At 69.1% G+C, this 56,256-nt stretch carries 47 protein-coding genes (2 of these 47 cut by a window edge); 29 read left to right on the top strand and 18 right to left on the bottom strand.

Translation table 11 applies throughout. The features are described 5' to 3' along the window. A protein-coding gene (locus F0U60_RS42015; protein WP_395808488.1) for a serine/threonine-protein kinase crosses the window boundary here: on the top strand, positions 1-894 show its 3' portion. 39 nt of this gene lie to the left of the window's left edge; the window shows 894 of its 933 coding nt (coding positions 40-933); the start codon falls outside the window, past its left edge; it ends in the stop codon at positions 892-894. A 20-nt stretch (positions 895-914) separates the two neighbouring features. On the opposite strand, the gene F0U60_RS42010 is transcribed toward F0U60_RS42015, so the two are convergent. The 3 genes from F0U60_RS42010 to F0U60_RS42000 form a co-directional block, all read right to left on the bottom strand. Next, entirely contained in the window at positions 915-2,798 is a 1,884-nt protein-coding gene (locus F0U60_RS42010) for an ATP-binding protein (protein ID WP_395808486.1), read from the bottom strand. Between the two features lie 96 nt (positions 2,799-2,894). Then, positions 2,895-5,195 carry a PAS domain-containing protein gene (locus F0U60_RS42005; protein WP_395808484.1) on the bottom strand — a complete coding sequence of 767 codons (2,301 nt, stop codon included), beginning with the start codon at positions 5,193-5,195 and terminating at the stop codon, positions 2,895-2,897. Between the two features lie 113 nt (positions 5,196-5,308). Beyond that, on the bottom strand, positions 5,309-6,070 hold the full coding sequence (locus F0U60_RS42000) for an SDR family NAD(P)-dependent oxidoreductase (protein WP_395808482.1): 762 nt from the start codon (positions 6,068-6,070) through the stop codon (positions 5,309-5,311). Between the two features lie 81 nt (positions 6,071-6,151). Here F0U60_RS42000 and F0U60_RS41995 point away from each other — a divergent pair, with 81 nt between their 5' ends. Together F0U60_RS41995 and F0U60_RS41990 are read left to right on the top strand one after the other, a co-directional pair. Next, a complete protein-coding gene (locus F0U60_RS41995; protein WP_395808480.1) occupies positions 6,152-7,330 on the top strand; it encodes an acyl-CoA dehydrogenase family protein in 1,179 nt (392 codons plus the stop codon). 104 nt (positions 7,331-7,434) lie between these two features. Next, complete coding sequence (locus tag F0U60_RS41990; protein WP_395808478.1) at positions 7,435-7,710, top strand: DUF2188 domain-containing protein; 276 nt, start codon at positions 7,435-7,437, stop codon at positions 7,708-7,710. Between the two features lie 81 nt (positions 7,711-7,791). Here F0U60_RS41990 and F0U60_RS41985 read toward each other — a convergent pair whose 3' ends face one another. Continuing rightward, complete coding sequence (locus F0U60_RS41985; protein WP_395808476.1) at positions 7,792-8,652, bottom strand: hypothetical protein; 861 nt, start codon at positions 8,650-8,652, stop codon at positions 7,792-7,794. A 162-nt stretch (positions 8,653-8,814) separates the two neighbouring features. Next, complete coding sequence (locus F0U60_RS41980; protein WP_395808474.1) at positions 8,815-9,567, bottom strand: endonuclease/exonuclease/phosphatase family protein; 753 nt, start codon at positions 9,565-9,567, stop codon at positions 8,815-8,817. A 488-nt stretch (positions 9,568-10,055) separates the two neighbouring features. Here F0U60_RS41980 and F0U60_RS41975 point away from each other — a divergent pair, with 488 nt between their 5' ends. Beyond that, complete coding sequence (locus F0U60_RS41975; protein WP_395808472.1) at positions 10,056-11,501, top strand: M20 family metallopeptidase; 1,446 nt, start codon at positions 10,056-10,058, stop codon at positions 11,499-11,501. Between the two features lie 83 nt (positions 11,502-11,584). On the opposite strand, the gene F0U60_RS41970 is transcribed toward F0U60_RS41975, so the two are convergent. Next, positions 11,585-12,448: a DUF2058 family protein gene (locus tag F0U60_RS41970; RefSeq protein WP_395808470.1), complete on the bottom strand. Its 864-nt coding sequence runs from the start codon at positions 12,446-12,448 to the stop codon at positions 11,585-11,587. 103 nt (positions 12,449-12,551) lie between these two features. On the opposite strand from F0U60_RS41970, the gene F0U60_RS41965 reads away from it, so the two are divergent. Next, on the top strand, positions 12,552-13,595 hold the full coding sequence (locus F0U60_RS41965) for a hypothetical protein (protein WP_395808468.1): 1,044 nt from the start codon (positions 12,552-12,554) through the stop codon (positions 13,593-13,595). A 161-nt stretch (positions 13,596-13,756) separates the two neighbouring features. Continuing rightward, on the top strand, positions 13,757-14,083 hold the full coding sequence (locus tag F0U60_RS41960) for a hypothetical protein (RefSeq protein WP_203411833.1): 327 nt from the start codon (positions 13,757-13,759) through the stop codon (positions 14,081-14,083). A 29-nt stretch (positions 14,084-14,112) separates the two neighbouring features. On the opposite strand, the gene F0U60_RS41955 is transcribed toward F0U60_RS41960, so the two are convergent. Further along, the gene (locus F0U60_RS41955) at positions 14,113-15,633 is read right to left on the bottom strand and encodes a peptidase M3 (protein WP_395808466.1); all 1,521 of its coding nucleotides are present in this window, start codon (positions 15,631-15,633) and stop codon (positions 14,113-14,115) included. Between the two features lie 165 nt (positions 15,634-15,798). Between F0U60_RS41955 and F0U60_RS41950 the strand changes: the two genes are divergently transcribed. Next, on the top strand, positions 15,799-17,106 hold the full coding sequence (locus F0U60_RS41950) for a choice-of-anchor D domain-containing protein (protein WP_395808464.1): 1,308 nt from the start codon (positions 15,799-15,801) through the stop codon (positions 17,104-17,106). A gap of 32 nt (positions 17,107-17,138) precedes the next feature. On the opposite strand, the gene F0U60_RS41945 is transcribed toward F0U60_RS41950, so the two are convergent. Continuing rightward, on the bottom strand, positions 17,139-18,503 hold the full coding sequence (locus F0U60_RS41945; RefSeq protein WP_395808462.1) for an MFS transporter: 1,365 nt from the start codon (positions 18,501-18,503) through the stop codon (positions 17,139-17,141). Between the two features lie 110 nt (positions 18,504-18,613). On the opposite strand from F0U60_RS41945, the gene F0U60_RS41940 reads away from it, so the two are divergent. From F0U60_RS41940 to F0U60_RS41915, 6 genes are all read left to right on the top strand, one after another. Continuing rightward, positions 18,614-19,543, top strand: a complete 930-nt coding sequence (locus F0U60_RS41940; RefSeq protein WP_395808460.1) for an RluA family pseudouridine synthase — start codon at positions 18,614-18,616, stop codon at positions 19,541-19,543. A 58-nt stretch (positions 19,544-19,601) separates the two neighbouring features. After that, on the top strand, positions 19,602-20,057 hold the full coding sequence (locus F0U60_RS41935; RefSeq protein ID WP_395808458.1) for a MarR family winged helix-turn-helix transcriptional regulator: 456 nt from the start codon (positions 19,602-19,604) through the stop codon (positions 20,055-20,057). A 170-nt stretch (positions 20,058-20,227) separates the two neighbouring features. Further along, entirely contained in the window at positions 20,228-21,301 is a 1,074-nt protein-coding gene (hppD, locus tag F0U60_RS41930) for a 4-hydroxyphenylpyruvate dioxygenase (protein WP_395808456.1), read from the top strand. A 32-nt stretch (positions 21,302-21,333) separates the two neighbouring features. Further along, entirely contained in the window at positions 21,334-22,650 is a 1,317-nt protein-coding gene (gene hmgA / locus F0U60_RS41925) for a homogentisate 1,2-dioxygenase (RefSeq protein ID WP_395808454.1), read from the top strand. Beyond that, positions 22,647-23,660, top strand: a complete 1,014-nt coding sequence (locus F0U60_RS41920; protein ID WP_395808451.1) for a fumarylacetoacetate hydrolase family protein — start codon at positions 22,647-22,649, stop codon at positions 23,658-23,660. Before hmgA ends, F0U60_RS41920 begins: the two co-directional genes overlap by 4 nt. Next, entirely contained in the window at positions 23,657-24,025 is a 369-nt protein-coding gene (locus F0U60_RS41915) for a Rieske (2Fe-2S) protein (protein ID WP_395808449.1), read from the top strand. Before F0U60_RS41920 ends, F0U60_RS41915 begins: the two co-directional genes overlap by 4 nt. Before the next feature lie 67 nt (positions 24,026-24,092). Here F0U60_RS41915 and F0U60_RS41910 read toward each other — a convergent pair whose 3' ends face one another. After that, entirely contained in the window at positions 24,093-25,109 is a 1,017-nt protein-coding gene (locus F0U60_RS41910) for a glycosyltransferase (protein ID WP_395808447.1), read from the bottom strand. 21 nt (positions 25,110-25,130) lie between these two features. Between F0U60_RS41910 and F0U60_RS41905 the strand changes: the two genes are divergently transcribed. Beyond that, a complete protein-coding gene (locus F0U60_RS41905; RefSeq protein ID WP_395808445.1) occupies positions 25,131-28,445 on the top strand; it encodes a hypothetical protein in 3,315 nt (1,104 codons plus the stop codon). Positions 28,446-28,451: 6 nt separating this feature from the next. Here F0U60_RS41905 and F0U60_RS41900 read toward each other — a convergent pair whose 3' ends face one another. Next, a complete protein-coding gene (locus F0U60_RS41900; RefSeq protein ID WP_395808443.1) occupies positions 28,452-29,327 on the bottom strand; it encodes a hypothetical protein in 876 nt (291 codons plus the stop codon). Between the two features lie 205 nt (positions 29,328-29,532). On the opposite strand from F0U60_RS41900, the gene F0U60_RS41895 reads away from it, so the two are divergent. Next, positions 29,533-30,279, top strand: a complete 747-nt coding sequence (locus F0U60_RS41895) for a hypothetical protein (RefSeq protein ID WP_395808441.1) — start codon at positions 29,533-29,535, stop codon at positions 30,277-30,279. Between the two features lie 77 nt (positions 30,280-30,356). On the opposite strand, the gene F0U60_RS41890 is transcribed toward F0U60_RS41895, so the two are convergent. Next, positions 30,357-31,613, bottom strand: a complete 1,257-nt coding sequence (locus tag F0U60_RS41890) for a hypothetical protein (protein WP_395808439.1) — start codon at positions 31,611-31,613, stop codon at positions 30,357-30,359. A gap of 62 nt (positions 31,614-31,675) precedes the next feature. Here F0U60_RS41890 and F0U60_RS41885 point away from each other — a divergent pair, with 62 nt between their 5' ends. The 3 genes from F0U60_RS41885 to F0U60_RS41875 all read left to right on the top strand — a co-directional run bounded on the left by F0U60_RS41885 (position 31,676) and on the right by F0U60_RS41875 (position 34,234). After that, a complete protein-coding gene (locus tag F0U60_RS41885; RefSeq protein WP_395808437.1) occupies positions 31,676-32,233 on the top strand; it encodes a class I SAM-dependent methyltransferase in 558 nt (185 codons plus the stop codon). A gap of 166 nt (positions 32,234-32,399) precedes the next feature. After that, entirely contained in the window at positions 32,400-33,236 is an 837-nt protein-coding gene (locus tag F0U60_RS41880) for a Uma2 family endonuclease (RefSeq protein ID WP_395808435.1), read from the top strand. A 77-nt stretch (positions 33,237-33,313) separates the two neighbouring features. After that, positions 33,314-34,234 carry an RluA family pseudouridine synthase gene (locus F0U60_RS41875; protein ID WP_395808433.1) on the top strand — a complete coding sequence of 307 codons (921 nt, stop codon included), beginning with the start codon at positions 33,314-33,316 and terminating at the stop codon, positions 34,232-34,234. Here the strand turns inward: F0U60_RS41875 and F0U60_RS41870 are convergent, their stop codons facing one another. Next, positions 34,235-34,831 (bottom strand): head protein, encoded by a 597-nt coding sequence (locus F0U60_RS41870; RefSeq protein WP_395808431.1) that lies wholly within the window; start codon positions 34,829-34,831, stop codon positions 34,235-34,237. 411 nt (positions 34,832-35,242) lie between these two features. Between F0U60_RS41870 and F0U60_RS41865 the strand changes: the two genes are divergently transcribed. The 3 genes from F0U60_RS41865 (at position 35,243) to F0U60_RS41855 (ending at position 42,386) form a co-directional block, all read left to right on the top strand. Continuing rightward, positions 35,243-35,569, top strand: a complete 327-nt coding sequence (locus F0U60_RS41865) for a hypothetical protein (protein ID WP_395808429.1) — start codon at positions 35,243-35,245, stop codon at positions 35,567-35,569. Between the two features lie 214 nt (positions 35,570-35,783). Next, positions 35,784-38,027: a primosomal protein N' gene (gene priA, locus F0U60_RS41860; RefSeq protein ID WP_395808427.1), complete on the top strand. Its 2,244-nt coding sequence runs from the start codon at positions 35,784-35,786 to the stop codon at positions 38,025-38,027. 18 nt (positions 38,028-38,045) lie between these two features. After that, positions 38,046-42,386 carry a hypothetical protein gene (locus F0U60_RS41855; RefSeq protein WP_395808425.1) on the top strand — a complete coding sequence of 1,447 codons (4,341 nt, stop codon included), beginning with the start codon at positions 38,046-38,048 and terminating at the stop codon, positions 42,384-42,386. A gap of 27 nt (positions 42,387-42,413) precedes the next feature. Here F0U60_RS41855 and F0U60_RS41850 read toward each other — a convergent pair whose 3' ends face one another. Further along, positions 42,414-43,127, bottom strand: coding sequence for a hypothetical protein (locus tag F0U60_RS41850; RefSeq protein ID WP_395808423.1), 714 nt, complete (start codon positions 43,125-43,127; stop codon positions 42,414-42,416). 259 nt (positions 43,128-43,386) lie between these two features. On the opposite strand from F0U60_RS41850, the gene def reads away from it, so the two are divergent. Further along, positions 43,387-43,908 carry a peptide deformylase gene (gene def, locus F0U60_RS41845; RefSeq protein ID WP_395808421.1) on the top strand — a complete coding sequence of 174 codons (522 nt, stop codon included), beginning with the start codon at positions 43,387-43,389 and terminating at the stop codon, positions 43,906-43,908. Here def and nth read toward each other — a convergent pair. After that, positions 43,874-44,557: an endonuclease III gene (nth, locus tag F0U60_RS41840; protein ID WP_395808419.1), complete on the bottom strand. Its 684-nt coding sequence runs from the start codon at positions 44,555-44,557 to the stop codon at positions 43,874-43,876. The genes def and nth overlap by 35 nt on opposite strands. Positions 44,558-44,763: 206 nt before the next feature. Here nth and F0U60_RS41835 point away from each other — a divergent pair, with 206 nt between their 5' ends. Then, positions 44,764-45,795: a M23 family metallopeptidase gene (locus F0U60_RS41835; RefSeq protein ID WP_395808417.1), complete on the top strand. Its 1,032-nt coding sequence runs from the start codon at positions 44,764-44,766 to the stop codon at positions 45,793-45,795. Between the two features lie 30 nt (positions 45,796-45,825). On the opposite strand, the gene F0U60_RS41830 is transcribed toward F0U60_RS41835, so the two are convergent. Next, a complete protein-coding gene (locus F0U60_RS41830; protein WP_108073827.1) occupies positions 45,826-46,095 on the bottom strand; it encodes an HU family DNA-binding protein in 270 nt (89 codons plus the stop codon). A gap of 319 nt (positions 46,096-46,414) precedes the next feature. Here F0U60_RS41830 and F0U60_RS41825 point away from each other — a divergent pair, with 319 nt between their 5' ends. Next, positions 46,415-47,869, top strand: coding sequence for a hypothetical protein (locus F0U60_RS41825; RefSeq protein ID WP_395808414.1), 1,455 nt, complete (start codon positions 46,415-46,417; stop codon positions 47,867-47,869). Here the strand turns inward: F0U60_RS41825 and F0U60_RS41820 are convergent. Beyond that, positions 47,815-48,981 (bottom strand): alpha/beta fold hydrolase, encoded by a 1,167-nt coding sequence (locus tag F0U60_RS41820; protein ID WP_395808412.1) that lies wholly within the window; start codon positions 48,979-48,981, stop codon positions 47,815-47,817. The genes F0U60_RS41825 and F0U60_RS41820 overlap by 55 nt on opposite strands. A 104-nt stretch (positions 48,982-49,085) precedes the next feature. Here F0U60_RS41820 and pssA point away from each other — a divergent pair, with 104 nt between their 5' ends. Genes pssA through F0U60_RS41800 form a run of 4 tightly spaced genes read left to right on the top strand, consistent with a single transcriptional unit; the run spans position 49,086 to position 53,294 of the window. After that, positions 49,086-49,916, top strand: a complete 831-nt coding sequence (gene pssA / locus F0U60_RS41815; protein WP_395808410.1) for a CDP-diacylglycerol--serine O-phosphatidyltransferase — start codon at positions 49,086-49,088, stop codon at positions 49,914-49,916. 54 nt (positions 49,917-49,970) lie between these two features. Next, positions 49,971-51,233, top strand: coding sequence for a CinA family nicotinamide mononucleotide deamidase-related protein (locus tag F0U60_RS41810; protein ID WP_395808408.1), 1,263 nt, complete (start codon positions 49,971-49,973; stop codon positions 51,231-51,233). Continuing rightward, positions 51,230-52,723 carry a hypothetical protein gene (locus tag F0U60_RS41805; RefSeq protein WP_395808406.1) on the top strand — a complete coding sequence of 498 codons (1,494 nt, stop codon included), beginning with the start codon at positions 51,230-51,232 and terminating at the stop codon, positions 52,721-52,723. Before F0U60_RS41810 ends, F0U60_RS41805 begins: the two co-directional genes overlap by 4 nt. 52 nt (positions 52,724-52,775) lie before the next feature. Next, positions 52,776-53,294 (top strand): DUF1285 domain-containing protein, encoded by a 519-nt coding sequence (locus tag F0U60_RS41800; RefSeq protein ID WP_395808404.1) that lies wholly within the window; start codon positions 52,776-52,778, stop codon positions 53,292-53,294. Here F0U60_RS41800 and recA read toward each other — a convergent pair. Beyond that, positions 53,291-54,337, bottom strand: coding sequence for a recombinase RecA (gene recA, locus F0U60_RS41795; protein ID WP_395808402.1), 1,047 nt, complete (start codon positions 54,335-54,337; stop codon positions 53,291-53,293). The genes F0U60_RS41800 and recA overlap by 4 nt on opposite strands. A gap of 277 nt (positions 54,338-54,614) precedes the next feature. Further along, positions 54,615-55,385, bottom strand: a complete 771-nt coding sequence (locus F0U60_RS41790; protein ID WP_395808400.1) for a lysophospholipid acyltransferase family protein — start codon at positions 55,383-55,385, stop codon at positions 54,615-54,617. 100 nt (positions 55,386-55,485) lie between these two features. On the opposite strand from F0U60_RS41790, the gene F0U60_RS41785 reads away from it, so the two are divergent. Continuing rightward, positions 55,486-56,256 carry the 5' portion of an NAD(P)/FAD-dependent oxidoreductase gene (locus tag F0U60_RS41785; protein ID WP_395808398.1) on the top strand. Its footprint extends 573 nt past the window's final position, so 771 of the gene's 1,344 nt are visible here — the first part of the coding sequence; its start codon is at positions 55,486-55,488; its stop codon lies beyond the right edge, outside the window.

Raw genomic sequence — 56,256 nt, 5'->3', positions numbered from 1 at the left:
CTTGGCGCGGGGGGGATGGCCGAGGTGTTCCTCGCGTTGGCCTTCGGCGCCAGCGGCTTCGAGAAGCGCGTGGTGCTCAAGGTGCTCCGCCCCGAGCACCAGGGCAATCCCACCTACGAGCGCATGTTCCTCGAGGAGGGCCGGCTGGGGGCTCGGCTGAGCCACCGCAACCTCGTGGGTGTGCACGACCTGGGCTTCGCGGACGGCGCCTATTACGTGCGGTTGGACTACGTGGAGGGCGCGGACCTGGCCACCCTCCTGGCGCGAGGCCTGCCTGGCTCACCGCTGGCGCTCTTTGTAGCGGAGGAGCTCGCGTTGGCGCTCGCCGCGGTGCACGGGCTGGAGGACGAGTCGGGACGGCCGCTCGGGCTGGTGCACCGGGACGTCACGCCGTCCAACGTGCTGGTGTCCCGGCTGGGCGAGGTGAAGCTGGCGGACTTCGGCATCGCCAAGGCCACGCTGCTGCGAGACCAGACTCGCTCCGGAGTGCGCAAGGGAACGTACGCGTACATGTCCCCCGAGCAGGTGCGCGGCGGCGTGCTGGGACCCGCGAGTGATCTCTTCTCCCTAGGCACCACGCTCCATGAGCTGCTCACCGGACGCCGGCCCTTCGATGGGGAGACGCCCTTCGAGACGATGGAGCGCATCCGCGAGGCGGACGTGGGGCCACTCCCGGACGTGGACGAAGACCTCCGGCCCCTGCTCCGGGCCTGTCTGGCGCGGCGGCCGGAAGACAGGCCCGGCTCGGCCGAGGCGCTGTGCCGGATGCTCTCGCCCTTGCGGCGCGCGCGTCCCGACGCCGGTCCGGCGGAGCTCGCCCGGTGGGCTCGTGACGCCCTGGGGGCCACGCGCGAGGGAGCGCGCGCCGAGGCGACGGTCCTGGAGGACACGTAGGGGAGGGCGGGGAGCCACCCTCACCCCGCGAGGGTCTCGTCCTGCTTGCGCGGCTGGCGCGGCAGCTCCACGGTGAAGGTGGCTCCCTGGCCCGGAGTGCTCTCCGCCCTCACCGTCCCGCTCAGCGCGTCGATGATCTGCCGCGTCACGTACAGGCCCAGACCGAGCCCGCCGTAGTGCCGCTCGGATACGGCGCGCTCGAAGCGATTGAAGATGCGCCCCATCGCCTCGGGCTTGATGCCAATCCCTTCGTCCCGGACCTCGAGCCGCGCCTGGTTGCCGTCATCCTCGACGCGGATGTGGATGGGTTTACCGGCCCCATATTTGATGGCGTTGGACAGCAGGTTCGTCAGGACCTGCTCCAGCCGGAGCCGATCCCACAGCCCAATGACCGGCTCTTGCGTGTGGAGGTAGAGCGTGCACCCGGCGCGCGTCGCCTCGGGATGGAACCGGGCGGCGATGTCGTGCGTCACCTTTGAGAGGTCCACTTCCTCGAGCCGCAGCTTCATGCGACCGGTGCGGATCCGCGACACGTCCAGGAGATCGCTCACCAGGTCCGCCAGGCGCTTCACCTGCTGGCGCATCAGCTCCACCTCCTGGGTGATGCGCGTGGTCAGGGGTGTGCTCGGCTCGGTCGCGAGGAGCCTTGCGAGCGACTGGAGCCTGAGCTTCAGCGGGGTGAGCGGCGTGTTCAGCTCGTGGCTGGCGACGGAGAGGAACTCGTCCCGGAGGCGCACCGCCTCTTGAAGCTTCGCCAGGAGTTGCTCGCGCTCGGCCTGCTGGTGCTTGTCCCAGGTGGTGTCCCGCAGCTCGATGACAGTGCCCGTCGCCTTTCCGTCCTCGACGATGGGGCTCGCGGTGAAGGCAACCGGGTAGAAGCTGCCGTCCTTGCGGATGAACACGTCTTCCCCTTGCTCTTGGGCGCGTGTCGGCAGCGCCCGATCAATGGGGCACTCCGACATGGGGTAGTGCGTTCCATCGGGCCGGGTGTGGTGGATGAAGTCATGGAGGGGCTTGCCCTGCATCTCGTCCAGGGTGAAGCCGGTGATCTTCTCGGCCGCGGGGTTCATGAAGACGCAGTGCTGGCGCGCGTCCATCATGACGAGTCCCAGCGTGGCGTTGTGCGTGATGGCGGTGAGGCGCCGCTCGGCGTTCTCGAGGTTCCGCCGCGCCAGCACCTGCTCGGTTACCTCGAAGCCGAAGAGCATCACCCCGTCTGGCTTTCCGTTCGGCCCGAGCTGGGGCTGGAAGACGAAATCGAAGTAGCCCGTGCGTGGGTTCGCCGGGTCCCCCACCTGGGCGGGAACTTCCTTGCCGATGTAGGGCTCACCCGTCTGGTACACCCGATCCAGCAGCTCGTAGATACCTTGTCCCCCCAGCTCGGGCTGCGCCTGCCTGACGCTCCTGCCCAACAACTCCCGATGGCCGAGGAGCCGAGCATGGAAGAGGTTGCTGAACTCGATGACGTGCTCGGGCCCCCGGTGGATGGCGATGATGGCCGGGGCGTTCATGAAGAGTGCGAGAACCCGTTCGCGTTGTGCCTCGGCCTCGGCCCGAGCGGCCCGCTCGCGCACGTTCAGCCGGGTGATAAGGGTAGAGATGCCAACGAAGAGGGCGACCGCCAGGATGTCCGGGGGACTCACGGACAGCGAGTTCCTCGGGGGGAGGAAGACGTAGTCGGCGATCAAGGCGGAGAGGCCGGTGCTCAAGAGGCCAGGCCCCCATCCCCCCATCCACCCGGAGAGCATCACCGCGCCGAAGAAGAGGATGAACGGTGTGGCCCTGACGTAGGGATAGATGAGGAGTTGCACCAGCAGGGCCGCAATCGTGACGAGGACGGCGAAGCCATATGCCGTGAGGGGGGATTCGCCCCACTTCCCGTTCCTTCGATACTTCAGTGACAAGGGCCCTCCGTACGACGTCCACGCTTCGTAGCAGGGCGGGCAGGCCAACCAGCACCACAGCCCTGGACGCATAACGGATTGTGAACAACCGGGTGCTCAGGTTCTCGTGCGAGGAATACGGACGGTGAAGGTCGTTCCACGCTCATCAGTGGACTGCACGTCGATGCTTCCCCCGTGCGCCCTGACCACCAGGTTCACAATGTGAAGGCCGAGCCCCACGCTCCGGCTCGACTTCCCGGCCCCGGTGGTTCCGCGCTGCATCGGCTCGAACAACCGGGGAAGGACCTTCGTCGGAATGGGCACGCCGGTGTTGTGGACTTCCAGCACCATCTCGGCCGCCTCTCCCCGCGTGCTCACCCGCACGGGCGTTCCCGGGGAACTGTATTGAAGCGCGTTGCTCAGCAGGTTTCCGACCACCTGGGCCATCCGGTCCGCGTCCCAACGCACCTGTCCCTCACCGGTCTGCTCGACTTGGATTTCACGATCCGGATTCGCGACGCGGATCTCGTCTATCACCTGCATGGCGAGGATGTGGAAGTCGAAGGGCTCCGGATGGATGGGCAGGCTGCCTCCGAACCGGGCCTGGGTGAAGTCGAGCAGGTCTCGAATCATCCGATTCGCGCGCTCGGCGGAGTTGAGGGTGCGACTGAGGAACCTGCGCTGTCGCTCCTCCAAATCCTGTCGCCGCAGCAGCGTCTTGGTGGACATGAGGATGGCGTTGAGAGGGTTGCGCAGATCATGGGAGACGATGCCGATGAGATGCTGCTCGAACTCGGCGCGCTTGCGCGCTTCCTGCTCGAGGACGCGTCGCTGTCGGATGTCTCGGGCAATGCAGGCGACGGCGATCGCCTGACCCGCCTCGGCATCCAGGATGCCAATGGTGTTGATGTCCATGTCGATGAGCTCGCCCGTCTTGAAGTGCACGAGCTGCCCCTCGAACCGGACTGTCTCGCCCTTCATCAGGTGCGGGATGGATTGGCGCGCGGCCTGATAGGTCTCGGGTATCCAGTAGTCCGCGATGACGGTACGAGGCACATCCTCCTCGCTCAGGCCCGCGAGGGCGCGCCCAGCGGGATTGAGATAGATGAGCCGCTGGTCGAGTGAGGCGATGGCGATGAAGTCGCCGCTGCTCTCCACGAGCGCGAAGAACTTCTGCCGCTCCTGTTCAATCCGCTTCCTCCGGGTGATGTCCCGGAAGAGGACGACGGAGGCGATGATGCGCCCCTCCGAGTCACGCGCCGGTCCATAGTCCATTTCCACGATTCCCCGGGTGCCGTCGCCGAAGATGTAGCCCACCTCCTCGCCATGGCCCTCCAGACCCCGCAGGCCGCGCAGGAGCGGGTAGTCCTCGGTGGCGAGGGGCGTGCCGTCGGGCCGCACGGCCGACCATTGTTGATAGTCCTCGGGACGGTTCGTAGCGGGGGCGGGATGCTGGAGCTCGGACTCGGTGCGCTTGTTGGCCAGCACGATGCGGCCGGTGGTGTCCGCGATGGCCACCGCCACGGGCGCATTCTCGAGCACCGCGTGAAGTAGGGCCTGTTCCTCTTCAATCTTGCGCCGCGCTCGCACCTGGGCCGTCACATCCACCGCGTGGACGAAGATGCCGTCCACCGCTCCGTCTGGAGCGCGCGTGGGTTGGTAGACGAAGTTGAAGAAGCAGTCTTCCAGGTGCCCGGTGCCTTCGCGGTCCAGGCGAACATTCAGCTCGTTGGCGATGAAGGGCTCTCCCGTGGCATAGGCGCTGTCCAGCAGCGCGAGGAAGCCTTGCTGCACGAGCTCGGGCAGCGTCTGGCGCACGGTCTTGCCCACCACGTCACGGCCGACGACCTGGAGATAGATGGGGTTGGCGTAGTCGAAGACGTGCTCAGGGCCCCGCAACACGGCGATGGCGGCGGGGGCGTGTTGCAAGAGTTCGTGCAGGTCGGCGCGGGCGCGCGCGGCCCGTTTGAGTGCTTTCAGCTCGTCACGCTCCAGCTCGCCGCGTTGGGTGAGGTGCACCACCTCCGTCACATCCTCCACCTGGTGCAGGATGTAGAGGAGCGCTCCCTCCTCGGAGAGGATGGGGAGGTTGATGGGGCTCCAGTAGCGCTCCTCGAATCCACCCCCGGCGCTCGCGGGCCGGCGCACGTCGTACTTCTGCACGGACATCATGTCCGGGGCTCTGGTGGCCAACACCCGGGCCAGTGAGGCACGCAGGTTCATGGTACCCGTGGCCTGCGGGTTCCCCGGGTTGTCCGGAAACGCCTTGAAGAGGCCACGGCCGACAAGGTCCTCCCGCCGCGTCATCGTCGCGCGGAGGTAGGCATCCGTGACGGCGACGATGGTGAAGGCCGGGTCCGGGGTGAGGACGAGGTAGAGGCCCGGGCTCTTTTCGAAGAGTCGTTGGAAGTCGGGCACCTCATGGCCGTACCAGAGGTCACTTCTCCCTGGAACGGGGAGGGTGCACCAGGGGGCGCCTGGTGAACACCCTCCTCCGCCACGCGCCCGGATTGTGACGTTGACCCCGTCCTCTAGCCCGCCTCGCCGCCGTCGATGTTGTACGCCGCTCCCGTGATGCTGGCCGCCGCGTCTGTGGTCAGGAAGACGCACAGCGCTGCCACTTCCTCCGGCTGGATGACCCGGCCCAGCGCGTTCATGTTCGCCAGCGCCGCGTGCGCCTCCTGCTCCGAGCGCCCCGTGGTCTTCGAGATCGCCGCCTTGGCGTTCGTGAGCATGTCCGTCTCCACCCAGCCCGGGTTCACGATGTTCACCGTCACGTTCTTGCGCGCCCACTCCACTGCCAGCGAGCGCGTCAGCCCCAGCAGCGCGTGCTTCGAGGCGCAGTAGGCCGACGTGTACTTCACGCCTCGCGTCGCCGCGATGCTCCCGATGTTGATGATCCGGCCCCCTCCCGCCGCCGCCATCGCCGGAATCAGCTCGCGGCAGAAGAGGAACGGCGCCGTCACGTTCACCGCCATGACCTTCTGGAAGTCCTGCGTGGACGTCTTGTTCAGCGGCGCCGACACGGTGATGCCCGCGTTGTTCACCAGCACCCGCGGCGTCCCCGCCTCCAGAATGCGCTTGCTCGCCGCCACCACCGCGGCCTCGTCCGCTACGTCGATCGCCAGCGGGCGCACCGCGCCTCCCGACTCGCGCGCCAGGGACTCCAGCGCGTCCGCCGCCCGCGCCAGCGCCCACACCTCGTAGCCCTCCTTCACGAAGGCCTGAACCAGAGCGCGCCCGATACCGCGGCTCGCCCCCGTCACCACCGCTGTCTTCTTGGTCGTCGTCATGGCCTCGGAGAATACCCGGCCCTCGTTCGGCTGGCCTGCCCGGTGATACAAGCCCCCCGCCCACCCCTGGAGGACTCCCCCATGCCTCGCGCGGACATCACCGACCTCTTCCGCATCGACGACCTGCTCTCCGACGAGGAGAAGGCCGCCCGTGACACCGTCGCCCGCTTCGTCGACACCGAGGTGCTCCCCATCATTGGCAAGCACTTCCGCGAGGGCACCTTCCCCGCGCACCTCGTGCCCCGGCTGGGCGAGATGGGTGTGCTCGGCGCCAACCTCCAGGGCTATGGCTGTGCGGGAATGAACACTGTCAGCTACGGCCTCATCCTCCAGGAGCTGGAGCGCGGGGACTCGGGGCTGCGCTCTTTCTCGTCCGTGCAGGGCTCGCTCTGCATGTTCCCCATCCACGCCTACGGCAGCGAGGAGCAGAAGCAGCGCTTCCTGCCCGGCATGGCTCGAGGCGAGCTCATCGGCTGCTTCGGTCTCACCGAGGCGGACTTTGGCTCCAACCCTGGCGGCATGCGAACCCGGGCTCGCCGCGATGGCGACACGTGGGTGCTCAACGGCTCGAAGACGTGGATTACCAATGGCACCCTGGCCAACGTGGCCGTGGTGTGGGCCAAGACGGACGAGGGCGGCCCCGAGTCCATCCGCGGCTTCCTCGTGGAGAAGGGCATGCTTGGCTTCACCACCCGCGAGATTCCGGGGAAGTTCTCCTTGCGCGCCTCCACCACGAGCGAGCTGTTCTTCGAGGACGTGCGTGTGCCGGACGCCAACGTGCTGCCCGGGGTGAAGGGGCTGCGCGGGCCCCTGTCCTGCCTCAACAACGCGCGGATGACGATTGCCTTTGCCGTCACCGGCGCCGCCATCGCGTGCTTCGAGGGTGCTCGCGAGTACTCGCTCTCCCGGGGCCAGTTTGACAAGCCCATCGCCGCCTACCAGCTCACGCAAGAGAAGCTGGCGGATATGCTGCAAGAGATTGTGAAGGCGCAACTGCTCTCATTGCGGCTGGCGCGCCTCAAGGACGAGGGCAAGGTGACGCCCGTCATGGTGAGCCTGGCCAAGCGCAACAACGTGAAGGCCGCGCTGGAGATCGCCCGTGTGGCCCGGAGCATCTACGGCGCCAACGGCGTTACCGACGCCTACCCGCCCATCCGCCACATGCTCAACCTGGAGAGCGTCTTCACCTACGAGGGCACCCACGAGGTGCACACGCTGGTGCTCGGCAAGGCCATCACCGGCTATGACGCCTTCAGTTGACGATCGGACAGACGACGCTTCTTGTTCTGCGGATCAGGTGTGTTCTCGGTCCTCGCCCACCAGCTTGCAGGGAGCTGGTTCACCTATCGCGAGGAGCACCGCACATGGATGCAGCCCCGGATCTCCGCGTTCCCACCGAGTCGAGGAGTGAGGGCAAGCCGAGGGAAGTGAACCCGAATTCCGAGCGGTGGAGGGTGACCGTGGCGGAAGACGCGTTGGGCTGGTGGGTCCGGCTCGAGGGGAGCGGTCAGATAGACCGTTACCCCAATGTGACCCAAGCCATCCACCGCGGGCGCAAGCTGGCGCATCAGAACAAACCTTCGTGCCTCGTCGTCCATCACGCGAGCGGGGTGGAGGAGCTGGCCTGGTTCGAGGAGTGACCCAAGGCTCGGGCCTCGGATTCGCCATGAACCCGAGGCCCTCTTTTGACTCAACGGCGAGGTGATGCCGGCATTCTGGGCTCAACGGCCCGTGCTGCCGCCGCCCGTGCCGCCCGTACCAGTGCCGCCGGTGCCAGTGCCGGTTCCAGTCCCAGTCCCGGTCCCTGGACTCGTGGCCCCGCCCGTCGTGCCGCCGGTGCCGGTGCCCATGTCGCCGCCGATGCCGGTACCCGTACCGGTGCCAGTGCCGGTGCCACCCAGGTCGCTCCCGGTGCCCGTGCCGCCGGTGCCAGTGCCGGTGCCACCGAGGTCGGTGCCAGTGCCCGAGCCGCCAGTGCCGCCCAGGTCGGTGCCAGTGCCGGTGCCGGTGCCGCCTACGTCACCACCCGTTCCAGTGCCGGTGCCGGTGCCACCGAGGTCGGTGCCGGTGCCCGAGCCGCCAGTGCCGCCCAGGTCGGTGCCGGTGCCGGTGCCGCCTACGTCACCACCCGTTCCAGTGCCGGTGCCACCGAGATCGGTGCCAGTGCCGGTGCCGCTGCCGCCTACGTCGCTGCCAGTGCCAGTGCCACCCAGGTCGCCGCCGGTGCCGGTGCCGCTACCGCCCAGATCGCCGCCCGTGCCAGTGCCGCCGGTGCCGCCTACGTCGCTGCCAGTACCGGTGCCGCCCAGATCACCTGCGCCTCCCGAGCCGGTACCTCCCGTGCCGCCCGTTCCTCCCGTATCGGTGCTCCCGGCTCCTCCGGAACCTCCGCTTGTCCCCGAGGTCCCTACGTCACCGCCGGTACCGCCCGTCGTGGCTCCCGTGTCCGTGCCTGTGCCGGTGCCCGTAGTTCCCGCGCCCTGCTGATCCGTGGGAGTGGTCTGCGGTGAAGACTTGCAAGCCGGTGCCCAGAGCAACGCCGACGCCAATGCCCCAACAACTGCGACCCTGAAGTGTTTCATCACGCGTTCTCCATGTGACGTTCACCACACGGTAGGTATCGGACACGCGATGACACACCGGTCTGCGGGACTCGTACTGCGGGTCGGGGGCTGTCGAGTCGCTCGTTCCCCTGCATGCCGTCCAATAGGCCAGCCATCCACAGCCAGGGCCCTGCTTCTTGGCTACCCTCCGACGGACCACTCCAGCTCTGCCTTCAGCGCGAGGTGATCAGAGACGCGCTCGGCGAGGGGGCGGTAGTGCGTGAAGCGCAGCTCGGGGGACGCCAGGATCCAGTCCAGGCGCATCGTCGGCGCGTGGGCCTCGTAGGTGGGCTCGCCGCCACCCGGCTCGGGGGTGTGCAGCGCCAATTGCTTCATCATCTGCTCGATGCCCACTCCCGGGTTGCCCTGGCGCGAGTTCATATCCCCCATCACCAGGCGTGGGCGGGGCGGACGGCGTTGGAGTGCCTCGATGATGTGGAGCGCCTGCTGTTGCCGTCGACGTTCGGAGGCGAAGTCCAGGTGCGTCGACACCACGTCCAACAGGCGGCCTTCGTCCTCCACCGCGGCCACCACATAGCCCTTGTCGACGGGGGCGATTCCCTTGAAGCGCTCCGAGTGGGTTTCCCGCAGCGGCCGATGGGAGAGCAGGGCGGTGCCGCGGGTACAGAGCCCTCGCAGGTGGAGGTGGGCTCCGTGAAACACGTGCGCGTAGCCGGCGCGAGTCGCCAGGCGCTCCAGCGGGTCCACGGTTCCGCTGAAGAGTCCCGCTCGGTCCACCTCCTGGAGCGCCACCACGTCCGCGTTCTCCCGCGCGAGCAGCCCGGCCATCTGGTCCAGGTGGTCCAGCAGCTTGGCGCGCGGGAGCAGGAAGGGCAGGGGGACGGGAATCGACGGCACGCCGTGCGCGATGTTCAGCGTGAGCACCTTGAGCATGCGATCCCGTCCTCTCCGCCCAAGCGCGGGCCTACGGCTTCAGCTGGAAGTAGAGCAGATCGCTGGAGCCTCGCGACGTATAGGTGCGCCCATCCAGCTCGAGCAGAAGGGCTCCGACTCCAAATCCTCTGTTCTGCTTCATGCTTCCTCCCGGGGCTGCCTAGGTGTTGCGCGGAGGCTGTTTGCACCCGGTGTGCCCGGAAGGATTCCGTCAGGAGGCATCGTTGGAGGTCCGGTTGTCCACCCGCCCGTGACACATGGGGCAGGGGGCGGCCCCTCGGTGTGGAAAGGCTTCTTAGGGTTGGGAAAGGGGTGGCCTACCTGGCAGGAGGGAAAGTGTTGCGCTTCGCGTCATGCCTCGCGCGTCCTCCACCCCGAGTGTGGGCTTGGCTAAGGAGCGGCCCTGCGCTCGTGCGTGGGTCGCCCATTGTGCCCCAGGGTGGTGTAGAGGAGGAGTCGCCTTCCGTTCCGAACCGGAGCCATTTCCCATGAGCACCAGCCCCCGGCTGAACAATGCCACCGCCTCTGTCTCGTCCGAGCGCATCTGGGAGGAGGAGATCCTTCCCAAGCTCCACGAGTACATCCGCATCCCCAACAAGTCGCCCGCCTTCGAGCCAGACTGGAAGAAGAAGGGCGACATGGACAAGGCGGTGAGGCTCATCGCCGGCTGGTGCGAGTCCCAGTCGAAGCACATCCCCGGGCTCAAGGTGGAGGTGGTCACCCTCAAGAACGAGAAGGGCGAGGAGCGCACCCCCGTCATCTACATGGAGATTCCGGGCACCGGTGACGACACCGTGGTGCTCTACGGCCACCTCGACAAGCAGCCCGAGATGACGGGCTGGCGCGCGGGTCTCTCTCCCTGGGAGCCCGTGCGCGAGGGCGACAAGCTCTTCGGCCGCGGTGGCGCCGATGACGGCTACTCGGCCTTCGCGTCACTCGCCGCCATCCGCCTGCTCAAGGAGCAGGGCGTGCCCCACGCGCGCTGCGTGGTGCTGATTGAGGCCTGCGAGGAGAGCGGCAGCTATGATCTCCCCGCCTATATCGAGCACCTCGCCCCGCGCATCGGCAAGGCGTCCCTCGTGGTGTGCCTCGACTCCGGCTGCGCCAACTACGAGCAGTTGTGGATGACCACCTCGCTGCGCGGGCTCGTCTCCGGCAACCTGCGCGTGGACATCCTCAACGAGGGCGTGCACTCGGGTGATGCCAGCGGCATCGTGCCCTCGTCCTTCCGCATCCTCCGGCAGGTTCTCTCTCGCGTGGAGGACGAGCAGACCGGCCGCATCCGCATCGACGGCCTTCAGGTCCACATCCCCCAGGCCCGCCGCGAGCAGGCCGCCGCCGTAGCCGAGGTGCTCGGCGAAGAGGTGTACTCGAAGTTCCCCTGGGTCTCCGGCTCCCGTCCCGTGACGGTCGACCGCGCCGAGCAGATCCTCAACCGCACCTGGCGCCCGGCGCTCTCCGTCACCGGCGTGGAGGGCATGCCGGCCCTGGGCAGCGCGGGCAACGTGCTGCGCCCCTACACCGCGGTGAAGCTGTCCATGCGGATTCCTCCTCGCGTGGACCCGAAGGCCGCCATCCAGGCCCTCAAGCAGACCCTCGAGGCGGATCCTCCTTACGGAGCGAAGGTGACCTTCGAGGGTGAGAAGGCCAGCGCAGGCTGGGATGCGCCTCCGCTCGAGACGTGGCTCGAGAAGGCCACCCACGAGGCCTCGAACGCCTTCTTCGGCAAGCCCTTCATGGCCATGGGCGAGGGCGGCACCATCCCCTTCATGGAGATGCTCGGCCGCCGCTTCCCCAGTGCGCAGTTCCTCATCACCGGCGTGCTCGGGCCTAACAGCAATGCCCACGGGCCCAACGAGTTCCTGCACATCCCCACCGGCAAGAAGCTCACCTGCTGCGTGGCCAGCGTCCTTTCCGCGCACTTCTCGCGGTAGGACGCTCGGGGACTCGGGGGTTCTTCGACGACCCTCACCCCGTCCCTCTCCCAGAGGGAGAGGGGTGGGGGCTCGGTGACAACTCAGGACGGCGTGGGCTCTGTTCCGCCCTCGGGGCTTCCCTCGGGGGTCGCCGTGCCTTCGGCCTGCGCGGACTCCTCGCCAGCCTCGGTGGACTCGTCGTCCTCCTCCGCCTGCGGCTCCTCGCCTCGCGCCTCCGCCGCCTGCTTCTCCTTCACCTCGTCGTCACTCATGAAGCCGATGGGCTGCTCCTTCCGGTTCAGGAAGCGCACCGACTTCTTCGAGATGGCGTACATCTGCTCGGCCACCGCCGCCGGCACCAGCGAGTGCTCGATCTGCGCCGGCTCCGGCCGCTCCACCACCGCCAGCGTGCCGTCCTCGAGCTGCTTCGCCTGCGTCTCCGTCAGCTCCAGCCGCCGCAGCTTCCCCTTGCGCGTCATGAAGTAGAAGACGGTGGCGCCCACGTCCACCGGCACCTGCCCGCCGTGCACCAGCTCGCGCAGCTTCCGGTCCTGCTCCACCTGCTTCTTGGACTCCATCCGCTGGGCCGCCTTCGAGCCCGGCAGCGGCGGCAGCTTGGGGACGATGCCGCCCGTCGGCTCTCCGCCTGGACGCCCACCCTGCGGACGTCCTCCCTGGGGCCGACCGCCTCCCTGGGGACGGCCACCCCCACCGCCCATGGGACGACCGCCTCCCTGGGGCCGTCCGCCCTGCGGACGTCCTCCCTGGCCCTCGCGGCGCGGCGGCCGCTCCTCGCGTCCCTGCGAGTCACGCTCGTCGTACTCACGACGGGGCGGGCCCTCGCGTCGGGGCGCCTGGGTGGGAGCGGGGCGGGCAGCCTTTTGAGCTGTGGTCGTTTCCGCCTTCTTCGCCTGGTCCTCGGAGACCAGGCCGGCCTTCAAGAGCTTGTCACGCAGGTTCTGCATAGGTGGCGTTCTATCCCGTACATTGGCGCGCGCAAGCCGTCCCTTGCCGCTCCATCACCCACCCCGTAATTTGGGCAACCCCCCGCTTGGAGCCGGAGGAACCGTGACCCGTTTCCCGAAGTCCGCCATCGCCGCCGCCCTGGCGCTCGCCGCCGTGGCCTGCCAGGACCCTGTCGACCAGGCGGCCAAGGCTCGCATCTTCTCCCCCGAGGACCCTCCCAAGGTGGTGGCCTCGGCTGCTGAGAAGCTTCCACCGGAGGACGTCGCTGACAACCCCCGGGTGGCCCGCCGCATCCTCTCCATGGATGCCGCCGAGGTCACCGAGCGCCTGGGACCCCACGCCTACAAGGCCACCGTCAGCTACGAGTGGGCCGGCGCCCCTGGCACCACCCCCGTCAAGCTCACCGAGACGCGCACCTTCCGTGCGGGTCCGGGCGGCGTCAGCGGCGACTTCCATGGTGTGCTGGAGAACAGTCGCGACCAGGGCCTCGAGGTGATGCGCGTGGGGGGAAAGGTGTACGCCCGCAACCGCTACGGCACCTTCCGCCAGCGTCTGCGTGACCGCGGCATGGCCGAGCGCACCCGCGCCGAGCTCACCGGCGCCATCCGTGATGTGGACTCGCTCTTCCGCGGCCGCATCCTCCTGTCGCCTCAGGGCACCGTCACCTACGAGGGCCGCACCGCCTGGCGCTACTCCGTGGACCTGGGTCCGGAAGGCAACACGGGCACCACGCCGGTGGTACTGCCCGCCCTCCTGGAGCCCAAGGGCGGCCGGGACGAGACCACCAAGCGCCGCCTGGCCTTCTTCGAGAATCGCACTCCCAAGTCGCTGAGCGGTGAGGTGCTGGTGGACGCCTCCACGTCCGTCGTCCTCAAGGTCCGCCTGGACGGGCGCATCGCTGTCCCCGCCAACGACGCCGGGGGCGCCGCCGAGCTGCGCATGGTGTTGGAGTCCGCCCTGAGTGAGATTGGTCAGGACCCCAAGTTGCAGCCGCCGGAGAATTTTCTTCCGGACGCGGACAAGCCGCAGGGTATCGCGGATGCGTTGGATCGCTTCGGCATCCCTCGCAACAAGCCCGAGGGCGCCAACGCGCCCGGTGCCGCCGGCGGTCCCGCGGACGAGCCCGGGGACGAAGAGGGGAACTGACGCGTCAGGTGCTCTGTGCGGAGCAGGCCGCTACAGGGAGGGAGCGGCCTGTTGGAAGAAAATTTGACCCAACTCTTGCGTTCTCTACAATCCTCTCCGGTTGGGGCCCGGACGCGTCCGACATGAGCGGATGTTCAGGTGCCCACTGCAAGGGAGCGGAGATGGAGCGCAAGGTCGGTAGCAGCACGACGGTGACGGCCAAGGAGGTCGAGGTAGCGCTGGAGAAGGCGCGGACCCTGACGTCCGAAGAGGAGAAGGTGCTGCGCATGCGGCACGGTGCCGGGGCCGCCAAGAAGAGCGCGCCGCTCCCTCGTGCCGCGGGCAACAACGAGGAGCTGGGTGACGAGCTGCTCCTCATCGAGATGCAGCTCATGAAGGCCATGCGCGAGCGCACGGGCCAGACGAAGTCGGCCAGCAAGCCGAAGGCGACGACTGGCGCCAACGCGACGAAGGACAAGATCGTCCGCGCGCTGCGCAAGAAGAAGTAGTCCCCGGCGTCTCTCTCCCGGGCTGACGCTCAGCGATTGAGCAGAGCCACGAGGCGGTCACCCGCCTCGGGGAGCGTCAGTCCTTTTCCCGAAATCTCGCTGGCGAGCGCCTCGGCGTCGTCGGTGCCGCCCCGTGCGAAGAGGCCCTGAAGCCAGCGGCCCGCGGTGGGGTTGCGCCACCAGTCCTCGTTGAAGCGCCCGGTGAGGTGCGCCGTGAGCCGCGTCTCCAGCGCCCAGGCGCGCAGGTAGCGCGTCACGTAGAGCTGGGGGTCCACGTCGAAGAGGAAGAAGCCCGGGTGCGGCTCGACGAAGAGCGCGCGCCGCTGGGCATCCGCGTACTCGTCGGCCCGATCGGGCGAGGGCCCACGCGTGTAGAGGGACAGCTCATAGGACAGCTTCGCGCAGTGCCGGCGCAGCACCGTGAGTCCCTGGAAGGCCGCCATGCGGGTGGCGTCTCGCGCGGTGGCCGAGGGCAGGCGCAGGTAGCGCTTCAGCCACTCCTCGTCCGTGAGGAGCCGTTCGAGCAGGATGGCGAAGGCCTCCGTCACCGAGGCGTCTCCCAGCCGGCGCAGCTCCAGCGGCAGCTGCTCCGACACGTGGGCGTGGTGCAGGGCGTGGCCGTACTCGTGCAGCAGGCTGCCCAGCGCGTCCATGCCGGCGCGCTTCTGGAAGACAAGGCGCACCTCACCCGGGATTCGCACCGCGGCGGTGAAGGGCCGTGAGGCCTTGCCGGGCCGCTCCTCGTCGTCCATGCGGATGCGGCCCTCGGCGGACGGGTGGAAGCCCCACTCGCCGAGCCACCGGATGACAGCGGGCAGCCCGTCCTCGCGCCGGAAGAAGCCGCTCATCCACGGCACCTGGGTGGCGGCCTGCAGGTCGTGCCTGCGCGCGTTGCCCGAGGGCAGGGGCCGCAGCAGCGGCTCCACCTTCTTGAGGGCGTAGCCGAGCACGTCCCGGTAGGCGTCCTCGGTGAGGCGCAGTGTCTGCTCGGCGGCCTCGGCCAGCTTGTTCAGCTCGATGCCGGAGACGTCCTCGCGCAGGGCGACGTAGCTGGGGGCGCGCAGCTTCTCGGTGACGCGGAAGGCGGCCTCGCGACGGGCGCCGTAGCGGCCCCGGTTGTCCCAGAGGAAGCCGCCCGTGGCGCTCTCGAGCAGGGCGCGTCGGCCGCGGTTCGGCTCGTGGGGGAGCTGGCCGAGCGCCTCGCCAAAGGAGAGGGTCTGGTCATCCACGGGGAGGCGGGCGCGGGCCTCCAGTTGGGCTACGGCCTCGGCGTCGGGGGCGGCGAGGGCCTCTTCGACTTGGGTGGCGATGAAGTCGCGCAGCAGCCGCAGGCGGCGCACGCCGAGCGAGTCGCCCTTGGCCTGGGCCTTGGGGACGGCCTCGGTGGCGGCGGCGAAGGCCTCGGGGGAGGCGATTTCAGGCGAGTCCTCGTAGAGCTCGCGCAGAGGGAGCTCTGGGGCGAGGCCCGCGGCATGGCGGTACTGGAGGGTGGCCAGCTCGGCGAGGAAGTCGTCCAAGCTCGCGCGCAGGGTGGGGAGGGGACGGTCCATGGGGGGCCGGAAGGTAGACAGTTCGGCCTCGGGGGAAAAGGCCCGAGCACGTGGAGCGTGCCCCGTTCGTTTCATGAAGGGGCTTCCCCTCCAGAAGGCGATGTTGGATAGAGCACGCCGCCTGTTCCCCGCTGGATGTGCGGGGCCAGTGCAAAGGGGGAAGCAATGCCGATGGGAGTGTTCTTCAGGCCGTGGATTGTGGGTCTTGCGTCCGTCGTGGCGCTCGCTGGCTGCGGAGGCTCGCCGTCTGAGACGGGGACTGGCTCCGGCGGCGATGGTGCCGACAAAGGCGGTGACGTCCTCGTGGATGGGGGCAGGGTCTCGCCGGATCCGGACGCGGGCTCAGGTACCGATTCGGGTTCAGGCTCGGGAGGGGACTCGGGCTCCTCGGAAACGGGGGCGATCGAGGTCTCCGATGCGCCTGGGTTCGACTTTGGCCCGTCCCTCATCGGGACCACGGCCGAGCGTCGGTTCTTCCTGCGCAACCGAAGCGCGGGCACGGTGACGTCGTTGGCGGTGTCGCTGTCGGGCACCCCGTTCTCGTTCGCGGGCGGCACCTTCCCGGGCATCGGAGGCACGTGCGGGGCGGAGCTTGCCCCCGGGGCCTCGTGCCAGTTCGCGGTGGCGTTCCAGCCCACTGCGCGCGGAGCCGCGAATGGAGCGCTCACGGTGCGGTTCGCGACGGGGCCGGTGGAGGGGGCCGTCGTCCGGACTCTCGCGGGGAAGGGGCTCGCTCCCGCGCTCGTGCAGGTCGCGTCGGCGAGCGTTGACTTCGGGGGACTGGTTCAGGGACGGCAGAGTTGGCGCACCGTAACCCTGACGAACACCGGCGATGTGGACGCGATCCAGCTCTCGGCTCGTACACCTCCGGCGCCCTTCTCCTTCAAGGGCGGCTACCAGCCTGGAACGGGGGGCACGTGCTGGATCACCCTGGCGGCTGGAGAGAGCTGCACTCTCGTCCTGGGCTTCGTTGCCTCCGAGCCGGGCTCGGCGAGGACCACGTTGTCCATCTCATATGAGGATGGCATCTCCTTCCGGAGCCTCCCGCTCGCCCTCGTCGGTTCGGTTGTGTCTCCCGCCTCGCTCTCCGTTACCGACTCCCTCTCCAATACGGACCCGTTCGACTTTGGCGATGTCGCCGTCGGAGCGGTCGCGGAGCACACCTTCACGGTCAGGAATACAGGAGAGACGGCCGCCACCAGTATTACGCCTACGTCACATCACCTGAGCTTGCCCTTCGACTTCAAGGGGGGCGCCTATCCAGGCACTGGAGGCACCTGCGGCACGACGCTCGAGAGCGGCGCGAGCTGCACGCTGATCGTGACGTTCGCACCGCTACGGGAGGGCCTGAGCTACGGTGTCCTTTCTCTGTCCTACGACAATGGGAGCGGCTTCGGTTCGCCACCGGCAGGCCGTAATCTCTTCGGATCCAGTGGGGGGCGCTCGCGCCCGCTCGGTGTCTCCCTCCGGTGAGTTGAAACACGCGGCGTCCAGGCGGCCTGTCGTTACGGTGCCACCTGGACGTCGACCTGCCGATGGTGCCGGAAGGTGCTGACCACGGCCGACGCGACCGAGACGCACGCTCCGAGCCCCAGGGCCACCGTGGGCCCATGGCTCGAGAACGCTCGGAAGCACACGGCCACGAGGGTGGCACCGCACGTCTGCCCCAGCAGCCGGGCCGTCGCCTGCATGCCACCAGCGCCGCCGCTGCGCGCCTTCGGAGCGGCGGAGAGCATCGCGCGGTTGTTCGGTGACTGGAAGAACCCGAAGCCCACGCCACAGAGGGCCATGCCGAAGACGAAGGCGCTGTTGGACGCATGTGCCGGCAGGAGCGCGAGCAGCGTCAATCCCGCTGACAGCAGGAGTGATCCCACACCGCACAGGATGGCCGCGGAGAAGCGATCCGCCAGCCGCCCCGCGATGGGCGCCATGACCGCGACGGCGACTGGCCAGGGCGTCATCAACAGCCCGGTCTCCACCTGACTGCGCCCCAGGACATTCTGGAAGTAGAAGGGCAGGGAGACGAAGGCGAGCATCTGCGCCGAGAAGGAGCAGATGGATGCCACCACGGAGAAGGCGATGACGGGGATGCGCAGCAGGTCCACGGGGACAAGCGGCGAGGTCCTCGAGAGCTGGCGCCGCACCAGCACGACACCCGCGGTGAGTCCACCGGCGAGTGCGAGGGCACCGGGCAGCGCGCTGGCCGTCAGGCTCTCGAGGCCGATGATGAGCAACCCGAACGTCAGGGCATTGAGCAGCGCGCTCGTGAAATCGAATGGGAGCCCCGAGCGCCGGGTATGCGGTAGCGCCTGGCGCGCGATGAGCAGTGAGACAGTTCCCATCGGCACGTTGATGGCGAAGAGCCAGGGCCACGATGCGGCCGACAGGATGGCCGAGGCAATCGTCGGGCCGATGGCGGAGGAGACCGCGACCACCAGGGCGTTGATGCCAATGGCCCGGCCCAGCAGCCGATTCGGGTAGGTGAAGCGGACGAGGGCCGCATTGACGCTCATGACCGCGGCGGCGCCGAAGCCTTGGAGGACTCGAGCGAGCGTCAATCCCACCAGGGATCCCGACAGCGCACAGGCCAACGAGGCCAGCGTGAACACCAGGAGGCCCGCCTGGAAGACTCGCCGGTAGCCCACGATGTCGCCCAGCGAGGAGAACGGGAGGATGGAGACGACGATGGCGAGCTGGTAGGCGTTGACGATCCAGATCGACGCGGCGGGCGAGGCGTTCAAATCCCTCGCAATGGCGGGCAGCGCGACGTTGGCGATCGCTCCATCTAGAACGGCCATGGAGATCGCGAGCACGATGGCGACAATCGCCCAGTATCGACGGGGAGTAGGGAGACCATCGGAGGCGTCCATTCCGGGATTCGTATGCCCGGTCTCCCTGCCGCCGCCATGACCTTTCTTGATGCCTTCCATGTCCAGGGCCGTATCTTCCCTGTTGACGACCCCAAGAGGAAACCCCACCGATGAAGCGCCGCACCTTTCGAGTCGAAGCCGCCCATGTGAACCGCTCCCTGGGAGAGGCGCTGGCGGCGGAGCTGGGCGTGCCGCGCGAGGAGGCCGTTCGCCTGGTGGGCGTGGGAGCGGTGTACGTGGCCGGGCGGCGGAGCCGGGACGCGGGGGCACGGCTGACCGCGGGGCAGGTGGTGACGGTGGTGCTGGAGGAGGGGGGCCAGAGCCCGCTCGCGGCGGCACCGGCCCCAGTCCAGGCGCTCCGGGTGCTGCACGAGGACGGGGATGTCATCGCGGTGGACAAGCCGGCGGGGATGACGGCGCAGCCCACGGAGGGGCGGGTCGGGGACAGCCTGGTGGACAAGGTGGGCGAGCACCTGAAGCGACCCGCGGGGTTGGTGCACCGGCTGGACCGGGAGACGTCCGGGGTGACGGTGTTCGGGAAGACGCCGCAAGCGACGACCGCTCTGGCGGAGGAGTTCCGCGAGGGCCGGGCCCGCAAGCGCTACCTGGCGGCGGTGGGGCCGGTGTCGCTACCGTCCGAGGGGACCATCGACCTGCCGCTGTCGAAGGACCCGTCCCGGCCGGGGCGCTGGCGCGCGACTCGCGCGGCCAATGGCATCCCCGCGTTCACGCAGTACCGCGTGCTGCACGCGGGCACGGACTTCTGTCTGGTGGAGCTGCTGCCCCAGACGGGACGGACCCATCAGCTGCGCGCGCACCTGACGGCGCTGGGCGCGCCCATCCTCGGGGACAAGCGTTACGGAGGCGCGGCTCAGGCGGGAGGGCTCTCGGCTCCGCGCTGCCTCCTGCACGCACAGGCGCTGGAACTGGGACACCCGCGCACGGGCCAGCCGGTGCGGTTCGAGGCGCCCGTGCCGGAGGACCTCGCGCGCTTCTTCGAGGCCGCGGGAGTCACTGCTCCCGTGGGGCCCATTCGTTGATTCCCCAAGAAGCCCTGGTTGCTCCCGCCCCCGCCTCCTCTTACCCTGTGGACGTACCGTGGCCCGCTCTCACATCAAGCTCGACGAATTCGTTCCGTACAGACTCTCGCTCGCCTCCAACGCGGTGAGCCAGGTCATCGCTCGGGCCTACGAGGAGCACTTCGGCCTCAAGATGCACGAGTGGCGCGTCATCACCGTGCTGGCGCAGGACGGCGAGCTCACCCAGCAGGAGATCGTCGGCCGCACGAAGATGGACAAGGTGACGGTGAGCCGCGCTGCCCAGGTGCTCGAGCGTCGCAAGCTCCTGCGTCGCGTGACGAACGCCGCGGACGCTCGCTCCCTCCGTCTTTCGCTCACTGCCGAGGGGCAGAAGCTCTATGCCCGGGTCGCACCCGCGGCGCTCGAGCTGGAGGCGGAAGTGCTCGAGGGGCTCAGCGAGCGGGAGGTCTCTGCCTTGAAGGACGTGCTCCGCCGCCTGGAGACGGCTGCCGAGCGCGTGCTTGCTCGCCGCTGACGCGCCGCGTCGGCTCTACCCGTCCGCTTTCCAGGCACCAATCGCCCGGCACTCCCGTTCCGGGTTCAACAGGCTCCCATCTGGTGTCTTGCGGATTTAGTTTCAGACGTTACTATTTGTTCAATAGTTTCAGATGTTACTATCTGGGCCGTTTACGGAGGTCACAGGTCATGAGCGCCACGGCGGAGAATCCCCTCGGGTTGAATGGTTTCGAGTTCGTTGAGTTCACCTCGCCGGAGCCCGGCAAGATGATTGAGCTCATCGAGCGGTTGGGCTTCACGGCTTACGCGACGCACCCGACGAAGGACGTGGTTCGCTACAAGCAGGGCGGCATCAACCTGCTGGTGAACCGCGAGCCGAGCGGACAGGCGGCTGAGTTCCGGGCGGTGCACGGCCCGTCGGCCAACGGCATGGCCTTCCGCGTGGCCAACGCGAAGAAGGCCTACGAGATGGCGATCGAGCGTGGCGCTCGTCCGGCGGACCCGAACGCGGGCACGCTGGGCCCCGACAGCTATGTCCTCCAGGGCATCGGTGGCAGCCTCCTCTATCTCGTCGACCGCTACGGCGAGAAGGGCTCCCTCTATGACGACTGGCGCCAGATTCCCGGTGCCCAGGAGATGGAGGCGAAGAACAGCACGGGCCTCGACATCCTCGACCACCTCACGCACAACGTGCGCCGCGGCGAGATGCGCACCTGGTCGAGCTTCTACAACCGCGTGTTCGGGTTCACCGAGCAGAAGTACTTCGACATCAAGGGCCAGGCGACCGGCCTGTTCTCCCAGGCGATGATCGCCCCCGACCGCGCCATCCGCATCCCACTCAACGAGAGCCAGGATGACAAGTCGCAGATCGAGGAGTTCATCCGCCAGTACAACGGTGAGGGAATCCAGCACCTCGCGCTGACCACCAACGACATCTACGGGACGGTGGAGAAGCTGCGCGAGCGCGGGGTCATCTTCCAGGACACCATCGAGACCTACTACGAGCTGGTGGACAAGCGGGTGCCCGGCCACGAGGAGGACCTGGTGCGGATGAAGAAGAACCGCATCCTCATTGACGGCAGCAAGACGGAGGGCTTCCTGCTGCAGATCTTCACCGAGAACCTCTTCGGCCCCATCTTCTTCGAGATCATCCAGCGCAAGGGCAACGAGGGCTTCGGCAACGGGAACTTCCAGGCCCTGTTCGAGTCCATCGAGCTGGATCAGATCCGGCGCGGCGTCATCAAGGTGAGCACCCAGAAGTAGTCGGCCGCCAGAGCGCAATCCGCGGAGGGAACATGGCGATGGACGGATACCTGTCGGGGTTTGCCAACGAGTTCGCGACCGAGGCTGTCGCGGGGGCGCTGCCGGAGGGACAGAATTCTCCCCAGCGTGTGCCTTTTGGCCTCTACGCAGAGCAGCTGTCGGGTTCGGCGTTCACCGCGCCGCGGCGCGAGAACCGCCGGAGCTGGCTCTACCGGATACGCCCGAGCTCGAGCCACGGCTCGTTCCGTCCGCTCCCGGAGGGACTGCTGCGCAGCGGTCCCTTCGCCGAGGTGCCCGCTACGCCCAACCGTCTGCGCTGGAGCCCGCTCCCGCGTCCGTCCCAGCCCACCGACTTCATCGAGGGGCTCGTCACGTTCGGCGGGAACGGCTCGCCGTCGCTGGGCGCGGGCGTGGCGGTTCACGAGTACTTCGCCAACCGGTCGATGACCGACACGGTGTTCTACAACGCTGATGGCGAGCTGCTGATCGTCCCCCAGTCCGGGAAGCTCCGGCTCGTGACCGAGCTGGGCGTGCTCGGGCTCGCTCCGGGTGAGGTGGGTGTTGTTCCGCGCGGCGTGCGTTTCCGTGCCGAGCTGCCCGACGGCGAGGCTGCCGGGTACATCTGTGAGAACTACGGCGCGTTGTTCCGGCTCCCCGAGCTCGGGCCGATTGGTGCCAACGGGCTTGCCAACCCGCGCGACTTCCTCACGCCGGTCGCTGCGTACGAGGACGTCGACCGGCCCACGCGCGTCATCCAGAAGTTCCAGGGCCGCCTCTGGGCCGCCGAGCTTGACCACTCGCCGCTCGACGTTGTGGCCTGGCACGGCAACCTCGCGCCGTACAAGTACGATCTGTCACGCTTCAACACGATCGGCACGGTGAGCTTCGACCACCCGGATCCGTCGATCTTCACGGTGCTCACCTCGCCGAGCGAGCTCCCCGGCGTCGCCAACTGCGACTTCGTCATCTTCCCGCCGCGGTGGATGGTCGCCGAGAACACCTTCCGCCCGCCTTGGTTCCATCGGAACATCATGAGCGAGTTCATGGGGCTCGTGCATGGTGCGTACGACGCGAAGGCCGAGGGCTTCCTGCCCGGCGGCGCCTCGCTGCACAACTGCATGAGCGGCCACGGCCCCGATCGCGAGACCTATACGCGTGCGGTGGAGGCTCGGCTCGCGCCTCACAAGATCACTGACACGCTCGCGTTCATGTTCGAGAGCCGCTGGGTGATCGCCCCCACGCGCTTCGCGATGGAGACGCCCACCCTGCAGCGCGACTACGACGCCTGCTGGTCGGAGTTCCCGAAGGCTCGGCTGCCCGGCATGGGCTCGGAGAAGGTGACGCGGTGAAGCTCGCTTCGCTGAAGTCGGGACGCGATGGCCGCCTGGTCGTCGTCTCGGATGACCTGGCCTGGTGTGCGGATGCCTCGGCGATCGCGCCGACGTTGCAGCGCGCGCTCGATGAGTGGGAGCGCTGTGAGGCGCCGCTTCGGGCCCTCGCCGCGGCGCTGAACCGGGGTGAATCGCCGAGGACGCCGTTCTCCGAGGCGGAGTGCGCCTCGCCGCTGCCTCGCGCCTACCAGTGGGCGGATGGTTCGGCGTATGTGAACCACGTCGCGCTCGTGCGTAAGGCGCGCAAGGCCGAGATGCCCGAGAGCTTCTGGACGGATCCGCTCATGTACCAGGGCGGCTCGGACGGCTTTATTGGCCCTCGGGAGCCCATCCCGCTCGCGGACGTGAGCTGGGGCTGTGACCTGGAGGGCGAGGTCGCCGTTATCACCGGAGACGTGCGTCAAGGGGCCTCGCGCGAAGAGGCCCTTCGGGCCATCCGGCTCGTCATGCTGGTGAATGACGTGTCGCTGCGGAACCTCATCCCGGCGGAGCTCGCCAAGGGGTTTGGGTTCTTTCAGTCCAAGCCGGCCTCCTCGTTCTCGCCCGTTGCCGTCACTCCCGATGCGCTCGGCGGGGCCTGGCGTGAGGGCAAGCTGCACGGCGCGCTGCGGGTCTCTTTGAATGGTGAGCCCTTCGGACGCGCGGACGCGGGCGTCGACATGACGTTCGACTTCGGCACGTTGATCGCTCACGCCGCCAAGACGCGCGATTTGTGCGCGGGCTCCATCATCGGCTCGGGCACCGTGTCCAACCGCGATGCGGATGGCGGTCCCGGGAAGCCCATCCGTGACGGAGGGCTCGGCTATTCCTGCATCGCCGAGGTGCGGACCGTCGAGACGCTCCTATCCGGGGCTCCGAAGACGCCCTTCCTCCGCCACGGTGACCGCGTGCGCATTGAGATGCTGGACGAGGCGGGTCGCTCCCTCTTCGGTGCGATTGATCAGGTCGTCTCGGAGCCTCGCGGATGAGTGAGGGGCCGCGCACTCGCGTCTTCGAGACTCCTGCTGGCGTTGCCCTCTGCACGCTCGACTCGCTCGCGGACCCCGGTGCGCGCAACTTTGTTCTGCAGATTGATGAGGCCTTCTTTCATGGCTTCCTGGTTCGCACCGGAGAGAGCGTCCGGGGCTATGTGGACCGCTGTCCTCACCAGGGGCTTCCGCTCGCGCAGAAGCTGGATGGGTATTTGACTCCCGATGCCCGGTTGATCTCCTGCTCGTGGCATGGCGCCCTCTTCCGCATTGAGGATGGGGCGTGCGTCGGCGGCCCGTGTACGGGTGCTCGGCTGACGCCTTGGCCCGTGACGGTCGAGAATGGTGTGGTGCGCACGGCTTGAGGGGTTGAGCACGGGGGCGGATACCCTCACCCCGACCCTCTCCCAGAGGGAGAGGGAGTGAGGCGCGTTATGCGGCGCAGGTGAAGTGCTCTCCTTCTCTCCAACCGCGGCTCGTGAGGGCTTCGCGGATTTCGTCTCGGATGCCTCGTACTCCCACCGCCGCGATGAGGTGGGTGTCCTCCGGCGGCGCTCCCAGTGACTCCGGCGCGTAGACCGGTATCCCGTGGATGCGCGTGCCCACCTTCCTCGGGTGCACGTCGATGAAGCGCTCCACTCGCGCCCCCTCCGCTAACAGGAATCGCGTGAGGATGAGCCCTCCTGGCCCTGTTCCCCAGACCGTGAGGGGTCGTCCCGCCACCTCGCGGCTGCGCGCCAGATAGCGTGCCTTCACCCAGATGAATCGTTTGTGCGCGTACCTTGGGTCCGTCCTCGTCAGCCGCCCCGTGCTGTCCCTCCAGCGCAACAGCACCTCGGGCAGGTTGCGCATCCGGTGGCCCCTGTCGATGAGCTTCAGCCACAGGTTGTAGTCTTCTGGGAAGTCGCCGTGCTCCCACCCTCCGGCTGCTACCACCGCCTCCCGTCTCAAGCACACCGAGGGGTGGCAGATGGGGCTCTCCACGAAGCGCTCCCGGTGGAGTTTCTCGGAGGTGGTGAGCCCGTTGAGCCAGGCCGCGTAGTCCCGCATCGAGGGGCTCACCGGCTGGTCCTCGCGGAACAGCTCCACGCTCGTGCCCACGCCGCCAAGGTCCGGGTCCGCTTCCAGTGCTTCGACGCTCGCCTCCAGCCGCCGAGGGAGTGCCTCGTCATCCGCATCCATCCGCGCTACGTAGGGGGAGGTAGCATGCGAGAGCGCCAGGTTGAGCGCCGCCACCAGGCCCCGGCCCTCCCCGTCGAGCACCTCCACCCGGGCGTCCCTCGCCGCCAGCCTCTCGAGCACCGCGCGCGTCCCGTCCGTGGAGCCGTCATCCACTGCCAACACCCGGATTTCACGCAGGGTCCCCTCGAGGAGGCTCTCCACGGCGCGAGCCACGGTGCTCTCGGCGTTTCGGGCGGGAAGGAGGGTGGTGACGACCGGAGGCTTCATCCTGTGTAGACTGCCGCACCCATGGGTGGCGTGAGAAACGGCAACGACGCCGGTTCGTCGGAGTCAGCCGATACGCACCAGCGCTCGCCCGCTGGCCTGCCCCGAGTCGGGGACGGCACAGGCGTGTCCGAGCTCGTCGAACGTCACCGCCAGAGCGCCGTCCGTCTCCTCAACCAAGGACACGCCGCACGGGCTTTCGGCGAGCTGGTTCGGGCCAGTCGCTCCCTGCCCATGACGCCGCGTCTGGCCTCGACGCTCGTCGCCTTCTCGCTGCGCGCCGGGACGGAGGCTTCCGCTATCGCGCTCCTCTCGTCCTCGCTCGGCCACACCCAGGGCCCTACCCGCCGCGCCGTCCGGCTACAGCTCGCTCGCGTGCTGCGCCGGGTGCAGCAGCTCCCTCGTGCGGTGGAGGTGCTCCAGGCGCTCGTCGAGGAGTCCCCCGAGGATCGCCGCGCCCGCCGGCTCCTCGAGGCCCTCTTCCGTCGGCTCCCCCGCGAGCAGACCGGTGAGCTTGTTCAGTCCTCCTCGCCTTGGTCAGAGGATGAGCGCACCGTGGAGTCCTCCGGTCCGCCCGATGCGCGGTTCACGCCGCGAGCCTCCTCCCAGCCCCGAGCCGTGGCTCCCGAGGAGCCTGACGACGAGCGGCATGCCACCCTCCTCGAGCAGCCCGCGGCCTGGCTGCAGGACGAGGAGATCACCTCCCAGGCCGCTGAGTCGCCCTCTCCGCTTGCTGGGGAGGCTCCCCCCGAGGGGCCCGCGCTCCGGCCCGTGTCCCCGCTCATTCCGCCACCGGCGGGGCCCAGGACGGATGCGCCCGTGGCCTGGAGCAGCGACGAGGACACCGAACCCTCCCGCCAGCTGGTGCCCCGGCAGGCCAACCCGGACGAGACGCGCCTCGAGGCCCAGCTCATCGCGCGCCGGAGCTGGCGCGAGCTGGCGCAGTTCTACCTGGCCCAGGCCGAGCGCACGCAGGACCTGGTGGTCCGCGCTGAGACCCTGACCCGGCTCGCCGAGCTGCTCGAGGACGAGCTGCAGGACACCGCGGAAGCGGCCCGGGTGTATGGCCAGATTGTCGCTCTCACGGGGGACCAGGCCGCGCTCGCCGAGCAGGTGCGGCTCCTGACCCAGCGCGCCGAAGGCGATGACTGGGTGGTGCGGCGTGTTCTCGACGAAGCCGTGCAGCGCGCGAGCAACCCCCGGGCGCGTGCTGCTGCCTTCCTGGCGCGAGGCGAGCGGCTGCTGGCCATTGGCGAGCTGGCCCGTGCTCGCTCGGACTTCGAGGCGGTGGTGGCCATCTCCCCTCACTCGCTCCCGGCCTTGATAGGGCTGGCCCGGTGCGCGCCCGAGGCGGACCGTGCCCGGACCGCCGAGCGTCTGCGCGTCGCGCTCGCCGCCGTGCCCCGCCGGACCGCCCACCGCGCCGAGGGGCTGCGGCGCCTCGCGGAGCTCGCCGGCGGGTCGCTCGCCGATGCACGGCTCGCCCACTGGGCGTGGTCGGAGGTGCTCGCGGAGAACCCGGAGGATCTCCTCGCGCAGGATCAACTTCTGGAGCTGACGCGACAGCTCGGGGACAAGGTCGGGTTGAGCCGCCTGCTGCGTGCCCGTCTGGCTCGCGAGCCGCGCGGACCGGCGGCGCGCAAGGCCCGGTTGGAGTTGGTGGGCTCCCTGGAGGCCACGGGGGACCGCGAGGCCGCGCTGGCCGAGCTGCGCCAGGCGGTGCGCTTTGAGCCTGGTCACAGGGAAGCGTGGCTGCTGCTCGTGGATCGCCTCGTGTCGTTGGGACAGAACGGCGAGGCCGCGTGGGCCATGGAGCACGCCGCCACCGCCACCGAGGATGATGAGGCGCGGCTCGCCAGTTGGGATCGTCTCGCGCGCTTCTGCCGCGAGGTGCTCGGGGACACGGCCCGTGCACAGGTGTACGCCAACCGAGCGGAGAACCTGCGCAAGGCCATCGCCGAGCGTGCGATGCCTTCGCAGCACCCCGAGCCGCCTCGCAGCGCCGTCCCCAAGCGGGAGCCGAGCGGGTCGCGCACCGCCATCCTCGTGCCTCCGCCCGGCACGGTGGAGCTCACGCCCACGCCGAAGGCGCCGGTCCCCGTTCCCCCTCCCGAGTCCGCGCCTACCATTCTCGAGATGCCCGTGGTCACTGCCAGCAAGGGCGCCGCTCCTACGAGTCCTCTTCCGCCCCAGCTCGCGCCCGAGCCTCCCTCTGCTCCGATGGCCGTGGAGAGCACCCGGGTCATCGCCTGGGAGGCGCCTCCGGGGAAGATGGACCCGGTGCGCCGCCGTGCCCGGGTCGGAGCCGCGACTCCATCGCCCGGTGCCTCGGAGACTCCCGCTCCCGTCGTTTCCGCCAAGCCCGCTTCGGCTCCAGCACCTGCTCCAGCACCTGCTCCAGCACCTGCTCCGGTTCCGGCTCCGCTGGAGACGACCCGGCCGGCGGCCATCGAGCGCGTGCGCGAGCGTCCGCTCGACGCGGCGGCGTATCGGGAGCTCTCGGCCTTCTTCGTGAGCCGGGGCGACACGGCGCGTGGCTCGTTGATGGCGGAGGTGGCCGCGGCGCTCGCGGGGGAGAAGGGCACCGTGCCCCGGCCTCCGCGCCACACGCTCACCCGCGAGGAGCGCGCGGGCCTGCGCCACCCCGGTCTGCGCAACCCCGCGGGCGAGCTGCTCGCCTCCGTGGGTTACTCCCTCTGCCGCCTCTTCCCCACGTTCGGCAGGGCCGCGGGCTCCTCCGAGCCGCTTCGTCCGGACTCGGGCCAGGGCGCTCGCGCGGCCCTGGAGGTCCTACAGTCCGTCGCCCGCCTGCTCGACGTGCAGCTCCCCGAGGTCTTCATCTCCGAGGACGAGGGCCCTCCCTTCTCGCTCGTCCACCCGGGAGCGCCGCGCCTGCTGGTGGGCCGGTCCGCGGTGCGCCAGGTGCTGCCGGAGCCGGAGCTGCGCTTCTTCGCCGGACGCGCCCTGTCCTGCCTCGGGCCGGATCTGCTCGCGCTGCGCTGCCTGAAGAAGGATCAGCTGCTGCGTGCGGTGGCCATCCTCTCCTCGGTGCTGCGCGGCGGGACGGAGTTCGGCACCGAGTCCCGGGTGGTGCGCGAGGCACTGCATCCCCGGTCCCGCGAGCGCGCGCTGGCGCTGATGGAGTCGGCCCTGCGGGAGTTCGATGCCTCGGCGCTCGCGGAGGCGGCCCGCCACTCGGCCAACCGCGCGGGGCTCGTCGCCTGTGGAGGCCCGGGGCCCGCCGTGGCTGCGCTGCGCGCCCTCAAGTCCAGCGAGCAGGAGTTGGTGGAGTTGGTGCGCTTCTCCGCCTCCGAGCGCTACCTCCCCTTGCGCGGCTGAGTGCGCTCAGCGCACCTGCACCTTGAAGGTGAGGGCGACGAGCCGTCCTTGCTCTCCGCCGAAGTCATGGTGGTAGGCCAGGTCGATGCCGCCACCTCCCGTCATCAGGCCGATGCCCACGCCGAGCTGGGAGGAGCGGGTGAAACCATCCCACGTGTAGCCCGCGCGCAGCGGGAAGTTCTGTCCGAGCACGTACTCCAGTCCACCGCTATAGGTGAACGTGGTGCGGTCGTTCGTCTCGAAGTCCGCGCGCACGTCTGCCGCGACGGTGAGCAGGCCGGCAAATACTCCCGCGTGGGCCGAGTAGTACCGGGTGAGCTCGGGGTTGTTGGTGCCAATGAGGTTGTGGGCGGAGACGCCGATGGAGAAGGCGTCGCTGGGGCGCACGAGGAGGCCCGCGTCGGCGGTGAGGGAGTTGGCCTGCCGGGCGCCGCGCATGAGCAGGTAGCGCGTGGAGACGCCGATCATCAGGCTGTTGGCCAGCGGCACCGCCAGGGCCAGCGTGTTGAGGTGAGCGGTGGCTCGCTGGGTGCCCTTGCCGAGCGAGATGAGCTGGTAGGTCACTCCGGCGGCGAGCATGCTGGTGGACGAGTCCGCCACGGCCACCATGCCGAGCGCATCCTTGCCCACCCAGTCCCAGGCGCCGGTCAGCTCGATGCGGTAGGTGCGGAAGGCGGCGAGGGACGCGGGGTTGCCGGTGCCCGCTTCGGCCCCGACGCCCAGGGCGCGCCAGGCGCCGCCCATGCCGACGCTCCGGGCACTCGTGAGGTTTCTCAGGTCCTCGGCTTGCGGACGGCGCGAGGTATCGACCCCGGAGTCCTCCTGGGCGAGCGAGAGGGTGGACAGAAGGACGGCCAATAGGAGCGTCAGGCGATGCCACATGGGGGGCACATCCTAACTGTCTTGATGGAGGGGTGGGCCATCACTAGATTCGCCGCCCCATGTTCACCCCATCGACGAGAGAACCCCTCATCCGCCAGTGTGTCGTATGGGCCACGAAGGCCCTTCCGAAAGAGATGTCGCCGAGCGTCGACACGGTGACACTCCTGTCGTGGACGCGGGGCGGGATTGCGATGGGGCGGTCGTGATGAAGCGCGCTCTCTCTGTCATCGGGTTGCTGGCGGCGCTGAGTGCGGGCGCATACGTGCTGCCGGGGGGCTCCATTCTGCGCCGGATGTCCGCGGCGAACGCGGAGCAGCAGTTGTCCTCGCTGAAGGTGGATGGCTCGCTGCACTTCTATGGGCCGGCGGTGAAGGAGGCCGGAGCGGCGCTGGGGCTGCCCACGGATCGGCCGGACATCGAGGCAGACGGCTCGGTGTACATGAAGCTGCCGGGCCGCTGTCGGTTCGAGGCGAAGGCGCCGGAGGGCAACACGGTGGCGTCGGTGTCCTCTGGGGGCCGCAAGCGAGTCGAGGGCACGGAGATCGCCGCGCTGTCGGAGGCGATTCAGCAGGTGTGCGCGGTGCTGGCGGTGCGCGCGGGGACGGTGCAGGAGAGTCGAGAGGTGGTGGAAGCGCACCTGCGCTCGCTGGGTATCGAGCCGCGCTCGACATCGCTGGCGCGCTTCGGCGGCGACGTGGTGTACGTGCTGGGGCCGCAGGGCGAGGGCAAGCCGCAGTTCTGGGTGTACAAGGAAGACTTCCGGCCGGCGCGGCTGCGCTACAAGGACGCGAAGGGCACGGCCTGGGACGTGCGCCTGCTGGACTACTCCTCGCCGGCGACGGGTGGGGCGCTGCCGCGCACCATCGAGGTGTGGCGCGGAGAGGACCGGGTGCTGCGCTTCACGGTGCTCACGGGTGACACGCGGGCGAAGATCGCCGACACGCTCTTCTGAGCACTGCCCCCTCTCCCTCTCCCTCTGGGAGAGGGTCGGGGTGAGGGTCGTGCGGGGACTGTTTCAGAGTCCTGGCCTTACCGGAGCCCGGCGTCCTGCAGGCGGCTCCACAGGCGCGAGAGTTCCGCTCGCCCCTCCTGGCCGGGTTTGCCACAGAGCTCCACGCCATCCTGTGAGAGCAGGTACAGGGTGTCGTTCTCCTCTCCCTGACTCGCGCGGAGCTCACGTGCTTGGAGCAACAGCCCGCCCGACTCCCCGGCCGCATGAGCGAGGAGCCTGTCGAAGTCGGCCTCGGGCAACCAGCGAAGCTGTTCGAAGAGCAGCGAGACCGGGAGTCCCGAGCGTAGGGGGGCACTCCATGTTCCGCCGAGTGCCGCGAGCACGCTGGCTCCATCTTGCGTGGGGATGAAGGCGATCCGGTCGGGACGAATGACGAGACAACCCGGCTCGACGTGGGGTTCGACCCAGGCGCCACCGGGCACCTTGCGGCGCAGACCCGGGATGCAGACGGCGTCGAGCGGACGCTCGGATACGGCGGCACCGAGGAGCGGGGGCTGACGATAGAGCTCCAGCAAGGTGATGAGCCGTTCCGCATCCGTCTTTGCGAGGGACTCGAGCTGGATGGGGAAGCTGTCCTCCACTTCCACGTGCACACTGTTGAGAATGCGCCGAATGCCCTGGGGAGGAATGGAGCGCAGAAGCACCTGGACGGGCTGACCGTTCCGAGGCTTCCACACGAGCCGCTCCTGGGTGAGCCAACAGTTTCCGGAGCGCCGGTACTGGAAACCGAACCAGAGCAGGGCCATCAGCAGCCACAGGGCTCCAGCGGCGGGGTAGGAATGGAGGGAGAGCGGGATGGAGAGGGAAAGCCAGAAGGGGGACTTCAGGCTCGGTCTGAACGCTCCCCGGAACAGCAGCCGCTCCCGGGCGTGGAGGGGCGAGGGGATGCCCTGGAGGACATGCTGAGCGAGCTGACCGAGCGCCTCCGCGAGGGAGCCCTCTGGAGTCGGCCAGCGGAGCCGCTTGTGGATGAGCGCGCCCAGCCGCTGACGGCGAGCCTCCAGCTCGCGTGAGAGACGGAGCTCTGGAATTTCCTCGGGCCAGGCTTCCGCTTCCGCGCGCTTGTGGAGACGGACGAGCAACTCCTCAAGAACGGGCTCCTGGCGGGTTACCTCTCGCAGCAACTCCAGGTTCGCATGCAGCAGGCGCTCCCATTTCCAGGAGCGCAGTAGCCCCTCCAGCTCCGCATAGGGCTTCCGCGCCGCTTCCAGCGCGTCGAAGCGGCCCTCGAGCTGGCGGCGGATGTCCGAAGAGGGGACGGACGTGGGCTGCATGCCTGGCAAGCGTAACCCGTATGCACGGAGTAGGCTCGGCCCTCCGGGACCGAGGAGGGGTCATGTCCGAGCAGGATCGGCAGAGATGGAACACCCGCTACCGCGAACAGGCGGGGACAGGAGACCCGTCCGGGTTCCTTCGCTCGCTCGCGGGCCAACTCCCGAGCACGGGCCGGGCGCTCGACGTCGCGGGAGGAGCCGGGCATGAAGCCCTGTGGCTCGCGAGGCGAGGCCTGGACGTCACCCTGGCGGACATCTCGGATGTCGCGCTCGAGCGGGCCGGGGAGGCCGCGCGCGAGGCGGGAGTGGGGCTTCGGCTGCAGCGGTTGGACGTGGAGGTGGAACCCCTTCCGTCCGGACCTTTCGATGTCGTGCTCTGTTTGAACTTCCTCTGGCGGCCACTGTTCGCCGAGTTTCCGAAGGTGCTCGCGCCGGGTGGACTGCTCGTCTTCGCGCAACCTACGCAGAGCAATCTGCAGCGGCATGCGCATCCGTCGGCGCGGTTCCTGTTGGAGGATGGCGAGCTGCCCCGGTTGGTCCAGGGACTGGAGATCGTCTCGTACACCGAGGGCTGGACGGAAGCGGGTCGACACGAGGCCCGGCTGGTGGCGCGCGCCTGAATCGTCCGTTGGATGAGACACGACGGGCGCAAGATGGAGGGGACTCATCGCACTTCCCGGTGATGCCCACTCGGAGGGGCACGCCTGTGTCACATGGCCTACCGCTTGCTCACCGACACCGCGGGGACGATTGACCGGGCCCGCCGCGCGCCGCACCCTGGCGGACATGGCACGGGACGAACAGGAGCGGGAGGACGCCTATCCCCGGGCACCCTCTCGGGAAGAGTGGGCGAGGATGAGCGAGGAGGAGCGGGCCCGGGTGGTGGAAGCCTTGCCTGGGGAGGTGACGTGGGACGAGATGGCGATGCCGGAGGGAGACCTGCACTCCCAGGCGAAGATGGGCGCGTTGCAGGCCCTCAAGGGGTACTTCTCCCGGCAACGGCGGCGGGTGTACCTGGGCACGGAACTGCCGGTGTACTACCCCGCCGAGCGCCGCTTCGCGCCGGATCTGCTGGCCGTGCTGGACGCCGAGACACACCCTCGAAACAAGTGGGTGGTGAGCCAGGAGGGTAAGGGGCTGGACTGGGTGCTGGAGGTTCACGTGGGCGGCGACCGAAAGAAGGACGCCGAGTACAACGTGAGGCGCTACGCGCGGCTGGGTATTCCCGAGTACTTCATCTACGACCGGGCCCGGCAGCGGCTGGAGGGTTATCGGCTGCCGTCGACCGAGGCGAGGGAGTACGTCCCCATCACCCCGGAGCAGGGTCGCTACAGCTCGGAGGTGTTGGGATTGGAGCTGCAGGTGGAGGAGGGGCGGCTGCGCTTCTGGGCGGGGCACGCGCTGCTGCTGGAATACGAGGAGCTCATCGCCCGGATGCAGGAGATGATGGAGGGGCTGCAGCGGCGCGCGGATGAGGAGGCCCGGCATCTGGAGGAGGCAGAGCAGCTGCGCCAGGAGGCGGAGCGGCGTCTGGCGGAGGAGACGCGGCGGCGGGAGGAGCTGGAGCGCCGCCTCGCGGAGTCACAGGCCGAACTGGAGCGTCTCAGGCAGCGTGGGGGGTGAAGGGGGACGCCGGGGCCTGGAGCGGTCTGGAGGTCCCGGTGGTTTCTCGGAGGGCCGCGCCGTAGAAGAGGGGTCTCATGTCGCTCCAAAAGATCTCCGTTCCCCGCGAGGCCGCCGGTGAGCGGCTCGACAAGTTCCTCTCGGCGCACCTGCCAGGGCTCTCGCTGGAGCGGGCGCGGGTGCTCATCGAGCAGGGCCATGTGCGCATCCGCGGCAAGAAGTGCCAGAACTCGCGCAAGCTCTGGGGCGGAGAGGAGATCGAGCTCAGCCGCCCTCCGCCGCGTGCCCCTCCGAGGCGCTCCGTCGAGGGTCCCGAGCTGCCCGTGCTCCACGACGAGGCTTCCTTGATCATCGTAAACAAGCCTGCGGGCCTGGTGGTGGAGCCCCAGGGGGGAAGCGTGCCCTCGGTGGTGGAACTGGTGGCGGCGAGGATGCCGCCGTTCGACGTGGAGGGCGTGGCGCAGCCCGGAGTGGTGCACCGATTGGACCGGGAGACGAGCGGCTGCCTCGCACTCGCGCGCACGGACGAGGGCGTGGGCGCGCTTGAGCGCGCGTTCCAGGAGAAGCGCGTGGACAAGCGCTATTGGGCGCTGGTGCTGGGAGAAACGCCCGAGCGCGATCGGCTCGAGGCACCGTACGGGAGGGATCCCAAGGACCCCAGGCGCTTCACGACGAAGGTGCGCTCGGCGAGGCGCGCGGCGCTCTCATACGAAGTACGCGAGCGGTTGAAGGGCGCGACGCTGGTGGAGGTGGAGTTGGAGACGGGACGCACGCATCAGATTCGCGTGCAGATGGCCGAGGCGGGATACCCCGTGCTGGCCGATTCGCTGTATGGCCCCGAGGAGACGCGGCTGCACCCGGCGGCGAAGGAGATTGGCCGGCACGCGCTGCATGCGGTGCGACTGTCCTTGCCGAGCCCCGCTGCGGGGGGCGTGGTGCGCGTCGAGGCGCCGCTGCCCGAGGACTTCTTGCGCGCCCTGGCCCTGCTCCGAGCGTGACTATTGTGGCCCCTGTGCATCGTTCTCGCTCTGCTCCTCTTCATCCATGGCAATCGAGAACGGGTAGAGCGCGCGGTGGTTGACATTGCGATGGTGCACCGCGAGATAGGATTCGCCTGAAATCGTGATGAGGGATTGCGCGGGCGGTTCGGTCTGACTCGTGAACCATGCCTCCGCCGCTTCACGTGTATCGAACGAGGCCACGGCAGGAGGGAGCCCTTCACGCTTGAGTCGACCGAGGTGGAATTCGATAACAGCGAGGGGGATCAGGCGACGATGGTTCAGCTCTCGGATGTATGTGACGGTGTGGTATTGGCCCGAGATCAGTACGAGAGTCGAATCGGGTGGTTCGGACTGGCTGTTCAGCCAGGTTTCCGCCTCCTCGCGTGTCTTGAAGGAGGCCACCACGGGAGGCGGAGCGTTGGACTCGAGGTACTCGAGAAAGTCCGCGAAGGCGTACCGCTGGCCCGTTGACGTGATGAAGAGGAGCGCGTTGATGGCTACCTCGAGAAGCTCCTGTTCCTCCACGGATTGAGTATTGGCGCGAATTCGCGCGAGAAGGTCCATCACGTCCATCGTGAGATTCCGCTTGCTCATGGAGACACCCCTGCGATGGGTTGGTCATGGGAAAGGCGACAGGTGTCCGGGGCCGAGAGTCCTGTGGCGGCTCGTGTTGGGCTCGTGGGCTTTACCATGTCACGTGCGCCACGTTGCGCCCTGGCCCTGCTCCGAGCGTGAGGCGCTGTCCGGCTTCACGCGGCGTTCGCCACCTGACGAAGACATGACCGCTGGAGTGGGCCGATGTGGGCCCGCGCTCCGGAGGTAGCTCTGTAAGTGCCTGAAATTAGAGGAGATAAAGGGCACGAGCGAGCCACTGAGGAGCGTGGCTCCACCGTGGGGGAGGCCTCAGGGCATGTCAGACGCAGCGAGTAGTTTGCGTCCTTGCCGCTGAACCGTAACCGACGCGCCATCGGCGTGGAGGAGGGGGTCAGTCGGCCAGGAGGTTCCATGCGAACGAAGCTGTGTGTGTTGGGGGCGGTGTTGGGGACGGCGTCGGTGCTGCCGGTGGTGTGCACGCCGTCGGCGGCTCCAACGCAACAGACGAAGGAGGAGCAGACGCGAGGAGGAGTCTCGAGGCAGGCCGGTCAGCCTTTTGATGGCCACGGCGCTGAGCCGCTCTCGCCGGTCGAGGTTCCGGTGAGCCCGGTGCTCGACGAGCCAAAGCACCCGTGTGAGCTCGTCACCGTGATGCGGGTGCCGTGCGATCCCGCAAACGCCACGTGCGAGTACACGTATTGGGAGTGCCCGCGGAACGTGAAGCCGCTGAGGGCATAACGGAGTGAAGAAGCGCGGCCCCTGCGTGGGCCGTCTTGAGCGCGGCGGGTTGGACTCCTCGGAGTCTGGCTCGCCGCGCAGTCATTTGCGGGCTTGAGGCCTCCCATAAGGGCTTCCTGCTCCACTGTGGGTGAGTCCTCATGTGTGGACGGTGGGAAGCGCGGCCGGAAACTACCGGTGTCAGTGGCCGCCGCTACAGTGGTCCCCAGTCGCCGTGAGCCCCTCGAACCTCGCCTCAGTCGCCGTTGGCCGTCCCGTCCGGGGCGAGTTCACCTATGTCGTCCCCGACGGCCTCTCCGGGCGTCTGTCGCCGGGCCAACGCATCCTCGTGCCCTTTGGCCGCAGCATGTCGCTCGGCTTCTTCCTCGGGCCCGCCGCGCCTCCTCCCGAGGGCGAGAGCGTCAAGCTCAAGCCCATCATGAAGGTGCTGGAGGACTCGCCGTCGCTCCCGCCGGACCTGATTGCGCTCCTGCGCTTCGCCGCCGAGCACTACCGCTACCCGCTCGGCGAGGTCATCAAGAGCGCGCTGCCCCCCGGGCTCACCAAGGCCGAGGAGGAGAAGGAGGCCAAGCCGGACGTGCAGGAGTTCGCCGTGGCGCTCGTCGCCGAGGCCCCCGCTGTCCTCCGTCGTGCCCCGGCGCAGTCCGCCGCGCTGGCCTATCTCCTCGCCGTGGGAGGCCGGGCCCCTATCGAGGAGGTGGCCCACGCCATCCCCGGCGCGCGTGAGACGCTGCGCAAGCTCGTCGAGCGGGGGTTCGTCCGCATCGATGAGGAAGTCATTGCCCCGGGCGTGAAGGAGGGCCTCGCGCAAGGTCGTCCCGACAAGCTCACTCCCGAGCAGGCCGCCGCGGTGTTGGAGCTCCATGCGGCCGTTGACGCCGGAGGCTTTCAGCCCTTCCTCCTCCACGGTGTCACCGGCAGCGGCAAGACCGAGGTGTACCTGCGCGCCGTGGAGCGGAACCTCGAGCGGGGCAAGGGCAGCCTCATCCTGGTGCCGGAGATCGCCCTCACGCCGCAGCTCGTGGGTCGCTTTCGCAGTCGTTTCGGCGCGGACGTGGCCGTGCTGCACTCGGCCCTCAAGGACCGTGAGCGCCTCTTCCACTGGCAGGCCCTGCGCAAGGGCACGGTGCGCATCGCCGTGGGCGTGCGCTCGGCGGTATTCGCTCCCGTGGAGAACCTCGGCCTTGTCGTGGTGGACGAGGAGCATGATCCGTCCTTCAAGCAGGAGGACAAGCTGCGCTACCAGGCGCGCGACCTGGCCGTGGTGCGCGCCAAGCAGGCTGGGGCGGTGGTGGTGCTCGGCTCGGCCACGCCCTCGCTGGAGACGCTGGAGAACACCCGTCGAGGCCGCTACCGCAAGCTGGAGCTGAAGAACCGCGTCGATGACCGGCCCATGCCCACCATCGAGCTGGTGGACCTGCGCCAGGAGCGCCCCCGCGAGCCGCTCGTGCAGGAGGAGGCGCCCATCCTCTCCGCGCCGCTGCTCGACGCCATGGCGGAGACCATCGGGCGCGGCCAGCAGGTCATCCTCTTCCTCAACCGCCGGGGCCACAGCACCTTCCTCATCTGCGAGGTGTGCGGCACCTCGGTGAAGTGCTCGGATTGCGACGTGTGCCTCACCTACCACCGCTCGCAGAACCGGCTGGTGTGCCACTACTGCGGCGTGGCCCACCCCGTGCCCGAGCACTGCCGCGAGTGCACCGGGCCGCTGCTCAAGATGGGCATCGGCACCGAGCGCGTGGAGGCCGAGGTCGCCGAGCGGATTCCCCAGGCTCGCGTGGCCCGGCTCGACAGAGACTCGGCCTCCAGCGCCGAGCGCCTCACGGAGATGCTCGCGTCCTTCGCCCGCCGGGAGATCGACGTCCTGGTGGGCACGCAGATGGTGGCCAAGGGGCACGACTTCCCCGGGGTGACGCTGGTGTGCGTGGTGATGGCGGACACCTCGCTGGCCATTCCCGACTTCCGCGCTTCTGAGAGAACCTTCCACCTTCTCACCCAGGTGGCTGGCCGCGCCGGACGCGGGAAGGATCCGGGGCGGGTGCTCGTGCAGACGTACAACCCGGAGGCAGACCCCGTGAAGCGCGTGCTCACCCACGACTTCGAGGGCTTCTCCGAGCGGGAGCTGGAGCGGCGCAAGGTGCTCGCCTGGCCGCCCTACACGCGCATGGCGGCGATTCGGCTCGAGGGCGAGAGTGCCGAGCAGACCGCCAGCGTGGCTCGATTTCTCGGAGATTTCATCGGCCGCAACATGCCTCCGGCCTCGTGGGGGGTACGCCTGCTGGGGCCGGCCATCGCTCCCATCTCACGCATCCGGGGTCGCACCCGGTGGCAGTTGCTCCTCAAGGCCCCTACCCACGCGGCGCTCGCCCCATTGCTCGCCCGGCTAGAGGCGAAGCTGGTCGACATTCCGTCCGCCGTGCGTGTCACGATCGACGTGGATCCAGCGGCCATGCTGTAGACTCGCTCCCGATTTCCAATGGCCGAATCGGTCCTCCTCGTACACGACGACATCGCCACCATCGCCACCGTGCGCCGACTGCTCGCGCGCGAGGGCTATGAGGTCATTCTCGCGACCTCCGTGGCGGATGCGCTTATTGCCTTTGGCCATCACCTGCCCGTGCTCATCATCCTGGCGCCGGGGGTGGAGAGTGGTCGCGGCCACCTCGTCCTGGAGGAGCTCGGGTTGCACCCGGACATGCGGCTCGCGCGCGTGCTGCTGCTCGGCGAGCCCGTCCCCGGCAGCGCCGCCCCGGTGGCTCCGCTGCCCCTGGATGGCTCCGGCTTCATGGAGCAGGTGGCGGCAGTCATCAACTCGCCCGCGGGCCCGGAGGCCTGGTACGCGGTGAAGGAGGACGTGGACGCTCCAGCTCCCGAGCCGGTCCCCGCTCGGTCCGGGCCGCCGGGGCTCGTCCAGAAGTCCTCCGTGTCCAGCCGCAACGCCGCGCTGGAGCACGCGCTCTTCGATGATCTGCCCAAGCCCGAAGCGGCCCGGCAGTCCCCGTCCTCCCTGGATGCCGAGGACCTGTTCTCCCAGACGGAGCAGGCGGTGGTCACGGCTGAGATCCCGCCGGTTCCATCGCTGACGGAGCAGGACCCTGGGGATGAGGCGGAGTCGCTCTTCGGCGCGACGGAGCAGGCGGTGGTGGGGTCGGGCCAGGTTCCGGTGGTGAAACCCCCCGGGCCCGACGAGGACGAGATGCGGCGCATGGAGGACGACGTGCGCCGCGAGGCTGCTGCCCGGCGGCGGTTGAAGCAGGAGGAGCCCTCGTTGCCTGTGTCGTCGGCGGGGCTCTTCGCGGGGACCCCCGCGATGGGCTCTGTGATCCCCACCATCACCGCCGTGTCTCCCGTGGAGATGGGGCCCGTGGCGGAGGTGGCGCCGGAGCCGGTCGAGCCCTTGTCCGCGCTGCCCGTGCTGCCGCCGGTGAAGGTCGTCGACATCGAGGCGGAGGCGCGTGCGGAGGCCGAGCGCCTCGCGCAGTTGGAGATCGAAGCGGCGTTGGCGCGGGAGCGGTCGGAGTCGTCCAGCAATGCCTCGCCCCAGCTCGGGGAGGAGGGGTTCTTCGATCTGGAGCCGACCCCCACGGTACGCACGGCGGCCCTTCCTCCGGAGGAGTCGGAGCTTCCGGCCACGAAGCACGCGGACGGCTCGGACCTGGAGCCCGTTCCGGAAGACGCGCCGCTGCCGTCGGAAGGCGACGCGCCGGAGGGCTGGGAGGAGCCGCACCAGGAGAGCGTGGGCTCGGACTGGTTCGACTCCGAGTCCACCCAGGCGCCCCGCAGCGAGCCGGTGAAGGCTGTGCCGGAGGCGGAGGCCCGTCCTGTGCCAAGGGGCGTGGCGGAGACCACGTCGAAGTTCCCGCTGCGGCCCGTGCCTGGGGCGGCGGGGGCGCAGGATGTGGAGTCGCTCCCAGCGGATGACGCGATCGCGGTGCTGGAAGTGCGCCTGATGCGGGCGGAGCGGCGGATCGCGCAGATTCTGTCCGAGCGAGATGGCGCCATGGCGCGCCGGCGTGAGGCGGAGAGCAAGGCGGCGGAGCTCGAGACGCTCGTGGCGGAGCTCCGGTCCTCGCTGGAGAAGCAGGCGGATGCGCCGAATGCTCGGGAGGAGTCGCTGCTGCGCGAGGTGGAAGCCGCACGCGCGAGCGAGGCGTCGCTGCGCTCCGAGCTGGAGCGGCTGAAGCAGGAGGCGTGGGCCCGAGAGGAGGCGCTGCGGAACGAGGCCGAGGCGCAGCGGACCCGGCTCACGGCGCTCGCGGAGGAGCGGGGACTCGAGGTGTCGCTGCGGCTCGAGGTGGAGCGGCAGCTGGAGGCAGCGCGGGCGCGGGAGTCGGAGCTCGAGCAGGCGCGTACCGCCGAGGCTCAGCGGCGCCAGGAGAAGGAGGCCGAGGGGCTCGAGGCGCTCCAGCGGCAGCTCGCGGAGTGGCGGGCGAAGGCCGAGGAGCAAGAGCGGCGGCGCACCGAGGCGGAGCAGCGTGCTGCGTCCGAGCTCGAGGAGTGGCGGGCGAAAGCCGAGGAGCAGGAGCGGCGGCGCACCGCGGCGGAGCAGCGGGCCGCATCCGAGGCGGAGGCGAGGGTTCGGGCGGAAGCCCAGGTGGCGGCGGAGAAGGCCACGCGAGCAGAGGCGGAGGCACGGGCTGAGGCGGAGACGAAGTCTCGCAAGGAGTGGGAGGCCCGGGCCCATGGGGAGGCGAAGGCGCGCAAGGACGTGACGGCGCGTGCCGAGAAGGAAGCGAAGGCTCGGGCGGAAGCGGAGGCGCGAGCCGAGGCCGAGTCGCGGGCCCGCGTGGAGGCGGAGGCGCGCGTCGGGGCCGCGGAGAAGGCCCGGGCGGAGGCCGAGGCCCGTGTGGCCGCCGAGAAGAAGGCGCGAGCGGAGGTGGAAGCACGCGCGCGCTCCAACGCGGATTCGCGTGTGCAGGCGGAGATGAAGGCCCGCACCGACGCGGAAGCGCGGGCCGACGCGGCGGACAAGGCGCGCTCGGAGGCGGAAGCGCGAGCCGAGGCGGAGTCGCGGGCTCGGGCCAAGGCGGAAGCACGCGCTTCGAAGGCGGAGCAGGAGCGCACCGAGATGCTCGGGCAGGCCGAGGAGCTGGAGCGGGCCCGTGTGGACGCGGAGACGCGTGCGGCGACCGCGGAGCAGTTTCGCGTCGAGCTGGAGGCCCGGGTCGAGCGCGCGGAGAAGGCGCAGACCACGTCGGACGAGCAGGCTGAAGCGCTGGAGCAGGCCCGGGTCGACGCGGAGACGCGAGCCGCCAACATGGAGCGGCTGCGGGTTGAGATGGAAGCCCGGGTCGAGCGCGTGGAGAAGGCTCGCGCAGCCCTGCAAGCCCGCGCCGCGGAGGAGAAGCAGGCACGCACCGAGGCAGAGGAGCGAGCCGAGGCCGCCGAGCAAGCGCGCGCCGAGGCCCAGGCCCGGGTGGAAGCGGAGTCCCAGGCACGCGAGGAGCTGGAGGCGCTGCTCACCCGCCAGGTTCGTGAGGCGCGGGAGGAAGCGGAGCGGCTCGCGCGGACGCTGGCCCAGGAGCGCGAGGAGCGGGAGTTCCTCTCTCAGGAAGTGGAGCGGCTCGAGGCCGCGAGGGCCCAGGCGGAAGAGGAGTCGGCCGAGCGGCTTGCTCGCGCGGAGCGTGCCCGCCGTGAAGTCGAGGAGAAGGCCTTGCGCGAGGCCGAGGCGACAGTCGCTCGGGTGCGCGCGGAGACGGACGCGGCCCTCGCGAAGGCCCGCGCTGAGGCCGAGGAGATGGCGTCTCGGGCCCGAGCGGCGATCGTCTCCATCCAGGTGCCCGGTCGGTTCGAGGTGGACATCCCTCGCAGTGGCAGCGTCAACCAGGAGGGGCTCGCGCGGCTCGTCACCCGGCTCCAGGAGGCGCGTGCCCAGGTGCGCCTTGAGCTCAAGGTGGCCGGGGCGCTGCGCATCCTCTGGTTGAAGGACGGGGCGCTGGTGGGCGCGGTGTCCTCCGCTCCCGACGAGTCGCTCGTGGATCGCGCCCGGGCGGATGGGCTCATCGACGCGCGCCAGGAGAACGAGCTGCGTCTGGTGCGCAGTGCCTCCACGGGGGCGCTCATCGACGCCCTGCGCGGACGCGGCTACTTGCGGGAGAACGAGGTCGTCCCGCTCGTGCAGCGCTACACCGAGCAGGTCGCCCTGGACGCGCTGGGGGAGTCCTCCTCGCTGTACCGGCTCACCGAGGAACCGCCGCCCCACGAGGTGGCCCTTGCTGCCTCCACGCGGCCACTGCTGCACCTGCTGGCCGAGTCCCTGCGCAATGGCGTCTCCGCGGACTCCCTTGTGGAGGCCGCGGGCGGCTTGCGTGCGGTGGTCGTCCGGGGCGAGCCCGAGCCCTCGCCGGAGGCCTTTGGGCTGTCCTCGCGTGAGCTGCGGCTCCTGGAGGACGTTGATGGTGAGCAGTCGCTCGAGCAGCTCCTGCTCGGTGCGGGCATGCCCCAGGACAGCGCCCTCAAGGTGCTCGCGGTTGCGCGCGCCCTGGGCCTCGTCACCCTCCGGCCCGCCCCGACGGTCTCCTCCGAGCAGGAGGCTCCGGGCGAGCTGGACGTCCGCCGGCTCGAGTCCAAGTTCGAGGAGATTCAGGACGCGGACTACTTCACCGTGCTCGGGCTCTCGCGTGGCGCGGGCAGCGAGGAGGTGAAGCGTGCCTTCTCGTTGTTGGCCGCCGAGTTCCACCCGCTGCGCTTCGCGGGCCACCCGGATCCGGCGCTTCAGCACCGCGCTCAGCAGATCTCCAACGCCCTGTCTGAAGCGGCCCGGGCGCTGGCGGATGATCGGCTGCGTGAGGAGTACGCCCGGAGTCTGTTGGACTGAGCGGCGGCGGCGTGCCGCCGGCCTGTCTCACTTCACCGAGACCTTGAAGGGATTGGACTGGGCGACAATGTCCTTGCCGACGCGCACGGTGAGCACGACCTGTCCACCCTGTTTGTCGAGGACGACCTCTTCCTGCCGCACGCCCTGGCTGAAGGCGTTGCTCAGGTTCGGGCTGACGCGCCCCTTGTTGGAGGAGATCTGCACCTGGCCCGTGAAGTCGGCTGCCTTGGGGCCCTCTGCCCGCAGGGTGATGAGGAAGGGGACGCCGCGGACCTGATCCGCAATGGGGTCAATGAGGAGTCCGGTGAGCTCGGGGTCGGTCGACGTGCCACCCCCCTGGTTGGGGTTCCCGGTTTGGGGACTCAGCTCGGGTGGAACGGGGAGCACCGTGATCCCCTGGGCCTGGAGTGACTCGTTTCCGTCCTCCAGCTCCAGCCGGACTTCCTGTGGACCGGCCGGGAGGTCCGTGGGGACGGTGGCCCGGAGCATCCCCGTCTGCTCCAACTGGGCGACGGTCACCTGCTTCCCGCCGATCATGATGGTTGGCAGCACCACGGTCGCCGTCCGCCTGCCGTAATCCACCTTCACGGGGAGTGGCGCGTCCAGCTCCAGGGTGATCGTCGACGCCTCGCCGCTCACCACCTCCTCGGGCTCGATGGAGACGATGTTCGGTGGGGGCGACGAGTAACTCCCGCAGGCGCAGAGCAGGGAGGCGGACAGCAGTGCGATCTTCCGGAGCACGGCGAATTCCTCCTGAACCCACCTACCGGGGAATCCGGACCGGCTCAGTGTGCTCCTCCTCTCACCCGTTGGTAAAGACGCTCGGTGACTTTTTCGTCACAGCCCTCACTGTAAGGCGCCGGATTTCTCGAAAATCGAGAGCACGGTTCGCACACTGGCTCGAAGGGCAGGGACCCCTGCCTGATCGGATGACGGGCGGGGCACAGGGGGGACTCGGGGCGGGTTGCCCGTCCGTTTTCAGGGAGTTAAGAGGGGCTCCATGGTTCGTGAAATCCTCATCTGGCCCGATCCCATCCTGAAGCAGAAAGCCAGGCCGGTGGCCCGGGTAGACGACTCCATCCGCACCCTGGTCCAGGACATGTTCGAGACCATGTACGCCGCCGATGGCGTGGGGCTCGCCGCGCCGCAGGTGGGCATCCTGCAGCGGGTCATTGTGCTGGACACCCGTCCGCGCCAGCCCGAGTCCCAGCCGCTGGCGATGATCAACCCGGAGATCATCGCCCTGGAGGGGAAGACGACCTACACCGAGGGTTGCCTGTCCATCCCCGGCGAGGCCGAGGACGTGGATCGCGCCGCGGTGGTGACGGTGAAGTTCCTCGACCCCGAGGGCCGTGAGCAGACGCTGACGTGTGACGGGCTGCTGGCCATCGCGGTGCAGCACGAGACGGATCACCTCAATGGCACCGTCTTCGTGGACCACGTCTCCACGCTCAAGCGCGAGCTCATCCGCAAGCGGATGAAGCGCGTCAAGGCGTCTCGCGAGGACCGGCTGTCGGTCTAGTCGTCACGCCCTTTCTGGGGCAGAGGTCCGCCACAGGGCAGCGCTCGCACGCGGGCGCCCGGGCGAAGCAGGTCCTCCGTCCGTGCCAGACCAGGAGCTGGTGGCCCTTGGCCCACCGCTCCGGCGGCAGCAGGGCCTGCATGTCCTCCTCCACCTTGTCCGGATCCTCGTGGCGGGTGAAGCCCAACCGGTACGCCAGCCGCTTCACGTGGGTGTCCACCGGGAAGGCGTCATCACCCCCCAGGTGGATGCACACCACGCCGGCCGTCTTGCGACCCACGCCGGGCAGTTGCTCCAGCGCAGCGCGGGAGTGAGGCACCTCTCCGCCGTGCTCCTTCACCAGCGCCTGAGCCGCCGCGATGATGTTCTTCGCCTTGGCGCGGTACAGCCCACATGACTGGATGAACGGCTCCACCTCGCCGACCTCCGCCTGGGCGTACGCGCGTGCGTCGGGGAAGCGCTGGAAGAGGGCGGGGGTGACCAGGTTGACCCGCTTGTCCGTGCACTGCGCGGAGAGGATGACCGCCACCAGCAGCTCCAGCGGGGTGCGGTAGTCCAGCTCGATGCGCACGTCTGGCATGGCGCGCTCCAGCCGCTCCAGTACCTCCACCGCTCGCTTCCGTTTCGACTCCACTGTCTCGCGTGCCACGCGACCGCTGTATGCCAGACCGACCTGTGACGTAAAGAGGTTTCCACTACCTCCCAGGGCACCCCGGCGGAGTGCTCCTCCAGGGGCCAGGCTGCTCGGCGCTGACTCCGAGCCCGTTCCGTTCCGGACACTGACGAGGCGTGGGTCCACCTGCACTCGGGGGCTGGCTGGCTGATTCGCGGGACGTTGGTAGACTGGGCCACGCCTTGCGCCGTCTTGCCTCCCTCCTGCTGCTTGTCTTGTCGGCGTGTGCCGCCCCTCGCGCGCGCGAGAAGATGAGCTTCGACGAGCTGTATGCCGAGGACACGTCGCCTTCTGCCGACGGGGTGTCCTTGGCGGGTGCGTCCCAGCAGGGCGCGGGCCAGGGCACGCGTCGGACGAAGAAGGCCGAGCCGCTGCTGGACGCTCCGGCCTCGATGGAGTTCCGAGCCGCGCTGGCGGAGTTCGCCACACAGGCACGCGCCTCGCGGGTGCAGGTGACGCGGGGCAGTGCCATGCCGCGCGAGCAGGCGGACAACTGGCGGCGGATGAACGCCACCCTGGACGCCTTCCTCCGGCAGTCTGCGCGCAAGACGTCCTCGCTGGACGTGGTGCGCGCCCGGGTGACGCTGGAGGCCGAGCTGGAGGAGGACGCTCGCGCCTACGGGGACATCCCCGGGGACCTGGCCGACGCGGTGCTCGCCCGGGTGGACCTGCTCGCGGTGCGCATGGCCGAGCTGCGTCGCCTGCAGCTCAAACCTTCGAAGAAGCCCCTTCACTTCACCTGGCCGGTGGACCCCGTCATCATCACCAGCGTCTTCGGCAGCCGGGTGCACCCCATCACCGGCAAGGAGCGGGATCATCTGGGCCTGGACCTGGCGGCGAAGCGGGGCCAGCTCGTCTCGGCCGCGGCGCGGGGCGTGGTGATCCGCGCCGGGTGGAACGGTGCCCATGGCAACCAGGTGGTCATCCAGCACGATGGGGATGTCACCACCCGGTACAGCCACCTGTCGCGCGTGTTGGTGACGCCGGGCGAGGTGGTCGAGCCGGGCGACGTGGTGGGCGCGGCCGGCAAGACGGGCCTGGCCACCGGCGTGCACCTGCACTTCGAGCTGTGGCGCGAGGGCGAGCCGTGTGATCCGCTCGACGAGCTGGGCCCCACCGAGTCCGGAGAGGAGCCCGCCTTCGTGCGGCACGAGCAGCATGACGTTGGAACGAGAAAGGGGCGCCGTCCCATGCTCGGACGACGCCCCCATTGAGGTCGGAGCGCGCTCGCGGGCCTACGCCGCCTACAGCGAGTTCTTCAGCTCCTTGGCAGGCCGGAAGCCGATCGTCTTCGAGGCCTTGAGCTTCATCATCTCGTTGGTCTGCGGGTTGCGGATCTTCCGCGCCTTGCGAGAGCGGACCGACCAGGTGCCGAAGCCGGGGTAGCTGAAGCGCTGGTCCTTCTTCACCGCCTTGCCGATGTTGGCGAAGACGATGTCGAGAATCTCCGCCGCCGACTTCTTCGTCAGCCGCGACTGCGCCGCCACCACCTCCACGAGCTCTGCCTTGGTCATCCGCTCCTCCATGCCGCGTTGAAATGCGAAAGCCCAAGGTTGGTAACAAATCGCTCTTTTGTCTGTCAATGCTCGCAAACCGTTGCGAGGCCGGAAGATCGGCCTGCGCGCGATCCGCGAGGAATTTGACGGCTCGCCCGGCTCCTCTAGAGAGGAGGAGCAGGTTCCGCACGGGTCCTCTCGCCTCGAGGCTTGAGGCCCCTGGATGTGTGGATGTGATCGATTGAAAGGGTTTTTCTTCGTTATTTCGATCACTTGCGTGGGTATTGCTGATCCAAACGGGCAGGGAAGGCTGACAGGTAATAGTGTGGGCGATCGAATGCTTCGCTGCCTGCTGATGATCGCCTGCCTGACGTTTGCATCCTGCCGCGCCCCCGCCGCGGTGATCGCCCCGGAGGCGTCCACCGGATGGACGGAGGTCTGGGTGGAGGGGGCCCGTCAGGGGGCCGGAGATGGCTCGCGGGAGCGGCCCTTTTCCACGCTGGTGGAAGCGTTGGCGCGCGCGGCGGACGGCGGTCGTCCGCTCCGAGTTCACGTGGCGCCGGGACGCTACCGAGGCCCCTTTATCCTGCCCGCCGGGTTGGAGCTGGTGGGGGCAGGGGAGGGCTCGGTACTGGAGGGGGAGGGAGCAGGGCCCGTGGTGCGGGCTCCGGAGGGCGCCGTCTTGAGGGGCGTGGCCATTCAGGGGGGGAGCTGGGGGCTGGAGGCGGCCAGGGAGGTGCGACTGGCGGCGGTGCGCTTCAGCGGCCAAGGCACAGGGGCGGTTCGGGTGGAGGCGGGGCACCTCTTGGTGGAGGAGGGTGTGTTCGAGTCCGGGGGAGCAGGGACGGTAGGGGTGATGCTGGTGGGGGGCTCGCGCGGGGAGGTGCGGGAGGGAACATTCACTGGAGCCTTCCGGCGGGGCGTGGAGACACGGGATTCAGACGTGGAGCTGGAGTCCGTGCGGTTTCGGGGGCCGCTGACAGCGCTCTACCAAGCGGGGGGACAGGTGCGGCTGCGGCACGCGGCGGTGGAGGACGGGCCCGAGGTGGGGCTCTTCGTCCAGCACGGCACGCTGCGGCTCGAGGACGTCACCGTCACGGGGCACGAGTATGGCCTTCAGGGCCTGGATGCCACGCTGGAGGCGCGCGGCTTCACCTCGGTGCGAGCCGTCCGGGCGGGTGTGGCGCTCATCGGCTCGCGAGGGGTGCTGGAGGACTCGGTGGTTCAGGGCAGTGGTGGCTTCGGAGCGGTGTCGCTGTTGGGCTCGGACATGGTGGTGCGTGGCCTCCGAGTGGAGGGGGCGGATGCATATGGCATCTCGGCCACGCGCGGACGGCTTCGGCTCCAGCGGACGCTCATCACCCGGCTGACGACGCGCGAGGGAGACTCCGGTGATGGGCTGCACCTGCGCGACGTCGAGGTGGAGGTAGAGGGGCTCGTAGTGCGCGACGTGGCGGGCGCGGGCGTGCTGGCGGCGCAGGGCGCGCGGGTGGTGCTGCGCGACGTGTCGCTGGAGGCGTGCCGGGAGGCCGGAGTGTGGGCGGAGACGCTGGCGCGGGTGACGGCCGAGGGCCTGGAGGTGCGCGGCTCCGGCGGGCCCGCGCTGGTGGCTCTCGAGGAGGGGGTGCTGCAGGTGGACGCGCTCACGGCGCGGGACAACGCCGGGGGGCTCGTGGTGGCCGACTGCCAGGGGGCCACCGGAGTGAGGCTGGGCCGCGTGGTGGGGCAAGGCCCCGGTCAGGTCGCCGCGGAGCCCGGAGCGAAGTGTGTGGTGGTGGGGGCCTCGCCTTGAGTCTCGCTCTGGGGGGACTCGGAGACGGGAGTGGCGTGGGCCACCAACCAATTGCGCACCTCGGGTTGGATTTCGAGCGGTGCGCCCGTGCCGAAGAGCAGATCTCCGTGTCCGTAGTCCATCTTGTCGCCGCGCTGGCAGCCAAAGATGTGCAGCGTCTTGTCCTGTGAGCCGATCAGCTCGTACTGGGCACGCAGGTTCTTCGCCGAGGCCAGCCGGTCCGCGCTTCCGCCCATCACCATCACCGGGAGGGAGAGCTGCGCCAGTCCCGCGCGCCAGTCCACGCTCCCATCGAAGGAGCGGAAGGCGTCATGGTCAATCCAATCCCGGAACTGCCGGAGCACGCTGCGGCTCATCGACGCCATCATGTTCGCGTAGACCTTGCGCTGGATGGGCGGGGGGATGTGCTTCGGGTTGATGATGACGTCGGACAGGGGAAGGGTGACGTAGCCCAGGAAGGGGGCCATGGTGCGGCTCAGCCACTCGTTGCGGAAGCCGCGAGGCCACGAGGCCCGGGTGCCGATGTGGATGAGCCGGCGGATGAGGGGATCCGGCGGAAAGAAGACCGGTGAGCCCAGCGCGAGCAGCCCCGCGAGCTTCGCGCCCGCGGGCCCTTGCGCCACCGCGTAGCCCACGAGTCCTCCCAAGGAATGACCCACCCAGAAGGCACGCCGGGCCCCTGTCTGGGCGAGCGCCAGCTCGATGAGCGCGGGCCCGTCCAGGGTGACCAGGTCATCCACCGTGACGTCTGGCCAGCGGCGGCCGCGGGGCGGAAGACGCGAGGCGCCGATGCCGCGCCACTCCACGCTGAAGCAGTCGAAGCCGGCCTCGGTCAGGGCGTGGGCCAAGGAGTAGGGTGGCTCGAAGTCGAAGGTGCAGCGGTTGGCGGCGAGCCCATGACACAGCAGCACAGGCTCCTCGAAGCGCCGGTGCGCGGCGCGCCGCACGTAGACGGTCAGCTCCCAGCCGTCCTGGCAGCGGACCCGCAGTTGCTCGGGGGGAGTCGTGCGCAGGCGATACCACCAACGCACACCCAGCACCCACAAGGTGTTCGCACCCACCAGGGCGAGCACCGCGAGCAGTACCCATAGGGTCCAACGCACTGCGTCCATCAGCCCTCCACGAAGAACGGGCAAATAAAACCCTGATATGGTCCGTTCTCCCCCGGCTTTAACCGGAACGGCCAGTGGCCAACACTAGGAGGCAGGAGAACAGAATGAGACCGCGTAAGTTGTTGTTCGTCCTGCCCAACCTGTTCACCGTCACGTCCATCCTCTGTGGCTTCTATGCGATGACGCTGTGCGCGGGTGACGCGGGTCCGACGCAGCTCTACCAGGCCGCCCTCGCCATCCTCTTCGCCATGTTCTTCGACGGGTTCGACGGCCGGGTGGCCCGCCTGACGAAGACCCAGAGCGACTTTGGGATGCAGCTCGACAGCTTGGCGGACGTGGTTTCGTTCGGCGCCGCGCCTGGCCTCCTGGTCTACAAGTGGGCGCTGGAGCCCCTCGGCTTCCTCGGCCTGTTCCTCTCCTTCTGCTTCGCCGCCTGCGGTGCGCTGCGGCTCGCGCGCTTCAATGTGCTCGCCATGCGCAGCCCCCATGGTGGTGGCGGGAGCTTCTTCGTCGGCCTGCCCATTCCCCTGGCCGCGGGCGTGCTCGTGTCGATGATCATCGCCCACCATGTCGCCACGGGGGGTGAGGTGCTTGATCCGTCGTCCCGAGGCCCCGTGGCGGTGGCGTCGACGGCGCTCGCGCTGCTGATGGTGTCCACCGTCCGCTATCGGACCTTCAAGGACCTGCGCCTGTCTCCCCGTTCGGCGTTCGTCCTCATGCTGGTGCTCGCCAGTGGTGTCATCATCGGCACCCGCTTCCACCCGGCCTACGTGCTGGTGGCCTACTCGTTCGCCTACCTCGCCTTCGGCCTCATTGAGTCCGCCTTCGGAGTGCGCAAGCGCCTCGTGGCTCGGAAGCTGGGGCGCGGAGCCGCCGCCGCCGTTGTCCTCGAGGAGATCGACGAGGAGCCAGAGGACGAGCAGAAGGTGGCGTAGGACCGCGACCTGGCACGTGCCGGGGGCGGTGTGTGCGGCTAGGATGCGCCGCCCATGCGAGTCGAGCTGCTGTGCACCGGTGACGAGCTCGTCACCGGGCTGACCACCGACACCAACAGCCCCTACCTGGAGGCGCGGCTCTTCGAGCTGGGCCTCAAGGTGCAGCGGGTGGTGCTGGTGGGGGACGTTCGGGAGGACATCACCCTCGCCCTGAGGGAGGCCGCCGCTCGGTCGGACGTGGTCATCGTCTCGGGAGGGCTGGGTCCCACCGCGGATGACTTCACCGCCGAGTGTGCCGCGGCAGCCGCGGGCGTACCGCTCGTCGAGGACGTCGGGACGCTCCAGTTCCTGCGCGAGCGTGCCGTGAAGCGGGGCCGGGAGCTGACGCCCAATGTGGCCCGCATGGCGCTCGTGCCCGAGGGCTCGGAGGTGGTGCCCAACCCCGTGGGCGCTGCGCCTCTGTTCATCCTCCGGTTGGGCGGCTGCCGGCTCTTCTTCTTGCCAGGCGTACCCCGTGAGTACCGGGCACTGGTGGACGGCGAGGTGCTGCCGCGCGTCCGGGCGGAGCTGGAGAAGCGGCCGGGGCGTACGTACCGCGCCTTCCGCCTGCTGCGCACGGTGGGTATCCCCGAGTCCGTGCTCGATGCACGCGTGGCCCCGTTGGCGGCGGCGCACTCCCGGGTGGTGTTCGGCTTCCGCACGCATGCGCCGGAGAATCAGCTCAAGCTGATGGCGGAGGCTCCCTCTCAGTCCGAGGCGGATGCTGCCCTGGCCGCTGCCGAGGCCGCGGCTCGCCATGAGCTCGGCCGGGCGGTGTACGGCGCGGATGCGGACACCTACCCCGTCGTGTTGGGGCGGCTGCTGACGGAGGCCCGAGCCACATTGGCGCTCGCCGAGAGCTGCACCGGGGGTCTCATCGCCGCGCAGCTCACCGGCGTGTCCGGCGCGAGCAACTTCCTGCTGGGCGGCGCGGTCGTCTACACCGAGCAGATGAAGACGGCATGGGCGGGAGTGCCCGCCGATTTGCTGGAGCGCCATGGCGCGGTGTCTCGCCCGGTGGCGGTGGCCATGGCCGAGGGGATTCGCGCGGCCTGCAAGACGACCTACGGCCTGTCGGTGACGGGCTTCGCGGGCCCGACAGGGGGCACGCCGGAGGATCCCGTGGGCACCGTCTACTGTGCGCTTGCCGGGGAGGGGATGTCCACCCGCTGCGAGCGATTCTCCATTCCAGGCGATCGGGACCTCGTGCGTCTCTTCGCCGCCTCGAACGCGCTCGAGCTGTTGCGTGAGCGCCTGCTGACCGTTTCCGCCCCATGAGCCGCTCCAAGTCCAAGCGTCCCAAGTCGTCCGCCGCGCAGACGCCCGAGTCCGCGCCGTCCGCTCCCGAGTCCGTCGCCGAGCCTCGGACGGCCACTCCCGCGCCCGAGAGTCCCACGGGGCCGGGAGCTCCGGAGCAGCCCCGAGTGCCCACCGTGTCCACGGAGGTACGGGGCGGGGTGATGGGGGCAGCGCTGCGGATGTGGCTGGCGGCGTACCGGGTGGAGGTGGTGCTCTTCCTGGTGAGCTTCGCGGTGCTGGCCAGCTTCAGCTCGCAGCGCTTCTTGCGGCAGAGCGAGGCCCCGCACTTCGTGTACCAGGCGAAGGCATGGCTGGAGGGTCGGCTGGACCTGGACCCCGAGGTGCTGCCGAACCTTGAGGACTGGGCGTGCGTGCGCGAGGTGGAGGGGAAGAAGGTGCGGTGTGAGGGGCGGCTTCGGCCGGGGGACCGCTGGTACGTGAGCTTCCCGTCGTTCCCGGCGGTGGTGATGCTGCCCTTCGTGGCGCTGCACGGCTACCAGTTCAACGACACCTCGTTCGGGGTCATCGTGGGGGCGCTGGCGGTGGCGCTCTTCTATTCGCTGCTGCGCTTCCTCGCGAAGGAGGGGGACACCGCGCGCGACCGCACGGAGAACGTGGGCCTCGCGCTGGTGCTGGCCTTCGGCACGCTCTTCTTCTACGCCTCCATCCGCGGCGAGGTGTGGTTCAGCGCGGAAGTCATGGGCGTGGCCTTCACGTGCCTCTACGTGCGCGACGCGGTGCGAGCGCACCGGCCGGTGCTCGCGGGCCTCTTCTTCTCCATGGCGACGCTCACCCGCACGCCGCTGTTGTTCACCGGGCTCTTCTTCGTGCTGGAGGCGCTGTGCCCCGGTCCGGACCGGCTCGAGCAGCTCAAGGCGCTGGGCGCTCATTGGAAGCCCGCGCTGCGCAAGCTGGGCCTGTTCGCGCTCGGGGCGGCGCCGCTCGCGCTGTTGGCGGCGGCCTACAACGTCTACCGCTTCGGCAGCCCGGGCGAGTTCGGCCACGCGTTCCTCTACAACAACCGCGTCAACGTGGACATCGACCGTTGGGGTCTCTTCGACCTGGTCTACCTGCCTCGCAACCTGCAGGCGGCCTTCCTCCTGCTGCCCAAGGTGTCGTTGAGCCCGCTGCGGCTGGGGTACAACCCGCATGGCCTGTCGCTGCTGCTGACGCTGCCGCTGCTCGTCTTCCTGGTGGCGCCGAAGCTGAGGCCGCGCCTGCACTGGCCGCTGTGGCTCACCGTGGCGGTGACCGCGCTGCCCGGGCTCTTCTACCAGAACGATGGCTACATGCAGTTCGGCTTCCGGTTCAGCATCGACTACACGCCCTACCTCCTGCTCCTCTTCGCCATCGGTGGCTGGTCCCTGCGCAACCGGGCCGTATTGGCCACGGTGGTCTTCGGGGTGTTGGTGAACTTCTGGGGCGCGGTGGCCTTCCGCGGCTACACCGAGCTTGTCCGGAACTGGTAGAGCCGGGCGCGTTGGCTTGACCGGCCGCCTTCGGGCGAGCAGATAACGAGACGTGACCCAACCGCCTCCAGGACCTCCCTCGGGACCGCCTCCTCCCGGCAAGCGCTGGCACACCCGCGAGGACAGCGGCATCCGGCTCGATGCTCGGCTGCGCTGGTGGCACGACGACGAGCCCATCGAGCACCCGCGCATCATCGAGCTCTTCAACTCCTCGCTCATCCTCGACGAGCAGGGGCGCTACCAGCTCCAGATTGGCAAGGACTGGTGCTACGTCCAGGTGGAGGATGCCGCCTACGAGGTTCGCACCGTGGATGTCACCCCCGACGAGCGGGTGTCCGTGCGCCTGAGCGACCGCACTGCCGAGGCGCTCGACCCGACTACCCTCGCCGTGGACTCCGAGGGAGTCCTCACCTGTCGGGTGAAGGGCGGCAGGGCCGGGGCACGCTTCTCTCGAGACGCCCAGTACCAGCTTGGCGAGCTGATGGAGCAGGACGAGGGTGGCCAGCTGTATCTACGTGCCGGCCAGCGCCGTCTCGTGGTGCCTGTGTCGCTCGAGGCCTCTGACGCCTAGGCCATCGCCGCGGGCGCCTCCATTTCGGCGCTCGGGTTCGGCGCAGGAACGGGGAGGGTCATCCCCACGAGCTCACGGGCGAGCCCCTCCAGGGCCTCCGGGTGCTCGCGCAACCACTCCGAGGCCCGCTCACGGCCCTGGCCGATGCGCTCTCCGCGCAGGCTGAAGTGGCTGCCGGCCTTGTCCACCAACCCCGAGTGCACCGCCAGGTCCAGCACCTCGCCCGCGCGGTGGATGCCCACGCCGTACAGCAGGTCGAACTCCGCCTCCTGGAAGGGCGGGGCCACCTTGTTCTTCACCACCTTCACCTTCGCCCGCGTGCCCACCACGTTCTCCCCGTCCTTGAGGTTGCTCGTGCGGCGGATCTCCATGCGCACCGAGGAGTAGAACTTCAGCGCGTTGCCGCCCGTGGTCGTCTCCGGGTTGCCGAACACCACGCCGATCTTCATGCGGATCTGATTGATGAAGATGATGCAGCACCCCGACCGGCTCACCGCCCCCGTCAGCTTGCGCAGCGCCTGGCTCATCAGCCGCGCCTGCACGCCCATGTGCGCGTCTCCCATCTCGCCTTCGATCTCCGCGCGCGGCACGAGCGCCGCCACCGAGTCCACCACGATGAGGTCCACCGCTCCCGAGCGCACGAGCTGCTCGGTGATCTCCAGCGCCTGCTCACCGGTGTCCGGCTGGGAGATGAGCAGCTCCTCCACGCGCACGCCCAGCTTGCGTGCGTAGTTGACGTCCAGCGCGTGCTCCGCGTCGATGAAGGCCGCCACGCCTCCCTGGGCCTGCACCTGCGCGATGGCGTGCAGCGTGAGCGTCGTCTTGCCCGAGGACTCGTTGCCGAACAGCTCCACCACGCGCCCGCGCGGGTAGCCGCCCACGCCGAGCGCCCGGTCCAACCCCACCGAGCCCGTGGGGATGACCGCCACCCGCTGCTCGCGCACCTCGCCGCCCAGGGGCATCACCGCGCCCTTGCCGAACTGCTTCTCGATCGCCGCCACCGCCGCCGCCACCGCCTTCAGCTTCTCCGTCAGCTTGTTCATCGTCGCACCTCGCCGCCCTTCATGAGTGGGCCGCGCCTCGGAGCCGGAATGACCCCGGCGCGCCGCGAGGAGCATGAGCAACGGCCGTGCCGCGTCCGGCTCACTCGGAGCGCGTGGCGCGGAGGCGTCTCATGGAGCGCGAGGTGTCCCGCACGGTGGAGCAGTGAGCGAGAGCGAGCTCCTGGGCCAGCGCATGCCGACCTCCGGTCGCACTTCTCTCCGACTTGTCCAACAGTCGGACAAGTCGCGGAAGACTGAGCCCGGAGGGGCGCCTGCTTCAGCTGTTTGCCGCGGGGGATGTGTCCTGGGGTTCTCCGCCCGCGCCGCCGATGTCCCGATGGAGCTGGATGATGACGTCGCGCACCTCGAGCATGAGGGCCTCGCGCTCGGCCCCTTTGATCCCCGCGGTGCTGATGGGTGGGCCCACCTTCACCCGGATGGGACTGCGACGCAGTCGGATGCTGCCGGGGGGAAGCATGCCGTTCGTGCCCTCGACGGCCATCGGGATGATGGGCACACCGGCCTCCACGGCCAGGACGAAGGAGCCCTTCTTGAAGGGGAGGATGCGTCCGTCCTTCGAGCGCGTGCCCTCGGGGAAGGCGAGGATGTTGGAGCCGGCGCGGATGCGCTCACCGGCCTCTTTGAGGCTGCGCATGGCCTCGCGGCGGTTGGAGCGGTTGAGGAAGATCATCCCCGTGCCCGCCATGTACCAGCCGAGGAAGGGAATCCACTTGAGCACGTGCTTGGCGATGAAGCGGATGTTCACGGGAATCACCGCGAACGCCACGGGGATGTCGAAGGCGGACTGGTGATTCATCAAGAAGATGTGGGGCTTGCTCCAGTCGACGTCGGGCAGCGGTTCCACGAGCAGTGGCGAGCCGGTGATGCGCCAGTGCATGGGGGCCCAGAAGCGCCGCGCCATCATCAGCGGCACCTCTCCATTGAGGGTGACAATGGCCGCCAGCCCGGAAAGGGTAATCCAGAACACCAGCCACAGGATGAGGAAGACGGCCTGGAAGAGTGCGATGAAAGGAGACAGGAGCTTCATCAACCGGCCTTCTAGCTCGCTCCATCGCCGCCGGGTACGGTGGAGACGCGCGGACGTCGATTCCGTTGAATTTCCACTCGCTGGGAGGAAGTTCCAGAGCATGGCGACCCAAGGCGACAAGTACCCCCACGTGGTCATTCTCGGCGGTGGTTTTGGCGGCCTGTACGCGGCGCGTTCGCTGCGCAACGCTCCGGTGCGCGTCACCGTGGTGGACCGGCAGAACCACCATCTCTTCCAGCCCCTGTTGTACCAGGTGGCTACGGCCACGCTCAGCCCGGGGGAGATCGCCTCGCCTATCCGCGGCCTGTTGAGCAGAGAGGCGACCGTCCTGCTCGCCGAGGCGACGGGCGTGGACGTGGCCAACAAGCGTGTCCTGCTCGCCGATGGCGAGCTGTCCTACGATTACCTGATCATCGCCACGGGAGCGACGCACTCCTACTTCGGTCACGACGAGTGGGCGAAGTACGCCCTGGGGTTGAAGACGATCGACGACGCGTTGGAAATCCGTCGGCGGGTGCTACTGGCCTTCGAGATGGCCGAGCGCGAGCCCGACCCAGTGCGGCGCCGCGAGCTCCTCACCTTCGTCATCATCGGAGCGGGGCCCACGGGGGTGGAGATGGCGGGGGCGCTGGCGGAGATCTCCCGCCACACGCTGGCGAAGGACTTCCACAACATCGATCCGTCCCAGGCCCGCATCCTGTTGTTGGAGGGGGTGCCGCGCGTGCTGCCTGTCTATCCGGAGCCTCTCTCGGAGAAGGCGCGGCGGGCCCTGGAGAAGCTCGGGGTGGAAGTGCGAACCCACACGCGAGTCACCCATATCGACGAGACGGGCGTGTACATCGGCGAGGAGCACATCGCGTCGAGGTGCATC

The organism is Archangium minus (genome assembly GCF_044360475.1).
GTDB lineage: Bacteria > Myxococcota > Myxococcia > Myxococcales > Myxococcaceae > Archangium > Archangium minus.
The sequence above is the reverse complement of the archived record's forward strand: the minus strand, read 5'-3'. Positions and strand labels throughout refer to the sequence as shown.

What these genes read in the sequence shown, in the direction of transcription:
- F0U60_RS42000 (WP_395808482.1), bottom strand. Translation starts at nt 6,070, where the DNA reads ATGACGACGACCAAGAAGACAGCGGTGGTGACGGGGGCGAGCCGCGGT.
- F0U60_RS41995 (WP_395808480.1), top strand. Translation starts at nt 6,152, where the DNA reads ATGCCTCGCGCGGACATCACCGACCTCTTCCGCATCGACGACCTGCTC.
- F0U60_RS41990 (WP_395808478.1), top strand. Translation starts at nt 7,435, where the DNA reads ATGGATGCAGCCCCGGATCTCCGCGTTCCCACCGAGTCGAGGAGTGAG.
- F0U60_RS41985 (WP_395808476.1), bottom strand. Translation starts at nt 8,652, where the DNA reads ATGAAACACTTCAGGGTCGCAGTTGTTGGGGCATTGGCGTCGGCGTTG.
- F0U60_RS41980 (WP_395808474.1), bottom strand. Translation starts at nt 9,567, where the DNA reads ATGCTCAAGGTGCTCACGCTGAACATCGCGCACGGCGTGCCGTCGATT.
- F0U60_RS41975 (WP_395808472.1), top strand. Translation starts at nt 10,056, where the DNA reads ATGAGCACCAGCCCCCGGCTGAACAATGCCACCGCCTCTGTCTCGTCC.
- F0U60_RS41970 (WP_395808470.1), bottom strand. Translation starts at nt 12,448, where the DNA reads ATGCAGAACCTGCGTGACAAGCTCTTGAAGGCCGGCCTGGTCTCCGAG.
- F0U60_RS41960 (WP_203411833.1), top strand. Translation starts at nt 13,757, where the DNA reads ATGGAGCGCAAGGTCGGTAGCAGCACGACGGTGACGGCCAAGGAGGTC.
- F0U60_RS41955 (WP_395808466.1), bottom strand. Translation starts at nt 15,633, where the DNA reads ATGGACCGTCCCCTCCCCACCCTGCGCGCGAGCTTGGACGACTTCCTC.
- F0U60_RS41950 (WP_395808464.1), top strand. Translation starts at nt 15,799, where the DNA reads ATGCCGATGGGAGTGTTCTTCAGGCCGTGGATTGTGGGTCTTGCGTCC.
- F0U60_RS41945 (WP_395808462.1), bottom strand. Translation starts at nt 18,503, where the DNA reads ATGGACGCCTCCGATGGTCTCCCTACTCCCCGTCGATACTGGGCGATT.
- F0U60_RS41940 (WP_395808460.1), top strand. Translation starts at nt 18,614, where the DNA reads ATGAAGCGCCGCACCTTTCGAGTCGAAGCCGCCCATGTGAACCGCTCC.
- hppD (WP_395808456.1), top strand. Translation starts at nt 20,228, where the DNA reads ATGAGCGCCACGGCGGAGAATCCCCTCGGGTTGAATGGTTTCGAGTTC.
- hmgA (WP_395808454.1), top strand. Translation starts at nt 21,334, where the DNA reads ATGGCGATGGACGGATACCTGTCGGGGTTTGCCAACGAGTTCGCGACC.
- F0U60_RS41915 (WP_395808449.1), top strand. Translation starts at nt 23,657, where the DNA reads ATGAGTGAGGGGCCGCGCACTCGCGTCTTCGAGACTCCTGCTGGCGTT.
- F0U60_RS41910 (WP_395808447.1), bottom strand. Translation starts at nt 25,109, where the DNA reads ATGAAGCCTCCGGTCGTCACCACCCTCCTTCCCGCCCGAAACGCCGAG.
- F0U60_RS41905 (WP_395808445.1), top strand. Translation starts at nt 25,131, where the DNA reads ATGGGTGGCGTGAGAAACGGCAACGACGCCGGTTCGTCGGAGTCAGCC.
- F0U60_RS41900 (WP_395808443.1), bottom strand. Translation starts at nt 29,327, where the DNA reads ATGTGGCATCGCCTGACGCTCCTATTGGCCGTCCTTCTGTCCACCCTC.
- F0U60_RS41895 (WP_395808441.1), top strand. Translation starts at nt 29,533, where the DNA reads ATGAAGCGCGCTCTCTCTGTCATCGGGTTGCTGGCGGCGCTGAGTGCG.
- F0U60_RS41890 (WP_395808439.1), bottom strand. Translation starts at nt 31,613, where the DNA reads ATGCAGCCCACGTCCGTCCCCTCTTCGGACATCCGCCGCCAGCTCGAG.
- F0U60_RS41885 (WP_395808437.1), top strand. Translation starts at nt 31,676, where the DNA reads ATGTCCGAGCAGGATCGGCAGAGATGGAACACCCGCTACCGCGAACAG.
- F0U60_RS41880 (WP_395808435.1), top strand. Translation starts at nt 32,400, where the DNA reads ATGGCACGGGACGAACAGGAGCGGGAGGACGCCTATCCCCGGGCACCC.
- F0U60_RS41875 (WP_395808433.1), top strand. Translation starts at nt 33,314, where the DNA reads ATGTCGCTCCAAAAGATCTCCGTTCCCCGCGAGGCCGCCGGTGAGCGG.
- F0U60_RS41870 (WP_395808431.1), bottom strand. Translation starts at nt 34,831, where the DNA reads ATGAGCAAGCGGAATCTCACGATGGACGTGATGGACCTTCTCGCGCGA.
- F0U60_RS41865 (WP_395808429.1), top strand. Translation starts at nt 35,243, where the DNA reads ATGCGAACGAAGCTGTGTGTGTTGGGGGCGGTGTTGGGGACGGCGTCG.
- F0U60_RS41855 (WP_395808425.1), top strand. Translation starts at nt 38,046, where the DNA reads ATGGCCGAATCGGTCCTCCTCGTACACGACGACATCGCCACCATCGCC.
- def (WP_395808421.1), top strand. Translation starts at nt 43,387, where the DNA reads ATGGTTCGTGAAATCCTCATCTGGCCCGATCCCATCCTGAAGCAGAAA.
- F0U60_RS41830 (WP_108073827.1), bottom strand. Translation starts at nt 46,095, where the DNA reads ATGACCAAGGCAGAGCTCGTGGAGGTGGTGGCGGCGCAGTCGCGGCTG.
- F0U60_RS41825 (WP_395808414.1), top strand. Translation starts at nt 46,415, where the DNA reads ATGCTTCGCTGCCTGCTGATGATCGCCTGCCTGACGTTTGCATCCTGC.
- F0U60_RS41820 (WP_395808412.1), bottom strand. Translation starts at nt 48,981, where the DNA reads ATGGACGCAGTGCGTTGGACCCTATGGGTACTGCTCGCGGTGCTCGCC.
- pssA (WP_395808410.1), top strand. Translation starts at nt 49,086, where the DNA reads ATGAGACCGCGTAAGTTGTTGTTCGTCCTGCCCAACCTGTTCACCGTC.
- F0U60_RS41810 (WP_395808408.1), top strand. Translation starts at nt 49,971, where the DNA reads ATGCGAGTCGAGCTGCTGTGCACCGGTGACGAGCTCGTCACCGGGCTG.
- F0U60_RS41805 (WP_395808406.1), top strand. Translation starts at nt 51,230, where the DNA reads ATGAGCCGCTCCAAGTCCAAGCGTCCCAAGTCGTCCGCCGCGCAGACG.
- recA (WP_395808402.1), bottom strand. Translation starts at nt 54,337, where the DNA reads ATGAACAAGCTGACGGAGAAGCTGAAGGCGGTGGCGGCGGCGGTGGCG.
- F0U60_RS41790 (WP_395808400.1), bottom strand. Translation starts at nt 55,385, where the DNA reads ATGAAGCTCCTGTCTCCTTTCATCGCACTCTTCCAGGCCGTCTTCCTC.